Raw genomic sequence first — 55483 nt, 5'->3', positions numbered from 1 at the left:
GAATATTACATACGAGCGGCTGCAATGAAAAGTAGGGCTGCTCGCCTAGCAGGCGCATGAGTTGCTGGAACGTCTCCGGCACTTCCTTGTCTGCGGCTTGTCGACGCAGCATCGCCGCAGAGATGAGACCCTTCAGCATATACCCTGCGAGTTTTTTTGCGTGCGTTTCGTCTAGCTTGCGCTGCGCGACAGGTCCAACCTCGCGATCATTAGCAACGTCTGAAATTTCCTTGAATTGGCGGAAAGGCACGGACATTGTGAACACGCGGTGGCCGAGGTTGTGACCAATGAAAACCTTGTAAGGCTTCTCGTTCACGTCGCCCGCACCCGTAAGGGCGTCCAGACTATCGAGCCCTTGGAGGCTATTGGGGGCGACAATTGGGGTGGGCAATTCGCCGTTCTTCGTGTACATAGTTTTTCCATCTCTGTGTTGCACCTGACGGGCTGGTTTTGCTGATCTCACCCCAGGTGTTCGAGATAAATGTCCCAGGGATCTTTTTTTGTCAATCAAAAAATATCCCTGGGATTATTTTAATCTTCTGGCGAGCGGTTATTCCCGAAATCTGCGGTCTCTCAGTGTGGCTCAGCCAGGCTGTGCGTTCCAAAGCGTGCGAATCTTGAAGGTCTCATGTTTTCAGTAGCATAAGCGCGTCGGTTCAAGAAATTTGGATGGAGTTCCTGACTTGTGCCGAGATAACTGCTCGCTGTTATCATCAGTGGTTCTGGAAAAGAGTGGCAGCAACAGATTGGCCTGGTCGACTTTGCGATACCGTCCAGTTTCCCAATCTGCCCCATTTTCCTACTCCCCCAAAATCCGATAATTGGACCGGTTTCCCTGCACGCTAACCGCGAGGTGAACCATGTCCGACCTTCCGCCCTCTTCCGCTCCGCACGCTGCCCACCCCGCTGCGGCGAGCGCCGCCGCAGGCGACGCAAGTCTCGCGCCGCTTTCGCAGGCGGGCGTAGAGGGCATGAACGCTGCGCCGGCCGCTCAGCGCTACAACCGTTGGACCCGCGCGCGGATGGTGGCCTTTTTGCGCGAGCTGGCGGCCACCCAGTCAGTCTCGGCGGCGGCGGCGGCGGTGGGGATGAGCCGGTCGGCGGCCTATAGCCTGCGCAAGCGGCTGGAGGATGATCCCTTTGCCCTGGGCTGGGACCTGGCGCTGGAATGCGGGATGCAGGCGCTGGCCCAGGCGGTGATGGAACGCGCGCTCCACGGGCAAGAGGTCCAGCATTTCTATCACGGAGAGCTGGTGGGCATCACCCGCCGCTATGACAACCGGCTGGCGCAATGGGTGCTGGAAAATCCCCTGCGGGTCGGGCGCAGCCCGCTGGCGCGCGAATTTGCGATCGGGTTTGAGCGGGTGCTGGAGCAGGTCGCAGCGGGCTGAACGGGGTCCGGCGTTTTTTGTTTCGGCTGGGCCGCCGATGCCGGGGCAATGGCCCAAAAGCCGCGCAAATGTGCCGAAAACCGGCTGTTGGAAAAAGTGGACGCAGTGTCCACTCTGTCCACTTTCGCAGGGCGGGTCGGGCCTAGCGGCTGTGCATGGCCGGGGTGCCGAGCGGGCGGGGCCCCTGGCAATCGACCGCCAGCACCGCGGCGCGGCGCAGGGCGGGGGCGGGGTGGTCTCGCCCCCGGCCGACAAAGCGAAAGATGCTGACCGCGCGGGTCAGGTCATAGCCGGCGCGGCAGGCCAGCAGCGCGCCCAGCCGGTCCGCCGCCAGTTCGGCCTCCACGCTGCTGCCGCGGTGGCCCAGGTACCAGTGGGCAATCTCGTGCCCGGCCAACAGGGCAAATTCGTCGTCGCTCAACCGGGTGGTGGCGCCGTGGGTAAAGGCAATCTGTCCCGCCAGGCTGCGGCTGTTGACCGCCTTGCCGCGGGTGACGGTGAAGTTCGGCAGGCAGGGGCCCTCGCTCCCGTCGGCATGGTACATCCGGCATTCGGGCAGGCCCTGCGCCGCCACCTTCAGGGCAATCGCCTGGCGGTCATCGGGCAGCAGCATGGCACCAAGCATGGCAGTAAGGACAGAGAGGACCATGGGGGCTCCACCGGCGGCGTCCTATGGAAAACGACCGCGCGGCAGACTTGTTCAGTCCTGCCTGCACAACAATTCAGGAAAACCCGTAGAAGCCGCAGTTTCGCGTCCGGTTCGGCCCGGATTGCAACCGGATCGGATGGGCTGTCAGCCCGGGCGGCGCGTGCTTTCGCGGGCCAGCAGCGTCACCGGTACGCGGCGATCGGTGTTCGGTTCGCCGGCGATGGTCGCCAGCAGCTTGTCAACCAGCATGGCCCCGGCGGCGGCGAAGTCTGGCTGGATCGAGGACAGCGGCGGCATGGCATTGGCGCTGGCGCGGATCCCGTCGAACCCGATCAGGCCCAGCTGGCCGGGCACGGTGATCCCGGCCTCGGACAGTTCGCGCAGGGTACCCAGCGCGATCTCGTCACAGACGGCGAAGATCGAATCGCAGGGCAGGCCATCCGCGATCAGCTGGCGCGCGGCGCGGCGGCCTTGCTCCTCGCGGGACAGGCCTTCCTCGATCTCGACCAGCCGCGGGGTCAGCCCGGCTTCCTGCATGGCCTGGCAATAGCCGTCGTACCGCTCCTTGAACTGGCGCTGGAGCGAGCCTTCGGAGCCGATGCAGGCCGGGGTGCGATAGCCCGCCTCGATCAGGTGGCGGGTGGCGAGCAGGGCCCCGGCGTGGTTGTCGCTGCGGATCCAGTCCAGCTCGTCAAACGGGCTGCCCCAGCAGACCATTCGCGTCCCGCCCAGGCCCAGATCGCGGTAATAGGTCCAGGCCGGCAGGTTCTGGGTCGTGCCGATCACGATCAGGCCATCGGCGCGGCGGCGGTCCTCATAGCGGCCAGAGAGGTTCTCCGGCCCGTCCTGGAACGAAACCAGCGTCTCGTACCCGCGGGTCGAGGCGGCGGCGCAGACCGTGCCGAGCAGCGAATAGGTAAAGGGGTTAAGGTCCTTGCGGTCCTCATCCGGGCGGCAGATCACCACCACGGCCAGCGTGGCGGTGCGACCAGAGCGGAGGCGGGCGGCGTTCTCGTCCACCGCATAGTTCAGGCGGCGGGCGGCTTCGAACACGCGGTTGCGGGTTGTCTCGCTGACCACCGGGTCCCCGGCCAGCGCGCGGCTGACGGTGGACTGGCTGACGCCGGCCTCGGCCGCCACGTCGAACGACGTGACGCGGAAAGCGCGGGGCTTGGTGGAGGTGCCGTCAGCCATGGGGTCGGGGTTACATCGCCGAGATGCCGCCGTCGAGCTTGAGCTCGGCGCCGGTCATGAAGCGGCTCTCGTCGCTGGCAAGGTATAGCACGCCATTGGCGATGTCGTCTGGCTGGCCGACGCGCTTCAGTGGGATCTGGCGGGCCAGCTTGTCCATGATCACGTCCTTGGGCTTGCCGGTGTTGGCGGCCATGCCATCGAGGATCGGCGTGTCGACGAAGGTGGGGTGGACCGAGTTGCAGCGGATGTCCCAGCCCATCTTGGCGCAATAGAGCGCGACCGACTTGGACAGCATCCACACCGCCGCCTTGCTGGCGTTGTAGCCGGGCATGGTGTCAGACGCGATCAGACCGGCGATCGACGAGATGTTGATGATCGAGCCGGGCTGGTTGTCCTTCAGCAGCGGCAGCGCCTTCTGGCAGCCAAGGAAGACCGAGTCGACGTTAACCGCAAAGCCCTTGTGCCATTCGGCCAGGGTGCAGGTTTCGATATTGCCACGCACCCCGATCCCGGCATTGTTGACGAGGACCGAGAGCCCGCCCAGCTTGGCCGCGGCCACTTCGATCGCGGCGATCCACTGGTCTTCGCTGGTGACGTCAAGCTTGACGGAGAATGCGGTTCCGGCGCCCAGTTCGGCATTGATCGCCTCAGCCTGCGCTGCGGCGCCTTCGGCATTGATATCGGCCAGCAGCACGGTTGCGCCCTCGCGCGCCAGCATCATCGCCTGGGCCGCGCCCAGTCCCTGTGCCGCGCCGGTGATCAGCGCCTTCTTGCCTGCAACCCGTCCTGCCATGTGGTCCTCTCCCTCTCTCGCCCGCTTGGATAGCGGCATTGCGCAGCCTTGGCGAGGGGGGCGCGCGGCGCTTTACCCGATCAGTTCGGGGCCAAGCAGGAGCAGCAGCTTCACGTCCATCGCATCGCCCATCGCCCGGCGCTCGGCAATGAAGGCGGATAGCCGGGTTCGGGGCACGCGGTGAACAGTGATCTGCTCGCTCTCGGTCCCGCCGCCGGGGCCGACCTGTGTCAGGTCATGCGCGCGCAGCAGGGTGAAGCTTTCGCTGACCATGCCGGGGGAAGAATGGAAATCGCCTAGCACCTCGATCCGCCCGGCGCGATAGCCGGTTTCTTCCTCAAGCTCACGCGCTGCAGCCTCGGTTGGGTCCTCGCCCTCGGTCTCGTCGCCGATCAGGCCGGCGGGCAGCTCGATGCAGGCCCGGCCCAACGGCACGCGGTACTGCTCGACCAGGATGACGTTGTCTTCCGCATCGATGGCGATGATCACGGCGGCGCGGATGCCCCGCGCCCGGCTGACATACTCCCACCGGCCGCGGGTCTTGGCGACGATGTACTTGCCTTCCCAATGGACCTGCTCAGGCAGGTCGCGGTCGTCGTGGCTCATACCTCGATCACCCGGTCGGGCAGCTCGTTCTGGTCATCGGCGGCGCGGGGGAAGTGCTGGGCGAGGACTGCCCCGACCTTTGCAATCGCTCCCGTCAGGCCGGCCGCCAGATCATCGGCACGGATGCCTTGCAGCAAGGCAGCCATCGCCTCGCCCCAGACCTCGGGGCTGACCTTCCCGGCGATGGCAGCATCAGCCACGATCTCGGCCCGGTGCTCGGCCAGACTGACGTAGATCAGAATGCCGGTGCGGCCATGGGTGCGGCGCTCGGCCCCGATTTTGAAACAGGCCTCGGCCCGGGCCCGGACGCGGGCGGCCTTGATGAAGCCGGGCACCAGCCAGAATTTGAGCGGCTGCCACAGTTGCAGCACCACCATGCCCAGAAACTTCAGGATCGCGACCGTCGCCGCCAGGGTGAAAATCCCCTGCGGTGTCCACTCGCGCCCCCAGTCGCCCAACACGCGGTCGTAAAGGCCAAGGTAGAAGCCCGGGAACAGCGAGAGCACTGTCAGCGCAGTCATCGCCACCAAGGCCGCCCAGGCGAGGGCGACGTCGGCATAGCCGTCCGAGCGCTCGGTGACGATAGTCACGATCTCGCCCGCGCTGCTCGCCTCGGCTGCGGCGACCGCAGCGGAGACCGTGTCGTGCTCCGCAGGCGTCAGGTGGATTGTTTGTCCAGCCATCACCAGCTCCCCGATGCGCCGCCGCCGTCGAAGCCGCCGCCGCCGCCCCCAAAGCCGCCGAAGCCGCCGCTTCCGCCACCACCGAAATCGAAGCCGCCACCGCGACCACCGCCGCGACTGGCGTGGTGGGCGATCTCGCTCAGACCCCAGAGGATAACTCCAGGATCAATTCCGCTTCTGCGATACCCGCGCCGACCTCGCCGACCGAACATAAGCATGAAGAACAGGATCATCATGATCCAGAATACCACCGCCCCTCCGCTAGGTTCGTCACGACCACGGACCGCCTCTGCCGCGGCGGCAGCTTCGGCCACGGCCTTCGCATCGGCCGGATCGCGGCTAAGCTGGGCCATGATTGCGTCGACCCCGGCACCGATCCCGCCGGCCATGTCGTTCGCCTTGAACCGTGGCGCGACCGTGTCGCGGATGATCCTGCCGGCGAGGACATCGGGCAAGCGTTCCTGCACCCCTCGCGCGGCGTGAATGCGGATCTTCCGCTCAGTGGGGGCGATAAGAAACAGGATGCCCTGCTCGCTTTCCGCACCGCCAATGTCCCAGGTCTCGGCCAGTTGCTGGGCATAGGCATCGACCGGCAGGTCATCGAGCGAAGTCACCGTGGCGACGATGATCGCCCGGCCGGTTTCCTGGTTGTAGGCGCGCAACCGCGCATCAAGCGCGGCCTCGTCCGCATCCGGAATGATCGTAGCGGCATCAAGGACTGGGCCGGCAGGCCGATCCGGCAATTTGGCCAAGGCGCTCGTACTGGCCATCGCCAAAGTCAGCGATGCCAGCACGGCCCAAAGCCACACGGTGATCCGGCGCATCGGGCGTCTCTCTACCGCGATGTCCTGTTACTGCGCTGCTGCGGCGGACGAAGCGGGGCGCGCGGAGTTATCATTGGCTGGTGCCCCGGCGGGAGCGGCAGGGCCAGTCCCGAAATCGACCTTCGGCGCGGCTGAGGCGCCGGGATCAGCCTTGAACGGCACCATTGGCTTGGCACCGTGGATCAGCTTGGCGCCGATCGCATCGGGGAAGGTGCGGATCGTGGTATTATAGTCCTGCACGGCTTCGTTGTAGCGGGTGCGGGCCACATTGATACGGTTTTCGGTCCCTTCCAGCTGGACCATCAGGTCGGCAAAGCGCGCCTGGCTCTGCAGCTGCGGATAGCTCTCAACCACGGTGCGCAGCTGGCCGAGGGCCTGGGTCAGCTGGTTCTGGGCATTCTGGAACTTCTCGAATGTCGCCGGGTCTGAGAGGTCCTCGGTCCGCACGTTGATTGAGGTCGCTGCGGCGCGGGCGTTGGTGACATTGGTCAGGATCGTCGTTTCCGATGCCGCGGCCCCCTTGGTGGTCTCTACCAGAGCCGGGACCAGGTCGGCCCGGCGCTGATAAGCGCTTTCGACATCGGCCCACTTGGCCTTGGCGTTTTCCTCGGCAGTTGGCACGGAGTTGATCCCGCAGCCCGCCAATGCGGCGGCGGCGGCGGCAACGAGGGCAAAACGGCCAAATCGACGGGCAATGGCTGCGGTCATGTGATGCGTTCCTCTTTCACGGGCGGCGTTGGGGCCGGGCCAGATGCAGGATGTAGCGTGCGCCGGGGCCGGTTCAAGCGGCAGACGCAAAAATCCCGCATGCGCAATTGATTATTGCCGCACCGAAAGACTAATGGCAGTTTATACGTATCTTTGAGATCAGGCGAAGGGGACACGTTCCATGCTGAGTGAATTCAAGGCCTTTCTGTCGCGAGGCAATGTGCTTGACCTTGCGGTCGGCGTGATCATCGGGGCCGGGTTTGGCAAGATTGTCTCCTCGCTGACGGACGACGTGCTGATGCCAGTGATTGGCTTCCTTACCGGCGGGGTCGATTTTTCGAACAAGTACACTGTGCTCGCGGGAGATGTCGCCGCTGGGGCAACGTTGGCAGCCGCCAAGGCGGCGGGTGCGACCGTGATTGCCTGGGGCAGTTTCATTACCGCCGTTATCAACTTTGTGATTTTGGCTTTCGTGATTTTCCTGATCGTGCGCCAGGCCAACAAGATCGTGCCACCACCTGCCGGCGGCCCTAGCGAGGTGGAACTGCTGAGCGAAATTCGGGATGCACTCAAGAAGGGCTGATTTGGGAAAACAGTTGGCTGGAAGGGCGGGGGCTTGCTCCCGCCCTTTTCATTTGGCCCCAGGCTCCCTATATCCGTTTTGCCGGGTTCGCCCGGCTATGGCGATAAACTGCGGCGTGCAATAGGCGCAGCGGACCCGGGGGCGGTACCCGGCGGCTCCACCATTGTCTCCTTCCCTCTCGGGAGGGGGCCTGCTCCGGCAGGGACAATGACGGGGCCGAACTAGGATCGACGTGTGTTGAAAAGCGCTGTTTTTGCCCGGGCTGAGTAACCCGTTCAAGGCTCAAAACTCACAAGTGCCAACGATAACGAAGCACTTGCTCTTGCTGCGTAATTCTAGGGCCTAGCGGCCTGAAGTTACACTACCAAGAACGGGGTCCGGGGCGTACCTTGCAACAGAAACGCCCCACTATTCCCCTCAGTGTGCCGGGAATTGGGCGAGATCCCTCTCAAGTTTCACGCAGTCGAGGATTTTTGCGCCGGCCATGAACACGGTGCCAGTGCAGGCCAGGAACAGCAGCAAGCCGCCAATGCCTGGAAAACGCGCCAGATAGATCGAACCCCGCTCCACCGCGCCGAGCGCGAGCGCGTATATGATCAGGTAGGCCTCAAGCGAGGTTTTGATCACGAACAACTGGCCGATCTTACGAAGCATGGTCTTGCGCACCGCCTCAACAGGTATGGGAATGCCCTCCATGCCAAAGCAGGACAATCGCGCAAGGGACTGGTTAACTGCCTGTCCCATTGTTAGCCACTTGGACTTTAACCGAACTCAGCAAAATCAAGCGTTGCCAGCAATGCCTGGCGCGCAGCGATGATGCGCATTGCAAGTGCCGGATCGCCGATTTGGTCGGCACCAATCGATGCCGGCCAATGTTCGGTGACGACAGCTTCGATCCTAGCGATCTTCTTCTCGTCGAGCAGAAAGCGCTGATCGATCGTCGCTGGATCGGCGACAACCCTTAGCCGCAAGCAGGCTGGTCCTCCACCATTGGCCATCGATTGCCGGACGTCGACCGGCATGACCCGACGGATCGGGCCGTTGCTCGCAAGCATCCCGTCCAACCAGGCCCGGACCTTGGGGTGCTCCCAGGCTTCGAGCGGGATCACCAGGCCCATCTCGCCCGAGGGCAGGGTAAGGAGCTGGGCGTTGAACAGGTAGCTCTTGATCGCATCGGCCAGGCTGACCGCTGCGGCCGGCACGATCACGATCTCCGCCTCCGGCAGCAGATCGCGGATCGCGCCATAGGTGCCCTCAGGATCGGCGAAAGCCAGTTCATGCGTGAAGAGCACCCGCTCATTCGCGACGGCGACGACGTCGTTGTGGAATGCTCCGGCGGCGATGGCTTCCGGATTCTGCTCGACAAATAGGGTGCGCGCTGGATCAATGCCGTGCAGGCGGGCCACCGCGCGGCTGGCCTGTTCATGCTGGCGCGCGGGGAATGGCCCGCCGCTTTTGCCGTAAACGAAGATTTCGATCCCCGGATCGCCATGACTGGCGCTCATCCGCATGTGATTGGCCGCGCCCTCGTCGCCGAAGCAGGCGGGCACGGCATCGTGGACGGCAAAGTGCTCTGGATTAGCAAAGGCCAGGCGCAACTGCTTCACTGTGTCAGGCCATTCCTGGCTGCGGTGCGGCATAGTGACAAGGTTCGCGGCGGTCAGGTGACAGCGCCCATCAGCCGTATCAGGGGCAGGCGAGACTGTCGCGGCATTGGCCGTCCACATCGCGCTGGCTGACCAGGCGGCGGCCAGCAGGCGGCGGTCCTCGCTGCCGTTTGCGCCAATTGCCGAGAGAAAGGCGCCGTTGGGCCGGGGCAGGGGCAGCAGGAAGCCCTGAACCAACCCCAATGCCAGGTTGTGGCGCATCTTGCTGAGCCCTTGCAGCGCTGCCGCGCGCGGAAAGCTTGTGTCACCTGCGTTGTTGGCAGAGGCGATGTTGCCAAGGCTGAGCCCGGCATAGTTGTGGCTTGGCCCGATGATCCCGTCAAAGTTGATCTCAACCAGGCTCATGGCTCAGCCCCGCGCGACGTGAGTGACGGTCATGCCCGGTTCTACGCCCAGCAGCGCTGCGCAGGCGGGATCCAACGCAATCCCGCCTTCGCGCGGATCGACCCAGCCATAGGCGGTGCGGAAATCGGCCAATTTGCCGATCGAGACCAGACGCTTCTCGCCTGACTTGTTATCGCCGAGGTTCCCGTCAAGCGCGACAACGGCTTCGTCCTTTGCCTCGCGGATTGAGCGGATCTGGTCGGTCCGTACGGTCATGGTCGGGCCGCCATCAAAGATGTCGATGTAGCTTTCCCAGGCGAAGCCTTCTTCCTCCAGCATCCGCATCGCGGCGCGGCCGGAAGGGTGGGGCACGCCGATGACCGCCTTGGCCGCTTCAGACAGCATGGCAATGTAAACCGGATGCTTGGGCATAAGATCGGCGATGAACTGGTTGCCATGCTTGGCGTTGAACTCGTCCGCATCCTGAAAATTCATACCAAAGAAGCGCCCGGCAACCCCATCCCAGAACGGTGAACCACCGGCCTCGTCGATCACCCCGCGCAGTTCGGCCAGGCAGCGGTCGGCAAAGCGCTGGCGGTGGTTGCGGATGAACAGATAGCGGCTGCGGGCAATCAGCATACCGAGGCCGCCGGCCCGCTCACCGGGGTGCAGGAACAGGCCGCCGACTTCACTTACACCCTCAAGATCGGTCGATAAGTTAAGGATATCAGCACGAAAAGTTCGCCCCAGCTCTTCGCTGTGCTGGGTCAGCGCACCAATCCGGTAGGAATAGAACGGCCACTTCAATCCGACGGCGGAGAAGATCTGGCAGGTGCCGCGCACTTCACCGGTGGCGGTGTTTTCCAGCACGAAAACGAACAGGTCATCGCCCACTTCATCCGCGGTGCGGGAAAAGGCGGCAGCGCCGCGCTCCAACTTGGCGGTCAGCGCCTTGCGATCGGGTGGCAGGTTGGTGAAGCCGCCACCGGTCCGCTTGGCCATCTCGTAGAGGTGCTGCAGGTCATCGGCTTTGGCTGCGCGGATCACGAAGGTCACAAGGTTACTCCGGTAGCAAGTCGGTGCAGAACAAGGGCGGAAAGCTTGGCGCGCTCGGCCAGGCTTGGGACAATCAGGAACTCATCCGGCGAATGGATCGCGCCGCCGCGCACGCCCATCGTGTCCACCACGGGCACACCGCAGGCGGCGATGTTGTTGCCATCGCAGACCCCGCCAGAGCTTTGCCAGCGGATCGTTTGGCCCAGCGCCGCGCCGCAATCCCGCACCAGTTCGAACAGGCGCTCGGCTGGCGGATCGAGCGGCTTGGGCGGGCGGCTGATCCCGCCATGGCGATGGATCGCCACCCCATGTTCGGCCGCAACGGCCGCGATCAGCTGCTGGACCTGTTGTTCGAACCACTCCGCCAGCTGGGTATTCATCGGGCGGATGTTGAAACGCAGCACGGCATGATCGGGCACGACATTGTTGGCGCTGCCGCCATCAATCTTTGCGGGATTGATGCTGAGGCCCTCCCGTTCGAGCGCCTTGAGGCCCAGCGCGAGTGCGGCCGCCGCGACAATGGCATTGCGCCCATCCTGCGGATTTCGTCCGGCGTGGGCGGACTTGCCTGTCACGATCAGGCTGTAATTCCCGCTGCCGCCGCGCGCGCCAGCCAAGGTTCCATCAGGCAAGGCTGAGGGTTCGTAAGTCAGCGCGGCAATCTTGCCCGCCGCCAGTTCGGCAATCAGCGGGGCGGAGGAAAGGCTGCCGGTTTCCTCGTCTGAATTGAGCAGCACATCATAGCCCACGCCCGCTGCGGCGGGGCTGCCTTCAAAGGCCTTGAGCGCGGCGAGGATGACCGCGATCCCGCCCTTCATATCAGCCACGCCGGGGCCGTTCAGGGTTTCTTCGTCCAGCCAGCGGGGGGCTTGAAAGGCGTGGTCGGGCGGGAAGACCGTGTCCATGTGCCCGGTCAACAGGAACCGGCGGTTGGCTTTGGGGCGGACGCGCAGCACCATGTGTTGGCCATAGGCAACCTCCAGCCCGCGCCCATCGGGTGCCACTGCTTCAACCTTCGCGGGGGCGACCAAGGCAACCTCGCCCGGCAGGGCCGCGAATGCATCGGCCAATATCGCAACATATTGCGCCAGCCCGGACAAGTTGCCCGTGCCGGTATTGATGGCGCTCCAGGCCAGCACCTGATCCAGCATCGGCGCGGCATCGACGCTGGCGATCAGCGCGGCTTCGGCGGAGGTAAGTTGTTGCATGTGTTACCACCACTAGCCGAGGCGAGAGGGGGTTCCAACCCCTGTCCGGCAAGACCCGTTGCCATCCCTTCGCACATGCGGCATAGGCTGGGAAATTCCTCCCCGGGATCGTTGATGTAACACGCGCCAGCAGATCATCGTGCTGCGCGCTCCATGTTGTGTGAGGTACAATGAGCGATCGGGTTGAGAAGTCGGGCCTGCAAGTGGATGCGGCACTGGCCGCCTTTATCGAGAACGAGGTCGTAAAACCGCTGGGTCACGATCTGGGCCAGTTCTGGACCGGCTTTGCGGCGCTGGTGGAGCGCTTCGGTCCGGTAAACCGCGCGCTGCTGGCCAAGCGGGAAGACCTGCAAGCCCGGATTGATGCCTGGCACAAGGCGCGCGCTGGCCAGCCGATCGACGCTTCCGAGTATCAGGCCTTCCTGCGCGAAATTGGCTACCTTGTGCCGGAGCCTGCGCCTTTTTCAGTCACCACGCAGAACGTCGATCCTGAAATCGCCACCATGGCAGGCCCGCAGCTGGTTGTGCCGGTGCTCAATGCCCGGTTCCTGCTCAACGCAGCCAATGCCCGGTGGGGCAGCCTCTATGACGCCTATTACGGCACCGATGCACTCGATGCCCCGCCCGCCCGCCCGGGTGGCTACGACGAAGCGCGCGGCGGAGCGGTGATCGTTGCGGTTCGCAAGTTCCTCGATTCCGCCATCCCCGGTTGGGAAGCAGCGCTCGCGGGCGGGTCCAGCGAACACCTGATCGCGACCAAGCCGGGTGGCTACCTGTTCCGCCACAACGGTCTGCACATCGAAGTGGTGGTTGATCGCGATCACCCGGTCGGCAAGACCGATCCGCTCGGCATTGCCGATGTTTTGCTGGAATCGGCGCTGACCACGATCTGTGACCTGGAGGATTCGATCGCGGCGGTCGATGCCGAGGACAAGCTGAATGCCTATCGCAACTGGCTGGGCGTGATTCGCGGCGATCTGGCCGAAACCTTTGAGAAGGGCGGGCGCACGATGACCCGCAGGCTCAATGGTGACCGCACCTGGGGTGATCTGATCCTGCCCGGGCGCAGCCTGCTGTTCGTGCGCAATGTCGGCCACCTGATGACCAACCCGGCGATCCTGCTGGCCGATGGCAGCGAGATTCCGGAAGGGATCATGGACGCGGTCATCACCAGCGCGATTGGCGCGCATGACCGGGCCGGGCTGTGCAAGTACGGCAATGGCCGCCACGGCAGCATCTACATCGTCAAGCCCAAGCAGCATGGCCCTGAGGAGTGCGCCTTCACCAACGACCTGTTCGATGCGGTCGAAGATCTGCTCGGCCTGCCGCGGCACACCGTGAAGGTGGGCGTGATGGATGAGGAGCGCCGCACATCGGCCAACCTTGCCGCCTGCATCCACGCGGTGAAGGACCGGATCGTGTTCATCAACACCGGCTTCCTCGACCGCACCGGGGATGAAATCCATACTTCGATGCGCGCAGGTGCGATGATCCGCAAGGCCGACATGAAGGCCTCGTCCTGGATCGCCGCTTACGAAGCGCGCAACGTCCAGATCGGCCTGTCCTGCGGGCTTTCGGGCAAGGCGCAGATCGGCAAGGGCATGTGGGCCGCGCCCGACCTGATGGGCGAAATGATGGTCCAGAAGATCGGCCACCCGAAGTCAGGCGCCAACACCGCCTGGGTGCCGTCGCCCACCGCCGCGACGCTCCACGCGATGCATTACCACGCGGTCGATGTGTTCGCCGTGCAGCAGGAATTGGCCGACAAGCCCACCCCGGGCCTCGAACCGCTGTTGGCCGTGCCCTTGGCGCAGGGTACCAACTGGTCGGAAGACGAAGTTCGGGCCGAGCTCGACAACAACGCCCAGGGCCTGCTTGGCTATGTCGTGCGCTGGATCGACCAGGGCGTAGGTTGCTCCAAGGTGCCGGACATTAACGACGTGGGCCTGATGGAAGACCGCGCCACCTTGCGTATTTCATCGCAGCACATGGCCAACTGGCTGCTCCATGGCGTCTGCACCAAGGATCAGGTGATGGACAGCCTGCGCCGCATGGCCGCCAAGGTCGATGCCCAGAACGTCGGCGATCCGCTTTACGAGCCGCTGGTGGGGAACGAGGACGCCCCGGCCTTCCGCGCGGCTTGCGATCTGGTGTTCAAGGGTGTCGAACAGCCGAGCGGCTATACCGAGCCGCTGCTTCACCAGTGGCGGCGGGTTAAGAAGGCGGGTTAGGACAGCGCGCGCGCCAGGCCGACGAACTCCGCAACGCTGAGCGTTTCGGCACGGCGTTGCGGATCGATGCCAAGACTTTCCAATGCTTCGAGCGCGCCGGGCAGACCCTTCAGGCTCTGGCGCAGCATCTTGCGGCGCTGGCCGAAGGCGGCTTCGGTCACGCGTTCGAGCATCCGCGCCGAAACACCCTGCGGCATATCGGCAGGTGTGACATGGATCACGGCGCTCATCACCTTGGGTGGCGGAGTGAAAGCGCTGCGGTGAACCTTCATCGCGATCTTGGCGTTGGACCGCCACTGGGCCAGCACGGCAAGGCGGCCATAGGCATCGCTGCCGGCTTCGGCGACGATCCGCTGGGCAACCTCAAGCTGGAACATCAGCGTCAGGCTGGCCCATTGCGGCGGCCAGTCCTGGCCAGACAGCCAGCCGGTGAACAGCATGGTGCCCACGTTGTAGGGCAGGTTGGCAACGACGTGGAACGGGCCTTCGAGCCCGTGATCGATCTTGGTTGCATCGCCTTCGATCACCCTGAGCTGGCTCGGGAAGGCTTCGCTCAGTTCGGCAAGAGCGGGGAGGCAGCGGCGGTCCATCTCGATCGCGGTAACCTGCGCGCCGGCGCGGAGTAGCGCACGGGTCAGCCCGCCGGGGCCGGGACCGATTTCAAGGACCTGCTGGCCCTTGAGCTTGCCCGGGATCGCGGCAATCCGGTCAAGCAGTTGCTCATCGAACAGGAAGTTCTGGCCAAGCGCCTTGGAAGCGAACAGGCCGTGCCGGTTGATGACATCGCGTAAGGGTGGGAGATTAACTGTCACCCGACCTCCCTAGCCGTTCGTGTCGAGCGAAGTCGAGACACGTTGCGCACAGGTGTCTCGACCTCGCTCGACACGAACGGGTTTTCAGGTTTGGCCGCGGCGAACCGCGATCTCGCCAGCCATGCGGATCGCGGCGATGGTGGCGCCGGGATCGGCCAGCCCCTTGCCGGCAATGCCAAAGGCTGTCCCGTGGTCAGGGCTGGTGCGCACGATGGGCAGGCCGAGTGTGACATTGACGCCTTCGTCAAAGTCCAGCGCCTTCAGCGGGACCAGCGCCTGATCGTGGTACATGCAAAGCGCCGCATCAAAGGTGGCGCGGGATCGGGGTGTGAACAGCGCGTCGGCCGGGTGTGGGCCGGTGGCTTCGATGCCCTCGGCCCGCAAGGCGGCAATGGCCGGGGTGATGACAGCGCCATCCTCATGCCCCATCCGTCCGTCCTCCCCCGCATGCGGATTGAGCGCGGCTATGGCCAGGCGGGGGCGATCAATACCGAAGTCCTGTGCCAATGCGCGGGCGACAATCCGGGCCTTGCGGAGAATCAAGTCAGCGGTGATCAGGGCGGGAACCGCGGACAATGCGACGTGGACCGTAAGCGGCACCGTCCGCAGTGTCGGTCCGGCGAGCATCATCACGGCGTCCTCAGCCGCGATCCCGCAGGCCGCGGCGACGAACTCGGTTTGACCGGGGTGGGCGAAGCCGACCTCTGCCAGCAATGATTTGGCGATCGGCGCGGTGACAATGCCCCAGCAATCGCCGCTACGGGCCAATTCGGTGGCTTCGGTTAGCGAGGCGAGGGCCAGTTCGGCACCTGTGCGGTCAGGAGATCCGGGCCGATAGTCACCATCAGCGCCGGCCAAGACGGGCAGCATGAAGTCAAAACACTCCAGGGCTTCGGCCGGATGGAACACTTCGCGAATTGGCACGGAAAGCCCGCGCATTTGGGCTGCCGCTGCGATCACTTCAGCTCCGCCAGCCACCACGAACGGCGGCAGCAGCTTCGCCTCGCGCGCGGCCCAGGCAGCCGCGATCAGTTCCGGACCAACCCCCGCCGGATCGCCCAGCGATACGACGAGTGCCCCCTCGCTCATCGTGCGATCAGTCGTAATCGATCACGGCGTCACGCCGCAGGTCGCGCAGATAGGCCTGGGCGCGCTTGTTGACGCGCTCATCTTCGATCTGGCCCTGGATCTGCTCGAAGTTCGGTGCGGTTGCGTCCTTCGGATCATCGCGGCCGCACAGCATCAGCACCCGCACCCCGTCCTGGATCGAACCGAATGGAGGGGTGACTTCACCCAAGGTCATTCCCAAAACCATGTTCTGAAGCGGCCCGGGCAGGTCACGGGCCTTTATCTGGTCATTGGTAACCACTTCGGCCCCCTGCTGCTGGGCGATGGAATCAACCGTCCCGCACCCTCGCGCGGAGCGGACCGCTTCAGCAAAACCGCGGGCTTTGGCCGTAGCTTGAGCGTCCGTCGTGCCTGGTGCAAAGCTGATCGAAAGCTGCTTGAGGCTGAGCACGGCGTCACGCGGATCGGCGGTCAGCACCTGGCGCTTGTCGATCAAAGCGACGATCGAAAAGCCGCCACGGATCTCAATTGGGCCGGCTAGCTGGCCGGCCTGCAGGCTTGTGAGTGCAGCACCGAGCTCTGCCGGCAACTGGCCAAGGCGCACCCAGCCAAGATCGCCGCCAACCGACGCGGTAGACGCCTCGGAGAACTGGCGGGCGTAACCCACAAAGCTGCCACCAGCGCGGAGCTGTTCGACAATGCGGGTGGCATTGGCCAGGACCGCATCGCGGTTCTCCGACGTGGCTGAGAGGAAAATTTCGCCGACACGGTATTCTTCGGTGCCCTTGGCATCCTGCATGCGCTTCAGCACTTCGCGCACTTCATCGTCCGAAACGTTGACGAAGGGCTGGACGTTGCGTCGCAGCAGCCGCTGCCAGGACAGTTCGCCGCGAATTTGGCGTTTGAGCGAGGCCGGTGCGGAACCGATTTTGGCAAGGTAGGCGTCCATTGCCTTGGGGTCTTGGCCAAAGTTCTGACCAGCGATGCGTGTATAGGCCTGGTCAACCTCTGCTTGGTCAATCTCGACCTTCTGTGCCGCAGCTTCCTGGATCTGGAGCGTTTCGTCCATCAGGTTGCGCAGCACTTGAAGCTTTAACCGCTTCAGTTCCTCTGCATCGATCGCGCCGCCGCTGGCAGCTACCAAAAGGGCAACGCGCTGATCGATATCAGTGCCGGTGATGATCTCACCGTTCACAACCACGGTTGCCTTCCGATAATTCGGATCGTTCTTTTCAAAGAAATTTGGATTTTCGGGTAGCGCCAGACCGCTGGAGGAAGAGGTGGCATTCTGCGCCATCGCCCCACCGGCCAGAGCCAGGGCGGCAATGGCAAACGTGTAGCGAAGCGGGCGGCGCGAAATGGACATGCGTGTCACCGTCAGTTCAATCCCCATTACGGCGCGGAAAAAATTTCCCGGCCTACTTGCCGGAGCCATTGCCGCCGGCTGGCTTAACCCAAGCTGATCAGGCTACCACCATTGACGGGCCGGATAGCGCGTTTGCTTCGCCCCGGCAAATGTCCCGATCACCGAAAACCAAGATTACGCACGGCTAAACTCACCTGGAAGGTGTTGCCGCGGCGCGCATCCCCGGTTGCAACAAAATCGCGGCGCCAGGTCAGCGCAAGATCAAGGCAATCATCCTGATAGGCAACCCCGATCCGGGTGCGCAGCGCCTGGAAGCCATCCGTCGCCAGCACCGGGTCTTCCTTCGCTCCGGTCAGGTTGAAGACACCCGAGCCAAACAGCGACCAGTACCGCGCAAAGGCAACACGCCCGGCGACGCGCAATTCTTCGCGATCCTTTAGGTCTTCAGCGATGGCAGAAATGTCGCGGTTGAGACGGAGGTAGCCCACTTCGGCATAGGTCCGCTCGCTCCCGATCGCAGCGTCGATTTCATTGCGGCGGACCGCGAAGTTATCCTTGTCGAGCCGGAAACGGTGCGTGAAGCGGACGAAGTCCTTGTAGCGCACTTCGGTTCGCCCGACGATGTCCGAAACCCGGTTGGAAAGGCCCGTCCCATCGGGCAGCAGGGTCGGCTTGCTGGTCAGGCGATAGGACTGCCCGATGTTGGTCGAAACGCGCCAGCCCGGCTTTTCCCACTGCCAGTCGAACCCATAGGTAAAGCGCACCCCATCTTCGATCCGATCATATCCCGGGAAGCGATTGAGCGCGAAGAGGTTTGAATCCTCAAGGTCGATTGCGCGGGCATCCTCGTTCGGGATTGCCAGATTGCGCAGGTTCGGGCTGGCAACCACCTGCAAACGCGGCGTGAGCACTTGCGCGCCCCCAAAAAACGCGCCCAGCAAGGGCCATTTCACATCGACCGCCGCCGTCGTGAGCCCGCGGGTCTGCCAACCCGGATTGCCGCGGTAGACTGCCGTTGCCGTCAGACTATTTTCGTCCGAATTGTAAACGTCGCCGCGGGCGAGCGCGGTGAATGTAACTTCCTGGCCAAGGCCGGTAATGCGCCGCAGGTCCCACCGGGCCGAGGCGAAAGCGCGCTGGGTGTCCTGTCCGGTCGTGCGGGTGATGGCGAGCGAGTTGGCCTGGAGCTCAATCTTACCGCCCATCAGCGGATCATTCAGCCGGCGGCGATAGTCGATGACCGGAAGTGCAATCGGCACCTGGCCCTGCGCATCGCCAACCCGCAGGGTCTGCGTCGCCCAGCCAGCAACGGAGAGGTACGAATTGGGATCGATCCGCTCGACCTCAATCATGCTGCGCAGCCGGTCATCCCGGCTGATGTCATAGCGGCGCAGGAAGGTTCGGTCCGAAGCGATGCGGCCCGATGCCGTTATCGACCAGTTCGGTGAAAGCTGGAATTTGCCATTCCCGGCCAGATAACCGCGGAAGTCCCGCTGGCTATCCAGCGGCTCCCCGCCGATGGGGATGCGGGAAGACCGCGTGGCATAGCCGGTGACCTGATAGGCCCCCTTGCTGGTCAACTGGCGGTATTGGCCCGAAATCATCGGCAACGCGGCAGTATAGACATAGCCGGTGAGCGCCAGATCCCGGTTGTTGCCAAGCCGCTTGTAATAGGTCTGCGAGAATTCGACGCCATTGGATGCCGAAAGCCGAACATCCGGGATCAGCAGGCCGGAAATCGGTCTTCCGTCGCTCGCCAGCATCAGGCCGGGCAGGGGCAGCAAACGCGCCCCGAACAGCTCAAGCCGAGCCCCCTTGAAGCGGATCAGTTTCTTGGTGTCATCATAAGTCACGCGCTGGGCGGTAATCCGCCAGCTTGGATTGACGGGACAACCCGAGCTATCTTCAACGGCGCAGGCTGAATAGACGGCGTTGGACAGCACAATGGTGCCATCGGGCGCACGCTGGCCATTGGCGGCAGCCAGTCGGCCGCCTTCGCGCAGCGCCAGCAGCATATTCTGCATGGCCCCGGCGCGCAGGTCTTCATCCAGCACCAGCGAATCGGCGAAAAGCTGGTTACCGTCACTGTCGACCAGGCGAATATTACCACTGGCTTCCACTTCGCCGGTCTTGCGGTTCCAAACCACCTTGTCTGCACGAACCGACTGCTTTTCCCGGCGCATCACGACATTGCCAAACACGGTGACGCTGTCCGAGGCGTCATCATAGCTGATCCCGTCCGCTTCGAAGCCAACGGGCACTTCGGCTGCGGCTTCGCTGGGCAGAGGCGCTGCGGTCTCCTGAGCTTGGGCGGTTCCGGCAATGGTCAGAAAGGCAAGCGCCAACGCGCTGGATTTCCAGCGACCAAGAGCAAAGGCGAGGTGGGGCGGCCGCGGCCGCGCAGGGTGACGCATGGCTTGCCTATCGCACCGCCCGCGCCTAACTGCAATCCACGCTAACCAAGGTCGATCCGCTATCAGGTTCGGCCTGTCGCAGGTCCAGTTTTCCCGGAGCAATCATGCAGATCGAATTCGTTGCCGGCCCGCTTGCCGCAGATATTTCGCCCGTCGCTCGCATTGTCGATCAGGCAGCCCTGCCGGCCGATCTTGATCCGGTACTCGTCGAAAGCGCCCGCGCGGCCCGATTTACGGGCAAGGCCGGCCAGTCTCACGAAGGATTTCTGAACCGCGGTGGCGCGATTGTCCGGGTGGCGCTGGCTGGCGCTGGTGAGCCCGGTGCCAAGGATCGCCCTGCAGCGCTCGAACGGGCGGGCGCGGCGCTGACCGCGAAGTTCCTCACCTCGGGCGAAACAACGCTGACGCTTGATTTGACCGGCACCAAGCTTTCCGCTGCCGATGTGGCTTCGGTTCTGCTGGGTGCGCGCCTGCGCGCCTGGCGGTATGACATCTATCGCACCAAGCTGGCCGATGATCACAAGCCCAGCCTCAAGACGCTGCGCGTCGCCGGCGCCCCCGACGGTTCGGAGGCGGCATGGGCGGTTGAGGCTGCGCTAGCGGAAGGCGTTGAATTCACCCGTGAGCTGGTGACTGAACCGGCCAACGTTCTTTATCCTGCAACCTTCGTGGCCCGCGCCAAGGAACGCCTGGCCGGTACCGGCGTAAACGTCCGCGTTCTGGGCCGTGACGAAATGGCGGCGCTGGGCATGGGAGCCCTGCTGGGCGTGGCGCAAGGCTCGGTGCGCGAACCGCAGCTGCTGGTGATGGAATGGAATGGCGGCCCGGCGGGCGGCAAGCCCACGGCCTTCGTTGGCAAGGGCGTGACCTTCGATACCGGCGGGATCAGCCTCAAGCCGCCGGCTGGCATGGAAGACATGAAGTGGGACATGGGCGGGGCCGGCGCTGTTGCTGGCGCGATGCTGGCGCTGGCCAAGCGCAAGGCCAAGGCCAATATCGTCGGTATCTGCGGATTGGTAGAGAACATGCCCGATGGTAACGCCCAGCGCCCGGGTGACGTTGTGACCACCATGTCGGGCCAGACGGTTGAAGTGATCAACACCGATGCCGAAGGCCGACTGGTGCTGTGCGATGCCATCACCTGGACGCAGAAGGAATTCAGCCCTTCGGCAGTGATCGATCTTGCCACGCTGACCGGCGCGATGATCATCGCGCTCGGCCATGAATTCGGCGGGCTGTTTGCCAACGACGATGATCTCGCCGCCAAGCTGCTTGCAGCGGGCGAGGCGTCGGGTGACAAGCTTTGGCGCCAGCCGATGGGACCGGCCTATGACAAGCTGATTGATAGTCCGATTGCCGACATGAAAAACGTTGGCCCGCGTGAAGGTGGCTCAATCACTGCAGCGCAGTTCATCCAGCGCTATGTCGAGAAGGGCACACCCTGGGCACACCTCGACATCGCCGGCATGGTCTGGGCCAGCAAGCCCGGCCAGACCTGGGACAAGGGCGCAACCGGCTATGGCGTGCGCGTGCTTGACCGCTTCGTGCGCGACCATCTGGAAGGCTGAGCCATGCCGCGGATGCGGCGCAAGGCGGACCTGCCGAGCAAGATCTGCGCCGCCTGCGGCCTCAGCTTTGCCTGGCGGAAGAAGTGGGAGCGCGATTGGGACAACGTGAAGTATTGTTCCGATCGCTGCCGTCGCTCTAAGGGTGCTGCCTGATGCAGGTCGATTTCTACCAGTTAAGCCGTGATCCCGCCGAAGCTGTCGTGCCGCTTTTGGCGCGCAATACGTTGAAGGCGGGGCAGCGCCTGCTGGTGGTTTCGACCAATGATGACCTGACCGGACGGATCAGCGAGCGGCTTTGGGCGGGGGCAGAGAGCTTCCTGGCCCATGGGCTGTCCGGCGGTCCGCATGATGCGCGCCAGCCCATTCTGCTGGCTGACGCGCCCGAGCCAGGCAATGGCGCACGCTTTATCATCTTGGCCGATGGCACCTGGCAGGATGCTGCCCTGGCTTTTGATCGGGCCTTCCTGTTGTTTGACGGTGCGACAATTGACGATGCCCGGGCAACCTGGCGCGCCCTTGATGGGCGTGACGGCATAGAGCGCCGTTATTGGCGTCAGGAAGAGAACGGAAAGTGGGTTCAAGCTGCTTGAAATGCAGGCATAAACCCCTGCACCTTGCGGCGCAGCATTTTCCCGGCTAGGGGCGCGCCATCTCTCCCACATAACAAAATCGCAAGGACGAACATCATGGCGGTTACCCGCACCTTTTCGATCATCAAGCCCGACGCGACCCGCCGCAACCTGACTGGCGCCGTCACCAAGATGCTGGAAGAAGCCGGCCTGCGCGTTGTCGCTTCGAAGCGCATCCACATGACCCGCGAACAGGCCGAAGGCTTTTACGCGGTGCACAAGGAACGCCCCTTCTTCGGCGAACTGTGCGATTTCATGATGAGTGAGCCGGTTGTCGTCCAGGTGCTGGAAGGCGAAGATGCCGTTGCCCGCAACCGCGAAGTGATGGGCGCCACCAACCCGGCTGACGCTGCCGAAGGCACCATCCGCAAGACCCACGCCCTGTCGATCGGTGAAAACACCGTCCACGGTTCGGACTCGGAAGAAAATGCCGCGATCGAAATCGCGTTCTTCTTCAAGCCGGAAGAAATCGTCGGCTAAGCCTTGGCCTATCGGATTGAAAAGGGCCGTCGGAGAAATCCGGCGGCCCTTTTTCTATGGTGCTTTGATGCAGAGCAAGGCGGGACAATTGGCGCGGCGTAGCTCTCAACGCGGTATCCCCGCGAAAGCGGGGGCCCATCACCCGAGTTCGCCGATGTCGCCCCCTTCGCCAACAATGGGAGATGGGTTCCCGCTTTGTTGACAAAGCAACATCTTCGATTCCGCTGGAATGACGGACTGTGTTAGCCTGTGTCTAAAGGAGAGGATGGCATGAAGGGTATGGGCGGTGACGGGGGCGAGGATTGCCCTTTCCAGTTCAATTTCGATCCCACCACCTTCAAGGTTGGCGATACGGTGAGCTACCGGGTCAGCACGATGGAGGATTGGCCCTTCGTGGGCACCTTGCTGGAAGTGCATGAAGGTTTCGTGGTGATCAGCCCAGGGCCGACTGAGCCCGATGCGCGCTACAAGGCGACGCGCGAAAGTCGGCCAATGGTGGACGGCAGCGAAATCTAGAACGCGTCGGCGGCGTCCATCAGCCCGGTCAGCTTTTTTGGCGCCACGCTGCGCCACGAACGGGCCAGCCACTCACCGATCTCGTCCCAGTCGTTGCGGCCCAGGTCAAGCCGCATGGCAATCCAGCTGTCGCCGAAATAGGCCGGGCGGTAATAGCGTTCGGGATCGTTTTCGATCAGCTGGGCCTGCTCATCGGCGCCGCTGATCTTCACAAGCAGCGCGGTCTTGCCATCACCGTGGTGATCATGGCTGACATAGGCGAATTTCTTACCCTTCACCACGCCGAAACAGGGCATGCCGTGGCTGACCACCTCGTCCGCCTCCGGCAGGGCCAACGCGCGTTCGCGGACCTGTGCAACAAGGTGTTCAGGCGAAGTCGCGCGACTGACCAGCGCGGCCAGGCAGCGTGAATAGAGCTGATGTTCGGCAATCAGCACACGCCCAGCGAGACTATCAGCCGTATCGTCCGGCAGGATCGACACCGGGGTCTGGCCGAGCATGGGGCCGTCATCAAGCTCGGCTGTAACCAGATGCACGGTGCAGCCGCCGTGGCTGTCACCCGCAGCAATGGCCCGCTCGTGGGTATGCAGGCCGGTGTATTTGGGGAGCAGGCTGGGGTGGATATTGACCATGCGGCCTTCCCAGCCACTGACAAACTCGGGCGTAAGGATCCGCATGTAACCTGCCAGGGCCACATATTGCGCGCCGCTCGCCCGGATCGCCGCATCCATCGCCATGTCGTGATCGAGCCGCGCCATGCCCTTGTGGGGCAGGGCGAAGGTCGGCACACCTTCGGCTGCGGCGAGCTTCAGCCCGCCCGCTTCCGGCTTGTTGGAGGCGACCAGCACGATCTCATAGGGGCAGTCTTCGGCGCGGCTGGCATAGAGCAGCGCCGCCATATTGGTGCCGCTGCCCGAAATCAGGACGGCGACTTTAGCCCTTTCAGGCAAGGTGCACCGCTTCCCAGTCTGCGCGGGCAGACCAGGTTTCAGCCTTGCCTTGCACGGTGCAGCCACGCTCGCCCGGTTCGATTGCGCCGATTACGTGGACGGTTTCGCCTGCGGCCTGGAGGTCTGCAATCAGGTTGGACACATCATCCGCGTTGACTGCCAGAACCATGCCGATCCCGCAGTTGAAGGTCCGGGCCATTTCCTCCGGCTCAATATTGCCTTGCGCCTGAAGGAAAGCCATCAGCCGCGGCTGGGCCCAGGCATCGGCATCGATCCGGGCGTGCAGCCCCTTGGGCAGGACGCGCGGCACGTTCTCCAGCAGCCCGCCACCGGTGATGTGGGCCAGGGCGTGGATCTTGCCGCCGCGGATCAGTGGCAGCAGGCTCTTCACGTAAATCCGGGTCGGCTCGATCAGGTGGTCGATCAGCAGCCGGTCCGCATCGAACAGGGCCGGGCGGTCCAGCTTCCAGCCCTTGTCGGCAGCCAGACGGCGGACCAGCGAATAGCCGTTCGAGTGGACGCCTGAGGAGGCGAGGCCAAGCAGCACGTCACCGGCGGCAACCTTGTCTCCGGTCAGCTGCTCGCCGCGCTCCACCGCGCCAACGCAAAAGCCCGCCAGATCATAGTCGCCTGCGGCATACATCCCCGGCATTTCCGCCGTTTCACCGCCGATCAGCGCGCAGCCGGCCAGCTTGCAGCCTTCGGCAATCCCCGCGACGACGCGTTCAGCCACGCCATTTTCCAGCTTCCCGGTGGCGAAGTAGTCCAGAAAGAACAACGGTTCGGCGCCTTGCACAATCAGGTCGTTCACGCACATGGCAACCAGGTCTTCGCCGATCCGGTCATGCCGATCGTGGTCAATCGCAAGCTTTACCTTGGTGCCGACGCCATCATTGGCCGCGACCAGCAGCGGGTCCTTGTAACCAGCGGCCTTGGGATCAAAGAAACCACCAAAGCCGCCTAGCTCTGCGTCAGCCCCTGGGCGTGCCGTCGCTTTCGCTAGCGGGCCAATCGCCTTAACCAGCGCATTTCCTGCCGCGATCGAGACGCCGGCCGTTTCGTAAGTGTAGGACTTTTCCGCCATGAAGGCCGCCTAACGCTTTCCGGCTTGGATTTCCATGAGCGATTGGGCAAAAGGCGCACGGTTTTCCCCGATGGCTGTTTCAACATCCCTTTCTCCCCTACGCCGCTGGCGTCTTGGCCCCGCTGCTACGCTGGTGGGCGGGCTTGGCGCAGCGTTGGTGTTGGCATTGGCGGTAATCGGACCTGAGCGGTTGATTGCTCAGGTCGAAGGAGATCGCGGGATCATGCCGGTCGCGTCATCGTCCGACATCGCGATCACCGGCATTCAGGTTGAGACAACCGGCAATTCGCCCGAGGATGCGCGGCTGAACGGCTGGCGCGAGGCGCAGAAGCTGGCGTGGGCCAAGGCCGGAGGTCCGGCGATGGACGTCGGCGTGATCGAAAGCATGGTCTCCGCGGTGGTGGTGGAACGTGAGCAGATCGGGCCGCGGCGTTACATTGCGACCCTTGGCGTGGTGTTCGATCGGGCCCGCGCCGGGCAGTATATCGGCGGGAAGGGCGGCCCCGGCCGTCAGTCCGCCCCCTTGCTGGTGATCCCGGTCCTGCGTTCTGGTGGGGTGAGCCAGGTGTTCGAAGTACGCGGGTCCTGGCAGGCGGCCTGGGCGGCGTTCAACGCCGGCGGCAGCCCGATCGACTATGTTCGGCCCAGCGGCGCGGGCGGCGATTCGCTGCTGCTGACGGCTGGTCAGCCGCAGCGCCGCAGCCGCGCATGGTGGCGCAACGTGCTTGATCAATTTAATGCTGCGGACGTTATCGTTCCCGAAGCGCGGCTTGAACGCCAATGGCCCGGCGGGCCCGTTCGGGGCACATTCACCGCGCGCTATGGCCCGGATAACAAGTTTCTTGAGACCTTCACGCTGACTGCCAACGATGAGGCGGGTGTACCGGCGATGCTGGCAACGGCGGTGCAGCGGATCGATACGATCTATGCCCGGGCGCTGGCCGAAGGACTGCTTAAGCCTGACGCGACACTCAGCAACAACGGTCAGATGGATGCGGGCCTCTCTGCCTTGGTTGAAGCCGTTCGCCGCGCAGACCAAAGCGCTGCCACCATCAGCGATGCCGATTCAGGATCCGGGGCGGCAACCGGTGCATCAACGGCGCCGCCGCTCGTCCTTTCGACGTTCACCGTCCAGTTCGCCTCGCCCGATGCTTCGGCCGTCGATGCTGCGCTTGCCGCTGTACGCGGTGCGCCCGGCGTGCAGGGCGCTGCGACGACCAGCCTGGCCATGGGCGGCACCTCGGTAATGCGGGTAACCTCTTCGGCCGATATCGGGGCGCTGGCAGATGCGCTGCGCGCGCGCGGCTGGCGCGTGACGGTGGGGGCAAACGCCCTGTCGATCCGGCGCTGATGAGCCAGATCGCGCTGCCGTTGCACGCCGGAAGGGCGGGGCCTGGCCGCATTGTGGTGGGCAATGCCAATGCCACAGTGATCGAAGCCTGCGCGGTTGCGGCCACCTGGCCGTTCCGCACGGCGATCCTTGCTGGTCCCCCCCGCTCCGGCAAATCGCTGATCGCCCGCTGGTTTGCCGATGAAGGCGCCGGTGAAGCAGTCGACGATGCCGACCGGATCGATGAGACCGAGATCTTCCACCGCTGGAACCGCGCGCAGGAAATCGGAACGCCGCTGTTGCTGGTGTGCAGTGCCACGCCCGAAGGCTGGCAGATCGCGCTGCCGGACCTACGCTCTCGCATCGGGGCGGCGCTGCAGCTGGAAATCGGTGCGCCAGATGACGCGATGCTGGCCGAACTGATTTCGGTTCATGCCGAGCAACGCGGCCTTGCCCTTGGCCCGGATGCCGCTGCCTATCTTGTCCCGCGGATTGAACGTACCCACATGGGCGTGGAGCGGGTCGTCGCCGCGATCGACCGGCTTAGTCTTGAACGCAAGGTGCCGCCTGGGCTTACGGTGTGGCGGGCCGCGCTTGAGGAGGTCCTGGGGCCGGACGAGCCGCGCTTGCTTTGATCCGGTTCCTATGGGACAATTCGCGGCCGATGGGGATTTTTATGCCGGGACGTTTCATCACCTATCTGGATTCGATCCAGGCCCGTGACCCGGCCGTGCGCTCGCGCTGGGAAATCCTTTTGTATCCCGGTGTCTGGGCATTGGGGTTCCACCGCATCGCCCATGCACTGTTCAACGCGCGGCTCTATTTCCTGGCGCGGCTGGTCAACCATTTCAGCCGCTTTATGACCGCGATAGATATCCACCCTGGCGCGACGATCGGGCGCAATTTCTTTATCGATCACGGCTTTGTCGTGATCGGTGAAACGGCCGAAATTGGCGATAATGTCACCATGTACCAGGGCTCTACCCTCGGGGGCACGAACCCGACCAACGGCCTTGGTGGCAAGCGTCATCCAACCATCGGCGATGGCGTGATCGTTAGTCTAGGTGCCGCCATCCTTGGTCCGATTTATGTTGGCGCGGGTGCGCGCATCGGCGCCAATGCCGTCGTCACCAAGGACGTGCCCGAAGGTGCGACGATGCTGGGCATCCCTGCCAAGCCGACGCCCGTGGAAGTGAAGCCGGCAACCCAGGCCTTTGTGCCCTATGGCACGCCCTGTTCCGAACGGTTCGATCCCGCAACGCAAAAGCTGGAAATCCTTCAGTGCGAGATTGAGACGCTGCAAAAGCGGCTCGCCCAGCTGCTTGAAGAGCGCGATGCCAAAGCGGCCAAGGAAAGCTCTGGTCGGCAGCAGGGCGGCGCTGCTTGAGCGCAATCGTAACACCTTTTCCGCTTCAGGCCGCGCGTACTGCGCAAGTTGGGTTTGAGCGGGAAGAGCTTCAGCGGATCCTCGATCTTTATGGCCGTATGGTCGCGGCAGGCCTGTGGCGTGACTATGCGATGGACTTCGGCCGGGACGCGGCCAGCTTCAGCGGATTTCGTCGCGCCGCCGAACGCCCCGAAGCGCGGATTGAAAAACGTCCGGCGCTGCGCACCAAGCAGGGCATGTGGACGATTTTTGGCGAGGGTGGGCAGGTGTTGAAGCGCGGGCATGAACTGGCCGGCGTGCTTTTCCCGCTCGAGCGCCGGCTGCTCAAGGTGGTTGAAGGCTAGCTCTGCGGCAAAGGAGTATGGGCGGGGCAGCGATTTTTGCGCCACCCCGCCAGACTTATCGTGTTTCGCTCACGCCGTTGCCGGCAGGCGGCCGCGCCACTGGTCAGGCAGCGGAGAGACCACCGCACGGCGGATCGGACCCCAGAATGCCGAGAGCGTCAGCAAAGCCGATCCGATTACCAGTCCGGTCAGTGCAACGTTCAGCTCAACCATGCCGAACTGGCGGAACAGCAGGGTCATAGCGGTCAGAACATAGGCCAGCGCCGAGACCAGCAGCGCCCGGCGATCAACCGCCAGGGCGACCAGACCGAGCAGCACATAGATCACCACCACGCCCAGCGCGGCCAGGGCGCTGATGTTCTGGCCCTCGGTCACGCCAAGTGCATGGAACAGTGGATGCGCGATCATCGGTGCGGCCAGCAGGTGGAGCCAGAAAGCCACGTCGCTGCGGCGCGTTTCGCGCGCGCGATCAGACATGTCCCAGCGCATGGCAATACCGAAGACGATCAGCCCGGCGCCGAACAGCAACCAGAGCAGGACGTTTTCCATGCCGTCGCGCCCGACCATTGGCTGCACGGCGGCCATGATCAAGGCAACAGCCGTGCCTGCCAAAGCAGCGGTGCCCGCCGCAACCGTGATAGGCACCATGAAGCGCCGCCAGTGAAGCAGTGTGGCAAGGCCGGCCAGGGCGGCAATCCCAGCCCCGATCAGCGCCGTCACCTGATCGCTGAAATGAGGGTCGGTTGCCTCGATCAGCTCAATTGGAATGGCGATTACACCGCCCACAAAGGCCAGCAGCAGCACGATCGAGGGCAGGGCCATGCGGCGCTTGCGGGTGAAGAATTCCGCCATCAACCAGGCCGCGCCGGCAACCAGCAAACCACCCGCGCCGGCGGCAATAGCCCCGCCGATTCCGGCGCAGGCCACCAGCAGCAACACGGCCGCAATGGTCACAAAGATATCGTTGAACCCGGTGATGAGCCGGAAGTGTTCCTCATCGGCCACGGGCGCATTGCGCATGCCGTTGGCGTGATCGCGCAGGGCTTGCGCCGCCTCCCGGCTAATGGCGCCGGCGCTGACCGCCGATTGTAGTTCGGCTTCGCTGTACATGGGGCATCCTCCACCTGTTGAGCGGCGGAGGATGCGCCATGTGTGTTAGTGTGTCAATACAGTGTCGAGTTAATCAACCCAGACCACCGATCTTGGCGAGTGCGGCCATTACGACCTGGCTCTGTTCGCCGCCCGACTGAGGGACAATTTCGCCCGTGCGGTCGATGATCTGATCCCAATGCGCCGCGATCCCTTCGGGGGTGCGCTCGTCGGTGGGAAGGGCGACGCCAGGGGTCAGGGTGACATAGGCAGCGTGATAGGCACCAGCACCGGCGCCGCAGATCATGTTGGTCGGTGCATCTTCGCTGACGAGGTACAGCGCCATCGGTGCAACGTTTTCCGGCTTCAGCGCGTTGAACAGCGCTTCCGGCATGCCGAGGTCCTCGGTCATGCGGGTACCGGCAACCGGGGCCAGGGTATTGATGCGCACGTTGTACTTGGCGCCTTCCAGCGCCAGCGTCTTGGTAAAGCCAGCGAGACCCAGCTTGGCCGCACCGTAGTTGGCCTGACCGAAGTTGCCGAACAGGCCGGTGCTGCTGGCGGTCATCAGGATGCGACCATAGGCTTGTTCGCGCATCAGGTCCCAAACGGCCTTGGTGCAGTTGGCGCTGCCGTTCAGGTGAACGTCGACCACCAGCTTCCAGTCTTCCATGGTCATCTTGGCGAAGCTCTTGTCGCGCAGGATGCCGGCGTTGTTGATCAGGACGTGCACGCCGCCCCAGGCTTCCTTGGCCTTGGCGACCATTTCTTCCATCTGGGCCAGTTCGGTGACCGAGCCGCCATTCGACATGGCCTCGCCGCCCATCGCCTTGATTTCCTCAACCACCTTCAGTGCGGCATCGGAATGGCCGGTGCCGTCGCGGCTGCCGCCGAGGTCATTGACGACGACTTTTGCGCCGCGCTTGGCAAGTTCAAGCGCATAGGAACGGCCCAGGCCGCCGCCAGCGCCGGTAACGATCGCAACACGGTCCTTGAAAGAAATGGTCATTGGCTTAGCTCCAAGAAAAGGGTGATCCCGCTGGGGAAGCAGCTGTTGCACTGGCACGCATCGCAGCCGCTTTCAACAGTGTAGCAAGGCCGTGTCGCATGCCGTAGCGGCAGAGGTGATGTGACTGTCAAAATAGTGTCATGCAAGCGTCCTATGACCGTCCGCGAATCGCAACAAATACGTCAGGAAGTATGATGGGGATGAAGACCGGACTTGGAATTTCGGCCGTAGCCGTAGCCGTTTCGCTGGGCTGGGCCAGCCCGGCCTTGGCTGGCGCAAAGGAAGACGCCGCGATGCGAGAAGAACTCGCCGCGATGCGCGCCCAGATGCAGGCCTTGGCCGCCCGGGTCGACAGCCTTGAAGGCCAGCTCGATAGCGCCAAGGCGCGTGCTGATAGCGCCGAGGCCCGCGCTGCCGCGGCGCTTGCTCAGGCTGATGCCGCCAAGGCTGCGGTCCCGCAGGTGACTGTGACGGCCAAGCCGGCAACTGAAGTAACATGGGACGGCGCGCCGAAGCTGGCGACCAAGGATGGTTTCAGCTTCAAGCCGCGCGGCCGGATGCAACTGGACCTAGGTGGCGTTGATGCGCCCGCCGGGATTGCCGGACAATCGAGCCTTGGCGTCGCATCTGAATTTCGCCGCGTGTACCTGGGTTTTGATGGAACGATCCCGGGTGGTTTCGGCTATCGTGCCGAAGCCGAACTCGCGAACGGCAATGTGGAACTCACCGACGTATACCTGACCTGGAAGGCGAGCCCGAAGTTTACTGTCACGGTGGGCCAGCACAAGCCGTTCCAGAGCATGGAAGATATGACGTCTGACCTGTTCACCAGCATGATTGAACGCGCGACGTTTAACGGTGCTTTCGGGTTCGAACGCCGGGTTGGCTTGTCGGGCACTTACAGTAACAAGGCGTTGCTGGTTCAGGCCGGGGTGTTCACCGACAATGCCGCCGATCTCAGTGCGGACAGCAATAACAGCTACAGCTTTGACAGCCGCGTGGTCTTCATGCCCAAACTGGGCAAGGGACAGTTGCATCTGGGCGGCTCGCTGCATCTGCGTGATTTCAACGATGCTCAGACATCCACCCGGTATCGCGCGCGGCCCTTTGTACACACCACCGACCTGCGCCTGGTCAACACCGGCAACATCGCTGCCACGGGCGAAACCGGCTATGGACTGGAAGCGGCCTATATCAATGGACGGTTTCACGCGACGGCTGAAAGCAGCTGGATCACGGCGCGCCGGCCCGGCCTTGCCGATCCCACCTTCAATGGCGGCTTTGCCGAGGTTGGCTATCTGTTGACCGACGATACCACCGCCTACAAGGGTGGCGCATATGATCGTATCCGCCCCAAAAAGGCACTCGGCAAGGGTGGGGTCGGCGCGATCCAACTTAACCTGCGCTATGATTGGCTGGACCTTAACGATGCCGGGATCGTTGGCGGACGCCAGCAGATTGCCGGCCTCGGGCTGGTGTGGATGCCAACCGACTACGTCCGGTTCCTGGCAAGCTATGGCCACATCTGGCTGAGCGATGCCGCACTGCCGGCAGCCGGAGACCGCAGTTATACGGCGGACAGCCTGGGGCTGCGCGCGCAGTTCGACTTCTAGAGAGTGGCGAGGGCCGGGATCAGGGCGTCGAAGTGGTCAATAACCGCGTCGGCGCCCAGGTCCGCTGGTGGTAGATCGTTGAAACCAAAGCTTACTGCCACGCAGGGCAGGCCGGCTGCGCGGGCAGCTCCGGTGTCGAAGGTGGTATCGCCAACATAGGCCGCCGCGCCGCCGCCCGACTGTGCGACCATGCCATGGAGGGCATCCGGTGCGGGCTTGAGCGGATATCCGCCGCCGCCACCTATGATGCAGGCAAAGCGATCCAGCAGGCCCAGTTCACCCAGCAGTTTGATCGCCAGATGCTGGGGCTTGTTGGTGACCATTGCGATGCTGATGCCGCGATCGTCCAGCGCATCGAGCATGGCTGCGCCGCCGGGATAGAGCGCGGTATGGACGGCGATGTTGGCTTCGTAATGGGCCAGCAGGACTTGCCGCAAGGCATCGAAATCAACGCCATCCTGCCCGCCGGTCAGGTCAAGCGCCCGGCGCAACATCAGGGCTGAGCCACCACCGATCAGGTTCCTCGCCGCTTCGTCCGCAACGGTCGGCCGGCCAATGCTGGCCAAGGCATGATTCAGGGCCGCACCCAGATCACGCGAGGTATCGAGCAGCGTTCCGTCAAGATCGAAGCCCACAGTGGCAAAGCGAAGTGCAGTCATCGCCAGCCCCGTGGCCGAGCCTTCTGGAAACGGCAAGCATTTGGTGGCATGGCAACACCCATGAGCCAGTCATCTGCCGCCGTCCCTTTGGCCGTCATCGTCCTTGCCGCGGGCAAGGGTACCCGCATGAAGAGCGACCTGCACAAGGTGCTCCACCCGATCGCCGGGCATCCGATGCTGCTGCACCTGCTCGGGTCGATCAGCGAAGTGGGTGTTGCCCGGACGGTCATCGTGGCGGGTGACCGGCGCGAACAGATCGAGGCGGCGCTGGCGGGTTCAGGTTCTGAAGTGGTGGTGCAGGAACCTCAGCTTGGCACAGCTCACGCAGCGCTTCAGGCCAAGGCGGCACTCGCGGATTTTTCCGGGCTGGTGCTGGTCTGCTTTGGTGACGTGCCGTTCCTTGCCGGTGCGACTGTAAAGCGGCTGTGTGATGCGCTGGCGGGCGGCGCCAAGGTGGCTGTGCTGGGCTTCCGGCCAGATGATACCGCCGCCTATGGCCGCATTATCGCCGATCACGACGGAACGGTGCGCAAGATGGTTGAGCACAAGGATGCCAGCCACGAAGAGCGGGCGGTAAACCTCTGCAATTCGGGCGTGATCGTCGCGCATAGCGATGACATGTGGCGGCTGCTTGAAGCAGTCGGTAACAACAACGCAGCCGGTGAATATTACCTGCCCGACGTTGCCACCAATGCCATTGCCGAAGGTGCCCGGGTGGTGGTGGTGGAGACCGACGAGGCTGAAGTCATGGGCATAAATAGCCGCGCCGAACTGGCCGAGGCGGAAGCTCGCTGGCAGCAACGCCGCCGCCGCCGGGCTATGGATGATGGCGCCTCGCTGATCGCGCCTGAAACCGTTTGGTTTGCCTGGGACACAAAGCTTGGCCGTGACGTGCTGGTTGAACCGAACGTGGTCTTTGGGCCCGGAGTGACGATTGCCGACGGCGTCAGGATCCGCGGCTTTTGCCATATCGAGGGGGCAAGCCTGGCGACCGGCGTGGAAGTGGGCCCCTATGCCCGCCTGCGCCCCGGTGCGGTGCTGGAGGAGAAGGCCAAGGTCGGCAACTTCGTCGAGGTCAAGAAGGCGACGATGGGCAAGGGCGCCAAGGCCAACCACTTGTCCTACATCGGTGATGCCGAGGTGGGGGCGGGGGCCAATATCGGCGCGGGCACAATTACCTGCAATTACGATGGCTATTTCAAGTACAAGACCGTGATCGGCGAGCGGGCCTTCATTGGTTCGAACTCTGCGCTGGTTGCGCCGGTCAAGATCGGGGCCGATGCGATCGTGGGTGCGGGCAGTACGGTGACCCGCGACGTGATGGACGGCGAATTGCGGATCGTGCGCGGCGAACAGCTGGTCAAGCCGGGCTGGGCAGACCGGTTCCATGACGCGATGAAAAAGAAGAAGGCGGAAAAGCAGCGGTGAGCTCTGAACGCCACCTTGCCCAGATCAATGTTGCTCGCTTCCGCGCCGCGAAGGATGATCCCGTCAACGCCGATTTCATGGCCGCGCTTGACCATGTCAACGCGATGGCAGAGGCGAGTGAGGGCTATGTCTGGCGATTGATCGGTGATGGCAATGATGCGACCGATCTGGAGGCGATCCCCGGAGATCCCCGTTTCATTGTCAACATGTCGGTCTGGGACAGCGTTGAGGCGCTCGAACGGTTCGCCTATCGTCAACAGGATCACCGTGCAGTGCTGGCGCGGCGGGCGGAATGGTTTGATCCGATCGAACCTTCGTTCGCGCTTTGGTGGGTCGCGCCGGGGCATCGACCGAGCATCGCTGAAGGTCTCGCGAGCCTGGCCAGACTCGCGGAACAAGGGCCGGATGATAAGGTGTTCACTTTTCGGTATTGGCGCAGTCATCTGCGCCCACTCCCTGCTGCACAGTGATGCTTGCCGCACTCCATATCCTGTTTGCCGGCGCCTGGATCGGCACCGTGCTGGTCGAAGCCGCGTTCGAGCGAACGCTGCTGGGGCGGGGGCGCGAACAGCAACTTATCCTCGCAAGGCTGCACTGGAAGGTCGACAAGCTGATAGAATTGCCGTTGCTGATCGCGGCGGCGGTTAGTGGGGCCAAGCTGGTGCGCGACATGCCACTTGACGACCTGCTACGAGCCAAGCTCGCCTGCGCAGCTTTGGCAGTCTTCGCGAACCTTTACTGTATCTGGCTTGTCCGCCTGCGGCTTAGAGTGGCCGAGGCCGGCGCATGGGAGCTGTTTGCGATGATCGACAAGCGTCAACATCAGATCGGCGCACTAGTCTTGCTGGGTTTGCTAGGCGCGGCCGGGCTGGGCATTGTGAATTGACTTGATATCATGATATGATATCACTGATATCAATGACCCGCATTCTCGCCGATATCCCCGAAGACGACCTGGCGAAGCTCGACGCAGTTGCTGCTCGGGATAAGCGCTCGCGCGCTTCGGCGATCCGCGAAGCGGTGAAGATGTACCTCGTCCAGAATGCCAACAACGAGGACTGGATTGAGCGCGGATTCGGTTACTGGGCTGATCGCGCGGATATTGGCGATGGCGTTGAATATCAGCGTGTTATGCGTGAAAATCGCACTCCAATTGAAGACCTTTGACGCGTGTCGGCCCCTTTCTTTGATACCAACATCGTCATCGACTGGCTGAGCCGCAAACAGCCAGCCAAGGCGGAGCTCATGCGATACAAGCGCCACCGGATAAGCAGGATTGTGTGGACCGAGGTCCTCGCAGGTGAACCGCTTGAAAAGCGTGAGGTCGTGCGTGATCTGATTTCGGCTTTCGAGGTGGTAGAGCTTGATGCTCGCATCGCTTCTGCTGCAGCCGACATTCGCCATCGAACCCGGATGAAGCTGCTTGATGCTTATGTGCTGGCTACCGCGCAGGTAAACGGCGCTATCCTGATTACACGAAATACAACGGATTTTCCGGCGGAGATGCCGGGTATTCGCGTTCCCTATACCCTTTAGAGAAAGCGCCTGAAGCATGTGCGGCATTATCGGCATCGTTGGCAAGGAAGAGGTGGCAGAGCGGCTCGTTGATGGTCTGCGGCGGATGGAATACCGCGGCTATGACTCGTCGGGCGTCTGCACCATGGCCCATGGCCAGCTGATCCGACGCCGCGCGCCGGGCAAGTTGTTCAACCTGGTCAAGGAACTGGCCCGCGATCCCGCGCCGGGTACCGTTGGCATTGCTCACACCCGCTGGGCGACGCACGGCGCGCCAACTGCCGCCAATGCTCACCCGCATGCCACAGAAGTACTCGCCCTGGTCCACAACGGGATCATCGAAAACTTCAAGCCGCTGCGCGAGGCCTTGATCGCGCGCGGTCGCAAGTTTGAGAGCGAGACCGATACCGAAGTTGTTGCCCACCTGCTGTCCGAAGCGGTTGAGGGTGGAGCCAGCCCTGAAGAGGCGGTCAAGGCCGTACTGCCGCAACTACGCGGTGCCTTTGCTCTGGCGATCGCCTTCCGCGAGTACCCGGATATGTTAATCGGTGCGCGCCTAGGCTCGCCCCTCGTTGTCGGATTTGGAGATGGCGAGACTTTTCTGGGTTCAGATGCTTTGGCGCTTGCGCCGCTTACGCAGAAGATCACCTATCTCGATGAAGGTGATTGGGTTGTCGTAACCCGCGATGGCGCGCAGATTCATGACAAGGACAACCAGCCTGTCACTCGCGAGGTCACGACCTCTGGTGCTTCGGCCGCAGCGATCGAGAAGGGCAATTACCGCCACTTCATGCAGAAGGAGATCTTCGAGCAGCCGACCGTGGTGGCGCAGACGCTCTCCAGTTACGTTCGTCAGGTCGATCAGTCAGTAGCCCTGCCGCAGTTCGATTTCGACCTTTCGACCATCAACCGGGTAACCATTGTCGCCTGCGGGACCAGCTATTACGCCGGGATGGTCGCCAAGTACTGGTTTGAACAGTTCGCCCGCCTGCCGGTAGACATCGATGTCGCGAGCGAGTTCCGCTATCGCGATCCGGTGCTGGAGCCGGGCGGTCTGGCGCTGTTCATTTCGCAAAGCGGCGAAACTGCCGACACCCTCGCGGCACTGCGCCACTGCAAGGCAGCGGGGCAGACCATTGCCGTGGTGGTCAATGTGCCGACCAGTTCGATGGCGCGCGAAGCGGACCTGCTGTTGCCAACCCACGCCGGACCAGAGATTGGCGTTGCCAGCACTAAGGCCTTCACCTGCCAACTGGCAGTACTTGCTGCACTTGCCGCGCATATGGCGGTAAAGCGTGGGCGGATGACCCGAGCCGAGGAAGCCGAGGTGGTCGATCACCTGCTGCAAGCACCGGCCAGTCTGAATGCCGCCCTGTCGCACGATGCCGATATCGCCGCCATGGCGCACCTGATCGCCCCGGCGCGCGACGTACTCTACCTGGGGCGCGGTCCTGATTATCCCCTGGCGCTTGAGGGCGCGCTTAAGCTGAAGGAAATCAGCTATATCCACGCTGAGGGCTATGCCTCGGGTGAAATGAAGCACGGGCCGATCGCGCTGATCGATGAGGCCGTGCCCGTGATCGTCCTGGCGCCTTCGGGACCACTGTTCGAAAAGACCGTCAGCAATATGCAAGAGGTGCGCGCCCGCGGCGGCAAGATCGTCCTGGTGTCTGACCGCAAAGGGCTGGACGAGGCGGGCGAGGGCTGCCTGGCTACGATTGAGATGCCTCAGGTCCATCCGCTGATCGCGCCGCTGGTCTATGCCGTGCCGGTACAACTGCTGGCTTATCACGTCGCCTGCGTGAAAGGGACTGATGTTGACCAGCCGCGCAACCTCGCCAAGTCGGTGACGGTGGAATAGCGCCGACACGCCAAAAGCGCAGGCTGGGTTTACGCGAAGCTAAGGAATTCGGAATATTCGGGGTGGGTGAACTCTACCACATCCCCTGCTTCTGCCCTGCCGCGTGAACTGCCTGTTATGGCCGTATTGGGATTGGCAAATCCCGGCGATGCCGACTGGGCCCGGCTTCGCGGCCTGCAGTATTCAAACCTTGCTCGCGTAACCAAAGCGCGGATCCTTGCTCAGGCCGTGGCCGGGCTGGGTGTGTGCTGGCTATACTTGGGCAATGTCCACATCGCCCTGCTTCTCGGCTGGCTGGGTTTGCTGGGTTCCACCCTTTATCACGGCGCGAAAGTCGACAAGACCCTGAGCGATGCCGACCGCCGACGCATGTCGCGCGACGAGGTTGATCGTCAATCGCGTAGCTCAATCGCCAATGCTTTGGCTTGGGTCGCTCCCACGGCAGCCTTTGCCCCGTTCGGGGCCCCAGACACACATCTTGAGCTATGGGCAATAACGGCGATGCTATTGACCGCATCGGCCGTGCTGCTGCCGGCCGTCCCGCTGGCAAACCTCCTCTTCGCCGGGATTGCTGGCGGGGGTGCGATTGTGAGCCTGCTGTGGGCCGGAAACTTTGAAATGGCCATTGTTACAATCGTTTGGTTGGCGGTGATTGTCGCTGGCTCGGTCGAGAATGCCAGATCTTTTCTGACGGCCCGCATTGCCGAAGCCGGTGTGGCGGAAAAGAACGAGGTGGTGTCGTTGCTTCTGCGCGAATTCGAGGAGGGGGAGGCTGACTGGTTGTGGCAGATCGATCCGTCCCGCAGAGTGCGATCAGTAAGCCCGCGCTTTGCTTTTGCCTTGGGCAAGAGTGCCGACGAGATTGATGGCAAGCCGTTTATCCAGCTGATCGCGGGCCCAGCCTGGGATACCGGACAGTTCCCATCAAGCTTGCATGACCTGGCTGAGCGGCTGAAGCGGCGTGAGAGCTTTTCCAACCTCATCGTGCGCGTCCATATCAATGGCGAGCTTCGCTGGTGGGAGCTTTCGGGCACCCCCAAGTTTGATGACAAGGGCGGGTTCGACGGGTTCCGCGGGGTCGGGTCAGATGTGACCGCGCAGCGCGAAAGCTCCGAGAAGATCGCGCACATGGCCCGATTTGATACGCTGACCAGCCTGCCCAACCGTATGATGGTGACCGAGGCGCTGGGCGAGGCGCTGCGTTATGCTGCGCAGTGGCGCACCAAGTGCGCATTCCTGATGATCGACCTCGACCGGTTTAAGGCGGTCAACGATACCCTTGGTCATCTGGTTGGTGACCAGTTGCTTGCGCGGGTTTCGGAACGGCTCAAGTCGATCATGACCGAAAACGAGCTGTGTGGCCGCCTTGGGGGGGACGAATTTGCGATCGTGGTGCGAGATGCATCAGATCCAACCCGATTGCAGCGCGTGGCCGCTAGCGTCATCCATCAGTTGTCGCAGCCCTATGAGGTTGATCACCACACCCTTTACATTGGGGCTAGCGTCGGTTCGGCGATTGGCCCGGTCGATGGCAACACGGTTGAGACTTTGATGCGCAACGCCGACCTCGCGCTCTACCGTTCAAAGGAAGACGGCGGCGGGCAGCACTTCAATTATGAGCCTTCGCTCCACGCCCATGCCGAAGAGCGCCGCAAACTGGAGTTTTCGCTGCGCCGTGCGCTTGAGAAGAACGAGTTCGCCCTGAACTTTCAGCCAGTGGTCGATGCCAAGGATGAGAGTATTGTCAGCTTTGAGGCCTTGCTGCGCTGGAACAGCGAAGATCACGGATCGGTAAGCCCGGCCAAGTTCATTCCGCTGGCCGAGGACACCCGACTGATCGTGCCGATTGGGGAGTGGGTCTTGCGCGAGGCATGCCGCGAGGCGGCCGCCTGGCCGGGTAATGTCAAGGTGGCGGTCAACGTTTCGGGTGAGCAGTTGCTCGACCCCAGCTTCATTCCCAGCGTCGTTACCGCGCTTTCCAGCACCGGCCTGCCGGCCCAGCGGCTGGAGATCGAGGTCACCGAATCGATCTTTGTGCGCGATTCAAACCTTGCACGTCAGGCGCTGGAGCAGATCATGGCGCTGGGCTGCGGGATCGCGCTTGACGATTTTGGGACCGGCTATTCGTCGCTCGCCTATATCCGCAATCTGCGGTTTTCGACGATCAAGATTGACCGCAGCTTTGTTCAGGGCGCCTCGGCGGGTAACCCTGAAAGTCTGGCCATCATCCGCGCCGTTGTGGCTATGGCTGAAAGCCTTGAAATGTCGACTACGGCCGAAGGCGTTGAAACCGAACGCGAGTTGTCAATTATCCGCGGTCTCGGCTGCCGTAAGATCCAGGGCTATTACTTTGGCCGGCCGATGCTGGCCCTTGAAGCGCGCGGTCTCTTTGGAAGGTCTGATTTGCGCCAGGTCAGCTGAACTCAGGCGCGCACCAGGTTCCGTACGGCACTTTCGAACAACGCACGACCATCGGTGTTGCCTTGCGCTGGCTCGATGACCCGCTCGGGGTGCGGCATCATGCCCAGCACATTGCCAGCTACATTGAGTACCCCGGCAATATCACGGGCCGAACCGTTGACGCTTTCGGCATAGCGAAAGGCTACGCGGCCTTCGCCTTCAAGCCGGTCCAGCGTTTCAGCGTCGGCAAAATAGTTGCCATCGTGATGGGCCACCGGAATCGTGATTTCCTGGCCCGCGCTATAGCCGGCCGTGAACAAGCTGCCTGCGTTTTCAACCTTCAGCCGGACTTCGCGGCAGACGAAGCGGATGCCCGCATTGCGCATCAATGCGCCGGGCAGCAGGCCTGCTTCGGTCAGCACCTGGAATCCATTGCAGACACCCAGCACGGGCACGCCCCTGCCGGCAGCGGCAATCACCGCCTGCATGATCGGGCTGCGTGCGGCCATCGCGCCGGAACGCAGGTAATCGCCATAGGAAAAACCGCCGGGCAGGGCGATGAAATCAAGGTTGTCGGGCAGGGCGGCGTCGCCATGCCAGACCCGGAAGGGCGCGGTGCCGGATACCTTCTCCAGCGCATCGGCCATGTCCCGGTCACAGTTGGAGCCCGGGAAGGTGATCACGGCCGAACGGAAGCTCACGGCTGCACCCGTTCGATGCGGTAATTCTCAATTACCGTGTTGGTCAGCAGCTTGCTGGCCATTTCCTCAAGCTGGGCGTCTGTGACACTGGCATCGACTTCCAGCTCGATCATCTTGCCGGCGCGCACATCCTCCACTCCGTGGATGCCGAGGCCTTCGATGGCATGATGGATAGCCCGGCCTTGTGGGTCGAGCACCCCGTTCTTGAGGCTGACGAATACGCGGACCTTCATCGCGGGGCCTTTCGGACTGGAGGCAGAGGAGTCGCGCGGGCCTATGCCGCCAGAACGCTGCGGGGGCAAGCGTTCTGCAGCGATCATCCCCGGTCGGGGAACAGCGCGCGGGCCATGAAGTGTGCGGTCATCGCCCCGGCCAGTTGCGCCACGATGAATCCAGGGACGTCAGCAGGGGCGATCCCGGCAAAACTGTCGCTCAGGCTGCGGGCGATGGTGATCGCCGGATTGGCGAAGCTGGTCGAAGACGTGAACCAATAGCCGGCGGTAATGTACAAGGCGACACTGGCCGGCACGGACTCGGGCCGATGGCGCAAGGTGCCCAGGATCGTTAGCATCAGGCCAAACGTTGCGATGAATTCACCCAGCCACTGGCCGGCCCCCGTCCGCGCCTTTGCCGAGACTTGCAGGATTGGCAGGTCGAACATGGCGTGGGCCAGCCAGACCCCGGCAATTCCGGCACCGACCTGAACCAGCAGCACTGCCGTCGCTTCGAGCCAGCTGCTGTGATTGCGTTGGCGCATGACCAGCGTCACTGCCGGATTGAATTGTGCGCCCGAAATCGGGCCGAGCATGGCGATCAGCACATAAAGGATTGCCCCCGTGGCCAGTGTGTTGCCAAGCAGCGCAACCGCAACGTTTCCGCCAGAAAGCCTGTCGGCCATGATGCCAGAGCCGACAACTGTGGCGAACAGGATCGCGCTGCCGGTCGCTTCGGCCAGCAGGCGGCGGGATAGGGGGCTCATGCTGCGCCCTCCATGGCCCCGATCCGTGCCAGCTCGGCCTGCGCTGCCTTGGCATCAAGCGCGTCCAGATCGAGTGCGAAGAAAGCTTCGACCCGCATGGTCAGCAACCGCCATGTTTCGACAAAGGCAGCATCGATACTGGCTGCGTCACCATTCACGTCCGCAGGATCGGGCAGTCCCCAGTGTGCGCGCAGCGGGCTGCCGGGAAATACGGGGCAAGCCTCGCCCGCTGCATTGCCGCAAACTGTGATGGCAAGATCGATTATCGGGGCATCCGGCCCGGTAAACTCATTCCAGCTCTTGGAGCGGAAGCTGGCGGGATCAAACCCTTCGCGGGCCAACAGCCGCAGCGCGCCCGGATGCGGCACGCCTTTGGGCTTGCTTCCCGCGGAATAGGCTTGAAGCCTGCCGGCTCCGTGACGGCGGAACAGCGCTTCGCCCAGAATTGAGCGGGCGGAATTGCCGGTGCAGAGCACCAGAATCGAACGCACCGCAACCATCACGCGCAGACCGGCATCGATGCGGTGAGCGCAGGTTCGCAGGCAGCACCGCCACAGCAGTTATCAGTAAGATAGGCCATCAATTCACTTATTGCGGCATAGTCGGCAGAATAGATGATCGAACGGCTCTGGCGGCGCTGCGTGACAAGGCCAGCGTGACTAAGCTGAGACAGGTGAAAGCTCATCGACGATGCAGGCAGTCCGAGTGCCTCAGACAAGCCCCCCGCGGCCATGCCCTCGGCTCCAGCCTGGACGAGCAGTCGGTAAGCGGCAAGGCGATGCTCTTGCGCGAGAGCGCCCAAGGCGCGGATCACGATTTCAGCTTGCACCACTTTTCCCCATGATTCGATAAATATCGAAATATGGAAATTGGTGCCCTTGTCAAGCTTTCGGGGCGAGCAATGTCACCCTGCTTCTGGCAATGAATCGAGCACGTAGCCTGCCGATCGGACTGTTCGCAAAGGGTCCGGCGCGCCTTGGGCAACCAGCGCGCGGCGGAGCCGGCCGACCCAGACATCGACGGTCCGCTCATCGCTGACCTCGTCATCCTTGCCGATCCGCTCGATCAGCGCTGCGCGCGAGAATACCTGGTCTGGATGCTCAAGGAAATGGCCCAGCAGGCGCAGTTCGTTGGGGCGCAGGGTCAGCAGCCTGCCGCGAAACCTGGCTTGGTGGGCCGCCCGATCCAGCACCAGATCGCCATGAACCAGGCGTCCGCGCGGAACTGCAGGTGTCTGCGGCTTGGTTTCATAAGTCGCGAGCCGTTCGAGCAGGCGTTCGGCATTGAGCGGCCCGACGAGGTAGTCGTCGGCCCCGGCGCGCAGGGCGCGGCGTTTATCATCAGGCTCGGCACTTTCGAGCACCATCGTGATATGGCAGTCACGCGTCGCGCGTGCTTCGCGCAAGGCGCGGACCATCTCAAGACCTGAACGGTCGGGCAGCAGCCAATCGACGAAGCACCAGGTTGGTCCGCTTGCTAGGTCGTCTGGCACAACGCCCTCTAGCGCGGCCACCGCCAGATCGGGGCGACGACGCCTTAGCCCCTCGAGCAATGCCGGGGGAGCTGCGGTAATCAGAACTGTTGCATTCGCAGACATAGCTTGGCGCTCTTGGCGGACTGTAATTCTCGACAAGCATGACGCAGCTACATGACGGATTCGTGACGGCAGGCTGACCTCACGGAAAACCGCCGCGCGCACTGCTGAGTGTCATATTACTGTCAGAAAAAAGCCCGTGAATCTGCGCCTTTTCGGGCATAAGCTGGAATCTGGAAACAAGGATCGCCGGTTATGAAGTTTCATCTTGCTGCAATGCTTGGGGTGCTCTTGCTGACCAGCCCGGCCAATGCTGAACGCCTGAAATTCGACCACCGTCTGTCACCGCCCCTTAAGGCGGTGTTTGATGCCAATGATCCGGACATGATCGCGTTTAATGATACCAATCCGCGATACGTTACCGACCTGATCGCAATCGAAGGAGCGTCCGCCAAGGATTGGATCCAGGCCCTGCTGATCGTAGCCCGCACGCCCGACAAGAAAGTCCGCACTGTTGCGGAATGGGTCGCGGAGCTGCAAGCGGAGGGGCAGCGTCTTTGCCCAAGCACCTTCCGGACCTTGGCTTCGGACGAAAGCTCAGCCACGTTTGAGCGTCAATCCACTGGATGCCGGGCGGGCTACCCGCCCGTGGCAATCTATCGGATCGTGGCCGGCAAGCGTTCACTGTTTTTGCTTGGCTTCATGGACAAAGGCGAACTCACCGAGCAAGAACGGCGGGAGTGGCAGGCGGTCCTGGCCTCGGCCACCATTGATTGACAAAACCCCGGGTCTGACAGCGTCGTCATCTTCCTGTCGTATTAGCGTCAGGCAGAATACGCGGAAGCGACACATCCAGATCCTAGTGGCGGCCTTGAGGTCGACAGGGGGTCGATTCGCATACCTGCAACACCCCTGGGTTCGGCGTCACAAAGATTGCTGAAATACACTCTCAGGGAAGAAACCCAATGAACCGCTTCAACGCACGTTCGACTGCATCGATCCTTGCCCTCGCGACCGCGCTGGGCCTTGCTGGTACGGCCCATGCTGCCGTCACCGTGACTGCCGATGCCGTCTTCGTCGATGCGCCTGCTTCTGAAGGTGGCGCTGATGAGCAGCAGGATGCTGCCGCCGCTCCCGCCGCCACCGCGCAGAACGATGGCCTTACCGACATCGTCGTGACCGCAACCAAGCGCGAAACCAACCTCCAGCGCACGCCGATTTCAATCTCGGTGATGGGATCGGAAACGATCCGCGAACGCAAGGTCCAGAGCCTGCTCGATCTCGCTGATGGTGGGGTTCCCAGCTTGCGCGTAGCTCCGTTTGAATCGCGCCAGTCGGCTCTGACAGTCGGCATCCGCGGGATCGTGCCGCTTGATGCCAACCAGCCCGCCCGTGAACAGGGTGTCGGCATCTATATCGATGGCGTCTACCTGGGGCGCCAGCACGGTCTCAACACCGGCCTGTTTGATGTTGAGCGCGTCGAAGTGCTCAAGGGGCCGCAGGGCACTCTGTTCGGCCGCAATACCGAAGGCGGTGCGGTCTCGATCGTGTCAAAGGCGCCAACTGGCGAATGGGGCGGTCGGATCGACGGCAGCCTTGGCAATATCGGCAGCTATAATGCCGGTTTGCACCTGAACCTTCCGGAAGTTGCAGGCTTCTCAATCAAGCTTGATGGCGTGATTGCTCATCAGGATGCCGTGACGGCAAACCCGTTGGCTGATCAAGCCGGCTGGGGGCAGTTCCATCGCAAGGGGCTCCGCGCCGCAGTGCGCTGGCAGCCGGTTGATGGGATCACCAACGATTTCTCCTTCGATACCGCACATGATGAGAACTCGCCGTTCTACAGCCAGCTGTTGAACTACAATCCGAATAACTGTCAGAGCGGCGGCACCAACGCTGCCCCGCTGCCAATTCCGGCGGGCAGCACCTGTGTTACTCCGGGTACTGATTTCATCGGGACTCAGGGCACGATCAAGCCGCTTACGCCGGGTGTTGTCGTCAATGGCACCACGCTGATGCGCGTGGCCGATATCGGCGTTCCCCAGAAGGTTACCGTGGACAAGACCTTCGGCTACACGAACGTCTTCAAGTGGAAGATTGCCCCCGAAATCGAACTGCGTTCGATCACCGCCTGGCGCGGGGTCGAAGTTGAGCAGAACGATAACGCCGGTGGTCTGCACCGCGTCCCGGTGGTCAACCTGACTGCGTCCTGCGCCGGTGCCAACTGCGCTTTCAGCCGCTACAGCCGGGCCGACCTTAATCAACGCCAGTTCAGCCAGGAAATCCAGGCTGTTGGTTCGATCGGATCGGTCGATTACGTGGCGGGCTTCTATTATTTTAACGAGCGCGTCAGCGACGATGCTGCGACGCCGAACTCGATGGGCGCCACCGCTGTAGTCACAAACGGGGTCGTAACCGGTGCGACCTTTGCCCCGATCCCGTTCTGCACTGGCGCAGCCGTGCCCAGCCTTGGCGCTGCTGTGCAGGGTTGTTCGATCGACCGTGCATCCAGCGTCCGCTCCAAGAGCTATGCGGCCTACGGCCAGGCCACCTGGAACGCGAGTGAGCAGCTCCACCTCACCGTCGGTGGGCGCTATACCAAAGACAAGAAGCAGGGCGAGCTGCTGTGGTCGCGCGGCGTTAACTACGCTGCGAACCCGACGGTTGCCGCGACGAACGGTTATACCCCGCTCGACAAGGAATGGAGCCGCTTCAACCCGATGGCAACGCTTGCCTATGACTTCAGCAATGCCGTTCATGCCTATGCCAAGTATGCCACCGGTTATCGCGCCGGTGGCGCCAGCTCTCGTACTTCGGACTACCGTGCGTTTAACCCGGAAGACGTGAAGAGCTATGAAGTGGGCCTGAAGGCCGATCTGTTCGATCGCCGTGCGCGCCTCAACTTGGCGGCTTACCTGATGGACCGCAAGGGCAGCCAGGTTGACCTGTCAACCATCCAGCCTACAGCGACTGGCAACTTCAACAACCTGGTTACCTTCAATGCGCCGGGTACGACCAAGATCCGGGGGATCGAGGCGGACCTGACCGTGAAGCCGACCGATCGTCTGAAGTTCGACCTGTCCTATGCTTACACCTACACCGACATTCCGGCGGTTCCGGTCACCTATCGCGAGTTCACTTCGGCCGGTGCGCCGACTGGTCAGTCGACTACGGTGCTTCAGAAGTTCTACATCGTCTACACGCCGCGCAACGCGGCCAGTGCCTCGGTGGATTATGAGCTGCCGTTGGGTGCTGCCGATACCAAGATCAAGTTCCACGTTGATGCCAACTATTCGCAGGCAACGCAGAGCTTCGATCAGTTTGCGGTCAAGGCCGATGAAAGCTTCATCGTGAACGCGCGCCTATCGGTGATTGACATCGATGTGAGCGGCACCAAGCTCAATCTGGGCTTGTGGAGCCGCAACGTGTTTGACAATCAGCTAGTTTATCGCCGCGATCCGTCGAACAGCCTGCCAGCGGTGCAGTCGAACGCTGCGGCCGGCGTGGCCAACATCACCCGGGTTGGCAACAACAACAACATCTTTGGTGACTACGGCAACTTCAACATGCCGCGCACCTTTGGTGTGGACGCCTCGATCAAGTTCTAAATTTCAGGAATCCTCCCTGACTCGCGGGGCGGCGGACTTTGGTCCACCGCCCCGCTTTTTTTAAGCCAGGCCGTTGCAGATCACGTAGCCGCCGATTGCGATGACCAGGGCGGCAAAGCCCAGTTCCATTGCGCGCTTGCGCGCCGCGAGGCGCTTGCCGAGCGGAATGCCGGTTACTGCGCCGATTATCCCGCCGATCACCATCAGGCCGACCAGCGGCCAGTCAACATAACCGGACAGGGCGTAAGACGTTGCCGTGGTCAGGCCGAGCGCGGTGACCACCACGAGCGAGGTGCCAACTGCCACCCGCAGTGGCATCCGCGTTGCAATGACAAGGCCGGGGACAATCAGGAAGCCGCCGCCAATCCCAAAGAATCCGGCAAGCAGGCCAACAGAAAATCCGGTGGGGATCAGGCGTGGCAGCAGCACCGAGGCTGTACTCCGTTCCAGCCGAACGTCGGGGTTGTCTGCGGTTTTACGCGGGCGGAGCATCGAAAGGCCGACGATCACCATCAAGGCTCCGAACAGGACGAGCAGCCGCTGTCCGTCCATCGCCTTGCCTGCCTCGGCACCCAGCGCTGAACCAAACACCCCGGCAAGTGCAAAGGTGAGCGCGCAGGGCCACTTTACATTGCCGCTGCGAGCATGACCGGCAAGGCTGCTGGCCGCATTGAGCGCCACCGCGACAGCTGCCGTGCCGATCGCTGCGTGGGGTGACGGGACGCCGACCACGTAAACCAGCAACGGCACGGCGAGAATCGATCCCCCACCGCCAACCAGGGCCAGCACCAACCCTATTGCCGACCCGGCAGCAATTGCGGCGAGGATTGTCTCAGGGCCCATTGGCTCAGGCCGCCGCGCGGCGGTTCCAGGGCATCAGGGCCAAGACCTTTGCCATGCCGCACCAGCCGCTCACACCGGCAAAGGTGAGGCCAGCACCAACAAAGGCGCTGAGGCCGATCCACGCCTGGTTGACGGTGAAGGACAGGATCACGCCCGTCAGGACGAGCAGGCCGGCAGTGATTTGAACCTGGCGCATGATCTCCAGCGGCGCCTTGGCATCGGTGATCACGGGCAGGCCGGCTTTGCGCCATGCATCGATCCCACCTTCGAGCAGGTATGCTTGGCATGGGCTTGCTGTCGCCAGCTGGGCGGCATTGGCATCGGTGCGCATGCCCGAGCGGCAGTGATAGATGACCGCCGGGGCATCGCCCAGCGCCAACTCATTGCCGAGCGGAATGTTTCGCGATCCTGGGATGCGGCTGCGGGCATGTTCATCGGCCGCGCGGATATCGATCAGGGCTGCGCCCTCGGCAATTCGCGCCTGGGCTTCGGCGGGGGTGATCTTGGTTAGGGTCATGGTTCTAGTCCATCTGGCAATAGAGTTGGTGGAGCGTGACGAGCAGCTGTTCGCAGCGCGGGTCGGCGATGCGGTACCAGGCAACCTGAGCCTCGCGTCGGAAGGCAAGCAGGCCTTCCTCGCGCAGCACAGCAAGGTGCTGTGACAGCGCCGACTGCGACAGGCCAACCGCCTGGGCCAGATCGCCCACGCGCATCTCGCCATGTTCGGCCAACTGGCACAGCACCATCAGCCGGCGCTGATTGCCCATGGCCTTGAGCATGGCTGAAACTTCGGCGGCATTGGCGGCAAAGCGCTCAAGGTCGGTAGTGAGGCTGGACATCGCGGCTCCATATATTAGCTATTGCTAAATAAGAATATGCTAATATATGTCAAGCGCAAAGGAGTCGTCTGATGATCAATTCCCCACATATTCAGGCTTTCTTCGATGAAGCGACCTTCACCGTGACCTATCTGGTCGGCGATCCGGCAACGCAGCAGGCGGCCGTGATTGATCCCGTGCTCGATTTTGATCCTGCTTCCGGCACGGTCTCAACCGCTTCTGCCGAGAGCGTCCTCGCGGCAGCAAATGCGAAGGGCTGGACCATAACCCGCGTGCTTGAAACCCATGCCCATGCCGATCACCTCTCGGCCGCGCCGTTGATCAAGGCCCGAACCGGGGCGCGGATCGGGATCGGTTCCCAGATCGGCGATGTCCAACGAGTCTTCGCTGGAATATTCAACGCACCGGATGTGTCCGGTACCGGGGCAGAGTTCGATGATCTCTTTGCCGATGGCCAGACTTTCTGGATTGGCAAACTGGAAGTCGAAGTGCTCCATACGCCGGGCCATACCCCCGCGTGCATCTCTTACCGGATCGGCGACGCCGTTTTCGTCGGCGATACGCTGTTCATGCCGGACTATGGCACCGCCCGCGCCGACTTTCCCGGCGGCGATGCGGCCGCGCTCTATCGCTCGATCCGCCGGATCCTCTCACTCCCGGCGGAAACACGGTTGTTCATGTGCCATGATTACAAGGCGCCCGGGCGTGCTCATTACGCGTGGGAATCGACCGTTGCCGAGGAGCGGGCCAGAAATGTCCATATCCATGATGGAGTGGAGGAAGCGGATTTTATCAGGATGCGGCAGGATCGCGACAAGGGTCTGGCTGCGCCGCGTCTCTTGCTCCCGTCAGTCCAGGTCAACATTCGCGCAGGGCATTTCCCGCCGGCCGAAGGCAACGCGGTCCACTATCTGAAATTGCCGCTTCAGCTGCCGGAGGGAGCAGACTGGGCTTAGGGATCGATCCCTTCCGGTAGGACCAGTATCTCGAGCCCCTGGTCCGGTTCAAGATATCGCCGGGCCAGCGCGAGGAGGTCTTCCGCAGTAAGCCCGGCAATGATGGCGCGCGACTGGGCGAAGCGATCCAGCTCATCGGACTTTGACTGGGAGCGATTGACCAGCCCCAACCAGCCGGCATTGGTCTTGAGTGCGGCATCAAGATTTTCGAGCAGCGGCGCCCGCGCGCGCTGGACCACGTCGGCGGTGACCGGGGCATTGCGCAGTTCTGTCAGCAGATTGCGGATCGCCGCACGCGTGGCTGCAACTTCCTTCACGTCAACCGAGGCGCGGATATAGAACGTACCGTAACCTGGCCAGGTACGGGGCGTGCTTGCGCCCACGCCGGGGGAATAGGCCTTGCCCAGGGCCTCGCGCAGGGTGTCGGTCAGTTCAACCTGGACCACCCGCTGGAGCAGTTCGAGCGCAATGGCCTGCTTGAGATCTTCACCGTCGCGAGTCGGCCAGTTGTAGGTGAGCAAGGCTTGATCCTTGGCCCCCCTGTGCCGCAGAACGCGCGGAGTGCGATCCTTGGTAAAACTTCGCGCACGCTGTTGGGCATAGGGCAGGAAGGCTGGTTCCCGCGCCGGCAGGGCTCCCAGTGTCTTGCCAACCAATGCAATCGCTTGCGCCTCGTCGAAATCACCGACCAGCGCCAGCTCGATCGCACCCTTGCCGAGGCGGTCAGCCACGGTGTCCTTGAGCTGGGCGAAGGTCAGCTTGCGATAGTCCTCGACCTTGCCGAGCGAGAAGCGCGGGTCCTGATCCGACAAGATGCCACCAAAAGCGGCCGAAAATGCCGAATCCGGTGTCGCGCCGATGGCCGCGAAGAAGTTGTTGATCGTTTGGCGGAAGAGCACTTCGCCCTCGGGCCGGTATCCTGGATCGATCAATTGTGCCGCCAGCACCTGCAGCTGCAATTCGAGGTCGGCCGGGGTGGTTGTGGCCCCGGCGGCGAAGGTCTCCGCACCAGCGCCCATCCCGGTCCCGACTGTCCGTCCGGCCAGCAGGCTGTCGAGCTCGTCGCGCGAATGCTTGCCAAGGCCGCCTTGGCTGAAAACGCCCATCATCTGCGTCGCTAACGGATTTTCACGCGTCGCCAGCATGTTTCCGCCGTCGACCGACAGGCTGACCCAGATCCGATCCTTGGTCAGGTCAGTCCGCTTGAGATTGAGCATGACCCCATTGGCGAAGCGCACCTGGCGGATGCCATAGCGCGGCTCGGTCACGTCGCTGGCGACCTGTCCGGCGGGGCCAAAAGTGGTGTAGGCAAAGGCGCCTGCGGCCTTACTTTCCGGCCTGGTCACCTTGGCCTTGGATGCCGCATCCCAGGCATCGCGCAAGGCCTTGGCGCCCCCTTCGGGTTCGCGCCGCCCCTGAAAACGGATCAGCGGCTGTTCCAGCGGGACCAGTTCGCGCTTGAGTGCAGCGAGCACCGCATCGGGGGTAATCTGCGGAATGAATGCTTCGAGCCGTTCGAGCGAGCGGCTGGGCTTGTCGGGCACGATGTCGTTGGTCACCAGTGCAATCACCGCGCCAAGCAGGGTGCCGTGGCTGCGGGTGCTTTCGCTGGCGGCAGCATTGCGCGCCGCACTGCGTGAATTGGCAATCTGTTCGGCCACTTCGGCCTGGCTGAACCCGAATTCCAGTGCGCGGCGATACTCCTCGGTCGCGGCCAGCAGCCCGCGTTTCCAGCCACCGTCAACCGTCTCTACCGCCAGGTTGGTAGAGCGGCCTTCCTGGAACACATCGCTGGTGCTGACACCTGCACCCCGAAACGGGGGATTTGCTTCGCGCGTGCGGCGCAGCAGGCGGCGATTTAGGATGCCATAGCCAACTTGCCGCAGCAGGTTTTCCCGTCGCTGGGCCAGGCTGTCCGGTTCCTCAAGCCATGGTCCGTGGCGGGTTACGGTTATCCGTTCGGACAGAGCCTGATCAATGAACACGTCCTCGCGCGGTTTGGCCTTGGGGTCGAATGGACCGGCGGGGGGCTGGGGTTCGGCCGGGGCACCTTGCCAGCTCCCAAAGCGGGCCTTGATTACGGCCTCCACGGCTTCGACCGGGAAATCGCCAATGACCAGCAAGGTCGTCTGCGCCGGGACATATTCGCGCCGCCAGAATGCCCGCAGCCGTTCGGCAGTTGCGTTGTTCAGCGTTTCCTCGGTGCCGATTGGCAGGCGCTGGGAATAGCGGGCCTGTGGGTGCAGGAACTGCATCTGGTCTTCGAAATTGCGCAGGGCAAAGGTATTCCGGTCCCGCTTCTCGGCGAGGATAACGCCGCGTTCACGCTCAACCGCTGCCTGGCTGATTGTCAATTCGCTGGCGGTTTCCCGCATCAGCATCAGGGCCGTATCAAGCAGGGCCGGATCGTTGCGTGGCAGGTCGAGTTTGTATTCGGTGCGCTCAAACCCGGTAGAGGCATTGGTATCTGCGCCGAAGGCCAGGCCCAGCCGCTCGAGCAGCTTGACCATCTCACCCTCGGGCACGTTGGTGCTGCCGTTGAAGGCCATATGCTCGACGAAATGGGCAAAGCCGCGCTCGTCATCGGCCTCGTCAAGCGAGCCGGTGCCAACCACCATGCGCACCAGCGCCTGCCCCTTGGGCGTGGCATTGCTGCGGATAACATAGCGCATGCCGTTGTCGAGCTTGCCGAAGCGGTAACCCTCATCGACCGGGACGTCGCTCGCCTCGAACGCCCAGGTGGGCTTGGCGGGTGGCGCGACACTGGCCACCGCGCCCCGCTGCGGTGCGCAGGCGGCGAGTGCGGAGGTTGAAAGAACGAATGCGAACAAAAGCTTGCGTGACGTCATGGGCCAGTTCTTGCCCAGACGCCCGCTGCCTGCAAGCACCAATTGGCGAGCGGTTACTTCCCGCGCAGCTTGCGGTGGGCGGAAAGGTCCAGAACCTCGCTCGGGCCGTTGTCGGTATCGAGCAGGCCAAGCCGCCGGGCTACTTCCTGATAGGCCTCTTCCTCACCGCCCAGGTCGCGGCGGAAGCGATCCTTGTCGAGCTTTTCGCCCGTCACCATGTCCCACAGGCGGCAGCCATCGGGGCTGATCTCGTCGGCCAGGATCACGCGGCTATATTCGCCGTCCCAGATCCGCCCGAATTCAAGCTTGAAGTCGACCAGGCGGATGTTGATCGCGGCGAACATGCCGCACATGAAATCGTTCACCCGGATCGCCATTGATGAAATGTCCTGCATTTCTTCATTGGTGGCCCAGCCGAAGCAGGCGATTTCCTCTTCGGAAACCAGCGGGTCGCCCAGCGCGTCATCCTTGAGGCAGTACTGGATGAGGGTGTGGGGGAGTGGTTCGCCCTCGGGAATGCCAAGGCGCTTGGAGATCGAGCCGGCCGCGACATTGCGGACCAGAACTTCGATCGGGATAATCTCAACCTGCCGCACCAGCTGCTCGCGCATGTTGAGCCGCTTGATGAAATGGGTGGGGATGCCGATGTGGCTCAGCCGCGTGAAGACGTGCTCGCTGATGCGGTTGTTGATCACGCCTTTGCCGTTGATCGTGCCCTTTTTCTGGGCATTGAAGGCTGTGGCATCATCCTTGAAATACTGGATCAGGGTGCCGGGCTCGGGACCTTCGTAAAGGATCTTGGCCTTGCCTTCGTAGATTTGGCGGCGACGGGACATGAGCGGCTTCCCTGCAAGGAAAAATGATAAGCCCCGGCTGGACGAGCCGTAAAAGACTGCTCTGCCGGGGCCCCATTCCTATAGGCAAGCAGAGCCAAAAGGCAAAGCCTTAACCCGCTTCACGCAGCCTCTTTCCACGGCTGCGCCGTATCGCATGCCGGGTTCGGGTGGGCAGCGGGGCAGAGGGGGAACCCGAACCAGCTGGTCTGCTGCCCATAAAAATTGAGCGATGGGTTTGACTGGCTGCTGATAATACGTAAGCTCTCCCTAGACGCCATAAAAGTGGCGCAATGTGGGTAAGCCTCTCCAGCGGGCTACACGCCCGATGACGGAGGCGCCCGTCACGAGGAGGAGAGGTTATGTCAGTGCGCCAGATGCGGATCGGTTCCACGTCATTCATTGCCCTTGCGGTTGCCACCATTTCGGCACCGGCCTTTGCCCAGAACAGCGATGCTGATGATCAGCCAAGCGATGCCAAGGAAATCGTCGTCACCGGTTCACTCATCCGTGGATCGAGCGAAGAGGCGCCCGCACCGGTTGACGTGATCGGCGCCGAAGAGCTCTCCAAGCAGGGCAGCCCCTCGGCGATCGACCTCCTCAAGAACCTGCCCAACTCAAGTGGGATCATCGGCGATGCCAACCAGTTTGATGCGCGCGCCCAGGGCAACGAAGGCGTTGCCTCGGTCAACCTGCGCGGTCTTGGTCCGCAGCGCACCCTGGTGCTGCTGAATGGCAAGCGCATCGTCCAGTCAGGCGGCAGCGGGATCCCGATCGTTGACGTCAACCTGATCCCTTCCGGCGCAATCGGCCGGATCGAGGTGCTGAAGGATGGCGCCGCAGCTACCTATGGCTCGGATGCGATTGCCGGGGTGGTCAACTTCATCACCCGCACCAACCAGGACGGCTTCCGCGCCTCGGCCGATTATCGCTACATTTCGGGTTCAGACGGCGATTATGGCGGGGCAGTCAGCTATGGCCATTCGGGCGATGGCGGGCGGATTTTCGTCTCCGCCGGTTACCAGCGCCGCTCTGAATTGCAGACAGTGGACCGCGACTTCACGATCCAGCCCTATCCCAACAATCCGCAGGGCGGCTGGACCGGGGGTGGCAATCCAGGGAACTTCGATTTCAATGCCACGGTTGGCGGACTAGTCTTTACGACTGATCTGGGCTGCGAGGCCCTGGGTGGCTTCCGCAGCCTGCCCGGATCGAGCACCGACCGCTGCTTCAACCAGTATGGCCTGTTCGGCAACCTGGTTGAGCCGGAAGAACGCTTCCAGCTGTTCCTTGATGCCGAGGTGGATCTTTCCGAAAGCACCAGCCTGCGGATGAATGCGCTGTGGGGGCATTCCGAAACGCGGATCACCACATCGCCCAGCTATCTGCCGACGCTGCCGCCTTCAGCCAATGCTGCGGGCGGCGGGGGCGGGGTGTTCCAGATCCCGACCTATGCCCCGGCGCTGCGTGACTATTGCCGGGTTTATGGCGCAGCAGCAGGCTGCCTCACCGATGCAAGTGGCACGCCGCTGGCACCGGCGCTGGCCTTCCCGGTGCTGTTCCGCCCGGTCCTGCTGGGCGGCAATGCCTTGTTCCCCGGCCGCGGTTCAGCCACTTCGCCGCGCATTTCGGACCAGATGATGGTCACGGCGGAATTGGACACCGCGCTGTCGGAAAAGCTCAACTTCACCACCAGCGTGACCTATAGCCGCTATGACCGTTCGTTTGGCGGCACCGATACCTTCGGTGACCTGTTCCAGAATGCACTGGCGGGCTTTGGCGGCCCGAACTGCGCCTATTCCTCCACGGCATCGCGCGCCGGCCTTTCGGCAACGCAGCTGGCGGCACTGGCGGGGACCAACGGCTGCACCTTCTGGAACCCGTTCTCGACTGCGGTTCAGGGTAACCCGGTAACCGGGCAGACGAACCCCAACTATGCCGGCTCGCGCGGCACCAATGGCCTGTCGACCGCGCCAGGGGCCGGCCTGATCAACGACCTTGGCACGCTTGACTGGATGTTCCAGACGCCCAACACTCAGGCCTTTACGACGCAATTCGTGGCCGATGCGGTGATTTCGGGCCAGACGGGGCTGACCCTGCCGGGTGGCGAGGTGGGCTTCGCGCTGGGCGCGCAGTATCGCCGCAACACCTATAGCCGGCGTTACAACAACATATCGAACCTAGATTTCAACCCTTGCCCTGGCACGCCACTTAACCCGTCGGCGACTTGCACCCCGCAGACCGGTGCCCTTGGCTTCCTGGGGACCAACCGAAATGGCGACAGCAAGGGCGATGTCTATGCGGCCTTTGCTGAATTGCAGCTGCCGGTGACTGATGCGTTCAATGTTCAGTTGTCTGCCCGATACGAAGACTATGGCGGCGCGGTGGGATCGACCTTTGATCCGCAGGCCCGCGCCAAGTTCCAGCTGACTGACTGGCTGGCGATCCGCGGCGGTATTGGCACCACCTTCCGTGGTCCGCCTTCGCAGAGCCTTGCAGGCAACCTGACCTCGCTGCAGATCATCGGCAGCTCGTTCCGGGCGATCGATATCAACGGCAATCCGAACCTCGCACCCGAAAGCGCGACAACTTACAATGGCGGCTTGCTGATCAATACCGGTGGTTTCCGGGCCAGTGTCGATTACTTCAAGTATGACTTCACCGGCCCGATCGAAAGCGAGCCGGTGGCGGGGATCGTGGCGGCTATGTTTGGGGCGAGTGGAACTGCCAATTGCGGCAATCCGGCCTACGCGGCGCTGCAATCACGCTTTACGTTTACTGACCGGCCCCCACTGAGTGGTCCGTTCGGTTTGTTAGTGCATGATCGCCTCCTGCGCCATGGCTGGCCGTAGGTGGAGCGAAGCGGAACCGGAGGGCAGCCATGGCGATGGCGCTGTTTCTG

56 protein-coding genes, 1 other RNA gene and 1 pseudogene (1 of these 58 cut by a window edge) are annotated in these 55483 nt (G+C 62.9%); 25 read left to right on the top strand and 33 right to left on the bottom strand.

What is annotated here, in order from left to right; genetic code table 11:
- Positions 1–412: the beginning of a DNA sulfur modification protein DndB gene (locus RQP55_RS06385; RefSeq protein ID WP_315609354.1), read on the bottom strand. It extends 1046 nt beyond the left edge of the window; 412 of the gene's 1458 nt are visible here — the first part of the coding sequence; its start codon is at positions 410–412; the stop codon falls past the left edge of the window.
- Positions 413–860: 448 nt separating this feature from the next.
- On the opposite strand from RQP55_RS06385, the gene RQP55_RS06380 reads away from it, so the two are divergent.
- Positions 861–1391: a hypothetical protein gene (locus RQP55_RS06380; RefSeq protein ID WP_315609353.1), complete on the top strand. Its 531-nt coding sequence runs from the start codon at positions 861–863 to the stop codon at positions 1389–1391.
- A 142-nt stretch (positions 1392–1533) separates the two neighbouring features.
- Here RQP55_RS06380 and RQP55_RS06375 read toward each other — a convergent pair whose 3' ends face one another.
- The 7 genes from RQP55_RS06375 to RQP55_RS06345 form a co-directional block, all read right to left on the bottom strand.
- On the bottom strand, positions 1534–2040 hold the full coding sequence (locus tag RQP55_RS06375; protein WP_315609352.1) for a hypothetical protein: 507 nt from the start codon (positions 2038–2040) through the stop codon (positions 1534–1536).
- Between the two features lie 144 nt (positions 2041–2184).
- Positions 2185–3234 carry a LacI family DNA-binding transcriptional regulator gene (locus tag RQP55_RS06370; protein ID WP_315609351.1) on the bottom strand — a complete coding sequence of 350 codons (1050 nt, stop codon included), beginning with the start codon at positions 3232–3234 and terminating at the stop codon, positions 2185–2187.
- 10 nt (positions 3235–3244) lie between these two features.
- Complete coding sequence (locus RQP55_RS06365; protein ID WP_315609350.1) at positions 3245–4027, bottom strand: SDR family oxidoreductase; 783 nt, start codon at positions 4025–4027, stop codon at positions 3245–3247.
- A gap of 72 nt (positions 4028–4099) precedes the next feature.
- Complete coding sequence (locus RQP55_RS06360; RefSeq protein WP_315609349.1) at positions 4100–4633, bottom strand: NUDIX hydrolase; 534 nt, start codon at positions 4631–4633, stop codon at positions 4100–4102.
- Positions 4630–5316, bottom strand: coding sequence for a hypothetical protein (locus RQP55_RS06355; protein WP_315609348.1), 687 nt, complete (start codon positions 5314–5316; stop codon positions 4630–4632). The genes RQP55_RS06360 and RQP55_RS06355 overlap by 4 nt, the downstream gene beginning before the upstream one ends.
- Positions 5316–6140 (bottom strand): TPM domain-containing protein, encoded by an 825-nt coding sequence (locus RQP55_RS06350; protein ID WP_315609347.1) that lies wholly within the window; start codon positions 6138–6140, stop codon positions 5316–5318. Before RQP55_RS06350 ends, RQP55_RS06355 begins: the two co-directional genes overlap by 1 nt.
- A gap of 27 nt (positions 6141–6167) precedes the next feature.
- Positions 6168–6848 carry a LemA family protein gene (locus RQP55_RS06345; protein ID WP_315609346.1) on the bottom strand — a complete coding sequence of 227 codons (681 nt, stop codon included), beginning with the start codon at positions 6846–6848 and terminating at the stop codon, positions 6168–6170.
- 181 nt (positions 6849–7029) lie between these two features.
- Here RQP55_RS06345 and mscL point away from each other — a divergent pair, with 181 nt between their 5' ends.
- Together mscL and ssrA are read left to right on the top strand one after the other, a co-directional pair.
- Entirely contained in the window at positions 7030–7431 is a 402-nt protein-coding gene (gene mscL, locus RQP55_RS06340) for a large conductance mechanosensitive channel protein MscL (protein WP_315609345.1), read from the top strand.
- A gap of 41 nt (positions 7432–7472) precedes the next feature.
- Positions 7473–7841: a transfer-messenger RNA gene (ssrA, locus tag RQP55_RS06335) on the top strand.
- 7 nt (positions 7842–7848) lie between these two features.
- Here the strand turns inward: ssrA and RQP55_RS06330 are convergent.
- The 4 genes from RQP55_RS06330 to RQP55_RS06315 all read right to left on the bottom strand — a co-directional run bounded on the left by RQP55_RS06330 (position 7849) and on the right by RQP55_RS06315 (position 11686).
- Complete coding sequence (locus RQP55_RS06330; protein ID WP_315609586.1) at positions 7849–8085, bottom strand: hypothetical protein; 237 nt, start codon at positions 8083–8085, stop codon at positions 7849–7851.
- A gap of 107 nt (positions 8086–8192) precedes the next feature.
- Positions 8193–9443 carry an N-succinylarginine dihydrolase gene (locus tag RQP55_RS06325; RefSeq protein WP_315609344.1) on the bottom strand — a complete coding sequence of 417 codons (1251 nt, stop codon included), beginning with the start codon at positions 9441–9443 and terminating at the stop codon, positions 8193–8195.
- 3 nt (positions 9444–9446) lie between these two features.
- Positions 9447–10478: an arginine N-succinyltransferase gene (locus RQP55_RS06320; RefSeq protein WP_315609343.1), complete on the bottom strand. Its 1032-nt coding sequence runs from the start codon at positions 10476–10478 to the stop codon at positions 9447–9449.
- Positions 10475–11686: a hydrolase gene (locus tag RQP55_RS06315; protein ID WP_315609342.1), complete on the bottom strand. Its 1212-nt coding sequence runs from the start codon at positions 11684–11686 to the stop codon at positions 10475–10477. The genes RQP55_RS06320 and RQP55_RS06315 overlap by 4 nt, the downstream gene beginning before the upstream one ends.
- 170 nt (positions 11687–11856) lie before the next feature.
- On the opposite strand from RQP55_RS06315, the gene RQP55_RS06310 reads away from it, so the two are divergent.
- On the top strand, positions 11857–13917 hold the full coding sequence (locus tag RQP55_RS06310; RefSeq protein ID WP_315609341.1) for a malate synthase G: 2061 nt from the start codon (positions 11857–11859) through the stop codon (positions 13915–13917).
- On the opposite strand, the gene rsmA is transcribed toward RQP55_RS06310, so the two are convergent.
- From rsmA to RQP55_RS06290, 4 genes are all read right to left on the bottom strand, one after another.
- Positions 13914–14729, bottom strand: a complete 816-nt coding sequence (rsmA, locus tag RQP55_RS06305) for a 16S rRNA (adenine(1518)-N(6)/adenine(1519)-N(6))-dimethyltransferase RsmA (RefSeq protein WP_315609340.1) — start codon at positions 14727–14729, stop codon at positions 13914–13916. The genes RQP55_RS06310 and rsmA overlap by 4 nt on opposite strands.
- An 84-nt stretch (positions 14730–14813) precedes the next feature.
- The gene (gene pdxA / locus RQP55_RS06300) at positions 14814–15818 is read right to left on the bottom strand and encodes a 4-hydroxythreonine-4-phosphate dehydrogenase PdxA (RefSeq protein WP_315609339.1); all 1005 of its coding nucleotides are present in this window, start codon (positions 15816–15818) and stop codon (positions 14814–14816) included.
- Between the two features lie 7 nt (positions 15819–15825).
- Positions 15826–17163: a peptidylprolyl isomerase gene (locus tag RQP55_RS06295; protein ID WP_315609338.1), complete on the bottom strand. Its 1338-nt coding sequence runs from the start codon at positions 17161–17163 to the stop codon at positions 15826–15828.
- Positions 17164–17321: 158 nt separating this feature from the next.
- On the bottom strand, positions 17322–19577 hold the full coding sequence (locus RQP55_RS06290; protein ID WP_315609337.1) for an LPS-assembly protein LptD: 2256 nt from the start codon (positions 19575–19577) through the stop codon (positions 17322–17324).
- 104 nt (positions 19578–19681) lie between these two features.
- Here RQP55_RS06290 and RQP55_RS06285 point away from each other — a divergent pair, with 104 nt between their 5' ends.
- From RQP55_RS06285 to RQP55_RS06265, 5 genes are all read left to right on the top strand, one after another.
- Entirely contained in the window at positions 19682–21145 is a 1464-nt protein-coding gene (locus RQP55_RS06285) for a leucyl aminopeptidase (protein ID WP_315609336.1), read from the top strand.
- 3 nt (positions 21146–21148) lie between these two features.
- Positions 21149–21298: a DUF2256 domain-containing protein gene (locus RQP55_RS06280; RefSeq protein ID WP_315609335.1), complete on the top strand. Its 150-nt coding sequence runs from the start codon at positions 21149–21151 to the stop codon at positions 21296–21298.
- Positions 21298–21735 carry a DNA polymerase III subunit chi gene (locus tag RQP55_RS06275; RefSeq protein WP_315609334.1) on the top strand — a complete coding sequence of 146 codons (438 nt, stop codon included), beginning with the start codon at positions 21298–21300 and terminating at the stop codon, positions 21733–21735. Before RQP55_RS06280 ends, RQP55_RS06275 begins: the two co-directional genes overlap by 1 nt.
- 96 nt (positions 21736–21831) lie before the next feature.
- Positions 21832–22254 carry a nucleoside-diphosphate kinase gene (gene ndk, locus RQP55_RS06270; protein ID WP_315609333.1) on the top strand — a complete coding sequence of 141 codons (423 nt, stop codon included), beginning with the start codon at positions 21832–21834 and terminating at the stop codon, positions 22252–22254.
- 270 nt (positions 22255–22524) lie between these two features.
- Positions 22525–22770 (top strand): hypothetical protein, encoded by a 246-nt coding sequence (locus RQP55_RS06265; protein WP_315609332.1) that lies wholly within the window; start codon positions 22525–22527, stop codon positions 22768–22770.
- Here the strand turns inward: RQP55_RS06265 and purN are convergent.
- Both purN and purM read right to left on the bottom strand, forming a co-directional pair.
- Entirely contained in the window at positions 22767–23720 is a 954-nt protein-coding gene (purN, locus tag RQP55_RS06260; protein ID WP_315609331.1) for a phosphoribosylglycinamide formyltransferase, read from the bottom strand. The genes RQP55_RS06265 and purN overlap by 4 nt on opposite strands.
- The gene (purM, locus tag RQP55_RS06255; protein ID WP_315609330.1) at positions 23713–24804 is read right to left on the bottom strand and encodes a phosphoribosylformylglycinamidine cyclo-ligase; all 1092 of its coding nucleotides are present in this window, start codon (positions 24802–24804) and stop codon (positions 23713–23715) included. The genes purN and purM overlap by 8 nt, the downstream gene beginning before the upstream one ends.
- 70 nt (positions 24805–24874) lie before the next feature.
- On the opposite strand from purM, the gene RQP55_RS06250 reads away from it, so the two are divergent.
- The 4 genes from RQP55_RS06250 to RQP55_RS06235 are packed head-to-tail and all read left to right on the top strand — an operon-like array spanning position 24875 to position 27865.
- Entirely contained in the window at positions 24875–26155 is a 1281-nt protein-coding gene (locus tag RQP55_RS06250) for a heavy-metal-associated domain-containing protein (RefSeq protein ID WP_315609329.1), read from the top strand.
- The gene (locus RQP55_RS06245) at positions 26155–26769 is read left to right on the top strand and encodes an ATPase (RefSeq protein ID WP_315609328.1); all 615 of its coding nucleotides are present in this window, start codon (positions 26155–26157) and stop codon (positions 26767–26769) included. Before RQP55_RS06250 ends, RQP55_RS06245 begins: the two co-directional genes overlap by 1 nt.
- A 29-nt stretch (positions 26770–26798) precedes the next feature.
- Positions 26799–27521 carry a serine O-acetyltransferase EpsC gene (gene epsC, locus RQP55_RS06240; RefSeq protein ID WP_410000273.1) on the top strand — a complete coding sequence of 241 codons (723 nt, stop codon included), beginning with the start codon at positions 26799–26801 and terminating at the stop codon, positions 27519–27521.
- The gene (locus RQP55_RS06235; RefSeq protein WP_315609327.1) at positions 27518–27865 is read left to right on the top strand and encodes a DUF2794 domain-containing protein; all 348 of its coding nucleotides are present in this window, start codon (positions 27518–27520) and stop codon (positions 27863–27865) included. The genes epsC and RQP55_RS06235 overlap by 4 nt, the downstream gene beginning before the upstream one ends.
- 69 nt (positions 27866–27934) lie before the next feature.
- Here the strand turns inward: RQP55_RS06235 and RQP55_RS06230 are convergent, their stop codons facing one another.
- On the bottom strand, positions 27935–28975 hold the full coding sequence (locus RQP55_RS06230; protein WP_315609326.1) for a hypothetical protein: 1041 nt from the start codon (positions 28973–28975) through the stop codon (positions 27935–27937).
- A gap of 73 nt (positions 28976–29048) precedes the next feature.
- Entirely contained in the window at positions 29049–29963 is a 915-nt protein-coding gene (locus tag RQP55_RS06225) for an SDR family oxidoreductase (protein WP_315609325.1), read from the bottom strand.
- 200 nt (positions 29964–30163) lie between these two features.
- Here RQP55_RS06225 and RQP55_RS06220 point away from each other — a divergent pair, with 200 nt between their 5' ends.
- Entirely contained in the window at positions 30164–31576 is a 1413-nt protein-coding gene (locus RQP55_RS06220) for an OprO/OprP family phosphate-selective porin (RefSeq protein WP_315609324.1), read from the top strand.
- Here the strand turns inward: RQP55_RS06220 and RQP55_RS06215 are convergent.
- The gene (locus RQP55_RS06215; RefSeq protein WP_315609323.1) at positions 31573–32235 is read right to left on the bottom strand and encodes an HAD hydrolase-like protein; all 663 of its coding nucleotides are present in this window, start codon (positions 32233–32235) and stop codon (positions 31573–31575) included. The genes RQP55_RS06220 and RQP55_RS06215 overlap by 4 nt on opposite strands.
- Before the next feature lie 60 nt (positions 32236–32295).
- Here RQP55_RS06215 and glmU point away from each other — a divergent pair, with 60 nt between their 5' ends.
- The 7 genes from glmU to RQP55_RS06180 all read left to right on the top strand — a co-directional run bounded on the left by glmU (position 32296) and on the right by RQP55_RS06180 (position 39460).
- Positions 32296–33663 (top strand): bifunctional UDP-N-acetylglucosamine diphosphorylase/glucosamine-1-phosphate N-acetyltransferase GlmU, encoded by a 1368-nt coding sequence (glmU, locus tag RQP55_RS06210; RefSeq protein WP_410000272.1) that lies wholly within the window; start codon positions 32296–32298, stop codon positions 33661–33663.
- Complete coding sequence (locus RQP55_RS06205) at positions 33660–34133, top strand: DUF3291 domain-containing protein (protein ID WP_315609321.1); 474 nt, start codon at positions 33660–33662, stop codon at positions 34131–34133. The genes glmU and RQP55_RS06205 overlap by 4 nt, the downstream gene beginning before the upstream one ends.
- A complete protein-coding gene (locus RQP55_RS06200) occupies positions 34133–34549 on the top strand; it encodes a hypothetical protein (RefSeq protein ID WP_315609320.1) in 417 nt (138 codons plus the stop codon). The genes RQP55_RS06205 and RQP55_RS06200 overlap by 1 nt, the downstream gene beginning before the upstream one ends.
- Positions 34550–34581: 32 nt before the next feature.
- Positions 34582–34830, top strand: coding sequence for a ribbon-helix-helix protein, CopG family (locus tag RQP55_RS06195; protein WP_315609319.1), 249 nt, complete (start codon positions 34582–34584; stop codon positions 34828–34830).
- 3 nt (positions 34831–34833) lie between these two features.
- Positions 34834–35199: a type II toxin-antitoxin system VapC family toxin gene (locus tag RQP55_RS06190; RefSeq protein WP_315609318.1), complete on the top strand. Its 366-nt coding sequence runs from the start codon at positions 34834–34836 to the stop codon at positions 35197–35199.
- A gap of 16 nt (positions 35200–35215) precedes the next feature.
- On the top strand, positions 35216–37039 hold the full coding sequence (glmS, locus tag RQP55_RS06185; RefSeq protein WP_315609317.1) for a glutamine--fructose-6-phosphate transaminase (isomerizing): 1824 nt from the start codon (positions 35216–35218) through the stop codon (positions 37037–37039).
- A gap of 117 nt (positions 37040–37156) precedes the next feature.
- Complete coding sequence (locus RQP55_RS06180) at positions 37157–39460, top strand: putative bifunctional diguanylate cyclase/phosphodiesterase (protein ID WP_315609316.1); 2304 nt, start codon at positions 37157–37159, stop codon at positions 39458–39460.
- Between the two features lie 2 nt (positions 39461–39462).
- On the opposite strand, the gene purQ is transcribed toward RQP55_RS06180, so the two are convergent.
- From purQ to RQP55_RS06150, 6 genes are all read right to left on the bottom strand, one after another.
- Positions 39463–40140 (bottom strand): phosphoribosylformylglycinamidine synthase subunit PurQ, encoded by a 678-nt coding sequence (purQ, locus tag RQP55_RS06175; protein WP_315609315.1) that lies wholly within the window; start codon positions 40138–40140, stop codon positions 39463–39465.
- Positions 40137–40373, bottom strand: coding sequence for a phosphoribosylformylglycinamidine synthase subunit PurS (gene purS, locus RQP55_RS06170; protein WP_147088730.1), 237 nt, complete (start codon positions 40371–40373; stop codon positions 40137–40139). The genes purQ and purS overlap by 4 nt, the downstream gene beginning before the upstream one ends.
- A gap of 83 nt (positions 40374–40456) precedes the next feature.
- On the bottom strand, positions 40457–41119 hold the full coding sequence (locus RQP55_RS06165; protein ID WP_315609314.1) for an MIP/aquaporin family protein: 663 nt from the start codon (positions 41117–41119) through the stop codon (positions 40457–40459).
- Positions 41116–41619 carry an arsenate reductase ArsC gene (locus RQP55_RS06160; protein WP_315609584.1) on the bottom strand — a complete coding sequence of 168 codons (504 nt, stop codon included), beginning with the start codon at positions 41617–41619 and terminating at the stop codon, positions 41116–41118. Before RQP55_RS06160 ends, RQP55_RS06165 begins: the two co-directional genes overlap by 4 nt.
- On the bottom strand, positions 41619–41948 hold the full coding sequence (locus RQP55_RS06155; RefSeq protein WP_315609313.1) for a metalloregulator ArsR/SmtB family transcription factor: 330 nt from the start codon (positions 41946–41948) through the stop codon (positions 41619–41621). The genes RQP55_RS06160 and RQP55_RS06155 overlap by 1 nt, the downstream gene beginning before the upstream one ends.
- A 75-nt stretch (positions 41949–42023) precedes the next feature.
- A complete protein-coding gene (locus RQP55_RS06150) occupies positions 42024–42716 on the bottom strand; it encodes a response regulator transcription factor (protein WP_315609312.1) in 693 nt (230 codons plus the stop codon).
- 228 nt (positions 42717–42944) lie between these two features.
- Here RQP55_RS06150 and RQP55_RS06145 point away from each other — a divergent pair, with 228 nt between their 5' ends.
- Together RQP55_RS06145 and RQP55_RS06140 are read left to right on the top strand one after the other, a co-directional pair.
- Positions 42945–43430: a hypothetical protein gene (locus RQP55_RS06145; RefSeq protein ID WP_315609311.1), complete on the top strand. Its 486-nt coding sequence runs from the start codon at positions 42945–42947 to the stop codon at positions 43428–43430.
- Between the two features lie 188 nt (positions 43431–43618).
- On the top strand, positions 43619–46261 hold the full coding sequence (locus RQP55_RS06140; RefSeq protein WP_315609310.1) for a TonB-dependent receptor: 2643 nt from the start codon (positions 43619–43621) through the stop codon (positions 46259–46261).
- A gap of 60 nt (positions 46262–46321) precedes the next feature.
- Here the strand turns inward: RQP55_RS06140 and RQP55_RS06135 are convergent, their stop codons facing one another.
- The 3 genes from RQP55_RS06135 to RQP55_RS06125 are packed head-to-tail and all read right to left on the bottom strand — an operon-like array spanning position 46322 to position 47943.
- Positions 46322–47104, bottom strand: a complete 783-nt coding sequence (locus tag RQP55_RS06135; RefSeq protein ID WP_315609309.1) for a sulfite exporter TauE/SafE family protein — start codon at positions 47102–47104, stop codon at positions 46322–46324.
- A gap of 4 nt (positions 47105–47108) precedes the next feature.
- The gene (locus RQP55_RS06130) at positions 47109–47621 is read right to left on the bottom strand and encodes a rhodanese family protein (RefSeq protein ID WP_315609308.1); all 513 of its coding nucleotides are present in this window, start codon (positions 47619–47621) and stop codon (positions 47109–47111) included.
- 4 nt (positions 47622–47625) lie between these two features.
- Positions 47626–47943, bottom strand: a complete 318-nt coding sequence (locus tag RQP55_RS06125; protein WP_315609307.1) for a metalloregulator ArsR/SmtB family transcription factor — start codon at positions 47941–47943, stop codon at positions 47626–47628.
- A gap of 71 nt (positions 47944–48014) precedes the next feature.
- On the opposite strand from RQP55_RS06125, the gene RQP55_RS06120 reads away from it, so the two are divergent.
- Positions 48015–48899, top strand: a complete 885-nt coding sequence (locus RQP55_RS06120) for an MBL fold metallo-hydrolase (protein WP_315609306.1) — start codon at positions 48015–48017, stop codon at positions 48897–48899.
- Here the strand turns inward: RQP55_RS06120 and RQP55_RS06115 are convergent.
- Positions 48896–51748, bottom strand: coding sequence for an insulinase family protein (locus RQP55_RS06115; protein ID WP_315609305.1), 2853 nt, complete (start codon positions 51746–51748; stop codon positions 48896–48898). The genes RQP55_RS06120 and RQP55_RS06115 overlap by 4 nt on opposite strands.
- 53 nt (positions 51749–51801) lie before the next feature.
- Positions 51802–52584, bottom strand: coding sequence for a phosphoribosylaminoimidazolesuccinocarboxamide synthase (gene purC, locus RQP55_RS06110; protein ID WP_315609304.1), 783 nt, complete (start codon positions 52582–52584; stop codon positions 51802–51804).
- Positions 52585–52943: 359 nt separating this feature from the next.
- Between purC and RQP55_RS06105 the strand changes: the two genes are divergently transcribed.
- Positions 52944–55433, top strand: a complete 2490-nt coding sequence (locus RQP55_RS06105; RefSeq protein WP_315609303.1) for a TonB-dependent receptor plug domain-containing protein — start codon at positions 52944–52946, stop codon at positions 55431–55433.
- Here the strand turns inward: RQP55_RS06105 and RQP55_RS12065 are convergent.
- A pseudogene (locus tag RQP55_RS12065) lies at positions 55395–55483 on the bottom strand (integrase catalytic subunit); the annotation flags it as partial. The gene RQP55_RS06105 and the pseudogene RQP55_RS12065 sit on opposite strands and share 39 nt — an antisense overlap.

The organism is Novosphingobium sp. APW14, assembly GCF_032337075.1.
Taxonomy (GTDB): domain Bacteria; phylum Pseudomonadota; class Alphaproteobacteria; order Sphingomonadales; family Sphingomonadaceae; genus Novosphingobium.
This window is presented reverse-complemented; position numbering and strand designations above follow the sequence as displayed.

Excerpts from the sequence above, each read along its gene's own strand:
- RQP55_RS06380 (WP_315609353.1), top strand. The coding sequence starts at position 861 with ATGTCCGACCTTCCGCCCTCTTCCGCTCCGCACGCTGCCCACCCCGCT.
- RQP55_RS06375 (WP_315609352.1), bottom strand. The coding sequence starts at position 2,040 with ATGGTCCTCTCTGTCCTTACTGCCATGCTTGGTGCCATGCTGCTGCCC.
- RQP55_RS06370 (WP_315609351.1), bottom strand. The coding sequence starts at position 3,234 with ATGGCTGACGGCACCTCCACCAAGCCCCGCGCTTTCCGCGTCACGTCG.
- RQP55_RS06365 (WP_315609350.1), bottom strand. The coding sequence starts at position 4,027 with ATGGCAGGACGGGTTGCAGGCAAGAAGGCGCTGATCACCGGCGCGGCA.
- RQP55_RS06360 (WP_315609349.1), bottom strand. The coding sequence starts at position 4,633 with ATGAGCCACGACGACCGCGACCTGCCTGAGCAGGTCCATTGGGAAGGC.
- RQP55_RS06355 (WP_315609348.1), bottom strand. The coding sequence starts at position 5,316 with ATGGCTGGACAAACAATCCACCTGACGCCTGCGGAGCACGACACGGTC.
- RQP55_RS06350 (WP_315609347.1), bottom strand. The coding sequence starts at position 6,140 with ATGCGCCGGATCACCGTGTGGCTTTGGGCCGTGCTGGCATCGCTGACT.
- RQP55_RS06345 (WP_315609346.1), bottom strand. The coding sequence starts at position 6,848 with ATGACCGCAGCCATTGCCCGTCGATTTGGCCGTTTTGCCCTCGTTGCC.
- mscL (WP_315609345.1), top strand. The coding sequence starts at position 7,030 with ATGCTGAGTGAATTCAAGGCCTTTCTGTCGCGAGGCAATGTGCTTGAC.
- RQP55_RS06330 (WP_315609586.1), bottom strand. The coding sequence starts at position 8,085 with ATGCTTCGTAAGATCGGCCAGTTGTTCGTGATCAAAACCTCGCTTGAG.
- RQP55_RS06325 (WP_315609344.1), bottom strand. The coding sequence starts at position 9,443 with ATGAGCCTGGTTGAGATCAACTTTGACGGGATCATCGGGCCAAGCCAC.
- RQP55_RS06315 (WP_315609342.1), bottom strand. The coding sequence starts at position 11,686 with ATGCAACAACTTACCTCCGCCGAAGCCGCGCTGATCGCCAGCGTCGAT.
- RQP55_RS06310 (WP_315609341.1), top strand. The coding sequence starts at position 11,857 with ATGAGCGATCGGGTTGAGAAGTCGGGCCTGCAAGTGGATGCGGCACTG.
- pdxA (WP_315609339.1), bottom strand. The coding sequence starts at position 15,818 with ATGAGCGAGGGGGCACTCGTCGTATCGCTGGGCGATCCGGCGGGGGTT.
- RQP55_RS06295 (WP_315609338.1), bottom strand. The coding sequence starts at position 17,163 with ATGTCCATTTCGCGCCGCCCGCTTCGCTACACGTTTGCCATTGCCGCC.
- RQP55_RS06290 (WP_315609337.1), bottom strand. The coding sequence starts at position 19,577 with ATGCGTCACCCTGCGCGGCCGCGGCCGCCCCACCTCGCCTTTGCTCTT.
- RQP55_RS06285 (WP_315609336.1), top strand. The coding sequence starts at position 19,682 with ATGCAGATCGAATTCGTTGCCGGCCCGCTTGCCGCAGATATTTCGCCC.
- RQP55_RS06280 (WP_315609335.1), top strand. The coding sequence starts at position 21,149 with ATGCCGCGGATGCGGCGCAAGGCGGACCTGCCGAGCAAGATCTGCGCC.
- RQP55_RS06275 (WP_315609334.1), top strand. The coding sequence starts at position 21,298 with ATGCAGGTCGATTTCTACCAGTTAAGCCGTGATCCCGCCGAAGCTGTC.
- ndk (WP_315609333.1), top strand. The coding sequence starts at position 21,832 with ATGGCGGTTACCCGCACCTTTTCGATCATCAAGCCCGACGCGACCCGC.
- RQP55_RS06265 (WP_315609332.1), top strand. The coding sequence starts at position 22,525 with ATGAAGGGTATGGGCGGTGACGGGGGCGAGGATTGCCCTTTCCAGTTC.
- purM (WP_315609330.1), bottom strand. The coding sequence starts at position 24,804 with ATGGCGGAAAAGTCCTACACTTACGAAACGGCCGGCGTCTCGATCGCG.
- RQP55_RS06250 (WP_315609329.1), top strand. The coding sequence starts at position 24,875 with ATGGCTGTTTCAACATCCCTTTCTCCCCTACGCCGCTGGCGTCTTGGC.
- RQP55_RS06245 (WP_315609328.1), top strand. The coding sequence starts at position 26,155 with ATGAGCCAGATCGCGCTGCCGTTGCACGCCGGAAGGGCGGGGCCTGGC.
- epsC (WP_410000273.1), top strand. The coding sequence starts at position 26,799 with ATGGGGATTTTTATGCCGGGACGTTTCATCACCTATCTGGATTCGATC.
- RQP55_RS06230 (WP_315609326.1), bottom strand. The coding sequence starts at position 28,975 with ATGTACAGCGAAGCCGAACTACAATCGGCGGTCAGCGCCGGCGCCATT.
- RQP55_RS06225 (WP_315609325.1), bottom strand. The coding sequence starts at position 29,963 with ATGACCATTTCTTTCAAGGACCGTGTTGCGATCGTTACCGGCGCTGGC.
- RQP55_RS06220 (WP_315609324.1), top strand. The coding sequence starts at position 30,164 with ATGAAGACCGGACTTGGAATTTCGGCCGTAGCCGTAGCCGTTTCGCTG.
- RQP55_RS06215 (WP_315609323.1), bottom strand. The coding sequence starts at position 32,235 with ATGACTGCACTTCGCTTTGCCACTGTGGGCTTCGATCTTGACGGAACG.
- glmU (WP_410000272.1), top strand. The coding sequence starts at position 32,296 with ATGAGCCAGTCATCTGCCGCCGTCCCTTTGGCCGTCATCGTCCTTGCC.
- RQP55_RS06200 (WP_315609320.1), top strand. The coding sequence starts at position 34,133 with ATGCTTGCCGCACTCCATATCCTGTTTGCCGGCGCCTGGATCGGCACC.
- RQP55_RS06195 (WP_315609319.1), top strand. The coding sequence starts at position 34,582 with ATGACCCGCATTCTCGCCGATATCCCCGAAGACGACCTGGCGAAGCTC.
- glmS (WP_315609317.1), top strand. The coding sequence starts at position 35,216 with ATGTGCGGCATTATCGGCATCGTTGGCAAGGAAGAGGTGGCAGAGCGG.
- RQP55_RS06180 (WP_315609316.1), top strand. The coding sequence starts at position 37,157 with ATGGCCGTATTGGGATTGGCAAATCCCGGCGATGCCGACTGGGCCCGG.
- purS (WP_147088730.1), bottom strand. The coding sequence starts at position 40,373 with ATGAAGGTCCGCGTATTCGTCAGCCTCAAGAACGGGGTGCTCGACCCA.
- RQP55_RS06165 (WP_315609314.1), bottom strand. The coding sequence starts at position 41,119 with ATGAGCCCCCTATCCCGCCGCCTGCTGGCCGAAGCGACCGGCAGCGCG.
- RQP55_RS06160 (WP_315609584.1), bottom strand. The coding sequence starts at position 41,619 with ATGGTTGCGGTGCGTTCGATTCTGGTGCTCTGCACCGGCAATTCCGCC.
- RQP55_RS06150 (WP_315609312.1), bottom strand. The coding sequence starts at position 42,716 with ATGTCTGCGAATGCAACAGTTCTGATTACCGCAGCTCCCCCGGCATTG.
- RQP55_RS06140 (WP_315609310.1), top strand. The coding sequence starts at position 43,619 with ATGAACCGCTTCAACGCACGTTCGACTGCATCGATCCTTGCCCTCGCG.
- RQP55_RS06135 (WP_315609309.1), bottom strand. The coding sequence starts at position 47,104 with ATGGGCCCTGAGACAATCCTCGCCGCAATTGCTGCCGGGTCGGCAATA.
- RQP55_RS06130 (WP_315609308.1), bottom strand. The coding sequence starts at position 47,621 with ATGACCCTAACCAAGATCACCCCCGCCGAAGCCCAGGCGCGAATTGCC.
- RQP55_RS06125 (WP_315609307.1), bottom strand. The coding sequence starts at position 47,943 with ATGTCCAGCCTCACTACCGACCTTGAGCGCTTTGCCGCCAATGCCGCC.
- RQP55_RS06120 (WP_315609306.1), top strand. The coding sequence starts at position 48,015 with ATGATCAATTCCCCACATATTCAGGCTTTCTTCGATGAAGCGACCTTC.
- RQP55_RS06115 (WP_315609305.1), bottom strand. The coding sequence starts at position 51,748 with ATGACGTCACGCAAGCTTTTGTTCGCATTCGTTCTTTCAACCTCCGCA.
- purC (WP_315609304.1), bottom strand. The coding sequence starts at position 52,584 with ATGTCCCGTCGCCGCCAAATCTACGAAGGCAAGGCCAAGATCCTTTAC.
- RQP55_RS06105 (WP_315609303.1), top strand. The coding sequence starts at position 52,944 with ATGTCAGTGCGCCAGATGCGGATCGGTTCCACGTCATTCATTGCCCTT.